This window comes from Zoogloea sp., assembly GCF_023150065.1.
Classification (GTDB): domain Bacteria; phylum Pseudomonadota; class Gammaproteobacteria; order Burkholderiales; family Rhodocyclaceae; genus Zoogloea.
In genome coordinates this window covers 57,672-111,742 of sequence record NZ_JAKLLN010000017.1, presented here as the reverse complement: position 1 = coordinate 111,742, position 54,071 = coordinate 57,672, and the positions used below count along the sequence as shown (strand labels likewise).

Below are 54,071 nucleotides of genomic sequence, written 5' to 3'. Positions count from 1 at the left end.
TCCGCGCCGGCCGCCTGACACGAGCAGCGCAGGGGAGTCATTCGCGTAGCGAATGACCGGGGTGGCCGGGTCGCCTTCTTTGCCTCCTTTCTTGGCGAAGCAAGAAAGGAGGTCGCCCGCCGGGGCGAACACCCGGCCAACGTCACGCCAAACAACGGAACGCCAGCCAGTACTGGCCAGCACGCCGGGCCAGGGCGTTCCGGGAGGAAGCCGCCTGGCCCGGGCGGGGGGTTAGAAGCCGCCGCCGAAGCCACCACCGCCGTGGTGGTCGGACGGTGCCGCGGCGGGGCGGTCTTCGGGCAGTTCGGCCACGATGGCGTCGGTGGTGAGGATCAGGCCGGCCACCGAGGCGGCGTTCTGCAGGGCCGAGCGGGTCACCTTGGCGGGGTCGAGCACGCCCTGTTCCACCAGGTCGCCATAGGTGCCGTTGCCGGCGTTGTAGCCGAAGTTGCCGCTGCCCTCGATGACCTTGTTCACCACCACCGAGGCCTCGTCGCCGGCGTTGGCGACGATCTGGCGCAGGGGCTCTTCCACCGCGCGCAACACGATCTTGATGCCCGCGTCCTGCTCGTGGTTGTCACCCTTCAGCTCGCTGATGGCCTTGCGGGCGCGCAGCAGGGCCACGCCGCCGCCGGGCACCACGCCTTCTTCCACCGCTGCGCGGGTGGCGTGCAGGGCGTCCTCGACGCGGGCCTTCTTCTCCTTGAGTTCCACCTCGGTGGCGGCGCCCACCTTGATCACCGCCACGCCGCCGGCCAGCTTGGCCTTGCGCTCCTGCAGCTTCTCCCGGTCGTAGTCCGAGGTGGCTTCGGCGATCTGGGCGTCGATGGTGGCCACCCGGGCCTTGATGGCGTCGGCGCTGCCCAGCCCATCCACCAGGGTGGTGCTCTCCTTGCCCACCTCGATGCGCTTGGCCTGGCCCAGGTCTTCCAGGGTGGCCTTCTCCAGGGTCAGGCCGACTTCCTCCGCGATCACCTGGCCGCCGGTGAGCACGGCGATGTCTTCGAGGATGGCCTTGCGCCGGTCACCGAAGCCCGGTGCCTTCACCGCCACCACCTTGAGGATGCCGCGGATGGTGTTGACCACCAGGGTTGCCAGGGCCTCGCCCTCCACGTCCTCGGCGATGATCAGCAGGGGGCGGTTGGCCTTGGCCACCTGCTCGAGGATGGGCAGCAGGTCACGGATGCTGGAGATCTTCTTGTCGAAGAGCAGGATGAAGGGATCGTCGAGGGCGGCGATCTGCTTGTCGGCGTTGTTGATGAAGTAGGGCGACAGGTAGCCCCGGTCGAACTGCAGGCCTTCTACCACGTCGAGCTCGTTGTTGAGGCTCTTGCCGTCTTCCACGGTGATCACGCCCGACTTGCCGACCCGGTCGATGGCGTCGGCGATGATCTGGCCGATGTCGGCGTCGGAGTTGGCGGAGATGGAGCCGACCTGGGCGATCTCCTTGCTGGTGGTGGTGGGGCGGGCGATGTTGCGGATCTCGGCGACGATGGCGACCACCGCCTTGTCGATGCCGCGCTTGAGGTCGGTGGGGTTGTAGCCGGCGGCCACGTACTTGAAGCCCTCGCGGACGATGGCCTGGGCCAGCACGGTGGCGGTGGTGGTGCCGTCACCGGCGTTGTCGGAGGTCTTGGAGGCGACTTCCTTCACCAGCTGGGCGCCGATGTTCTCGTACTTGTCCTTGAGCTCGATCTCCTTGGCGACGGACACGCCGTCCTTGGTTACGGTGGGGGCGCCGAAGCTGCGCTCCAGCACCACGTTGCGGCCTTTCGGGCCGAGGGTCACCTTGACCGCATCGGCGAGGATGTTCACACCGGTGACGATGCGGGCACGGGCGTCGTCACCAAACAGCACTTTCTTGGCAGGCATTCAAATGGCTCCTGGGTTCTTTCTTGTATGTATCGGATGGAATGGTGGGGCGGGGCTCAGCCCTCGATGAGGGCGATGACGTCTTCCTCGCGCAGCACCAGGACTTCATTGCCGTCCACCTTGATGGCCTGGCCGGCGTACTTGCCGAACAGCACCCGGTCACCGGCCTTCACGGCCAGGGGGCGCAGCTCGCCGCTGGCGAGGAGCTTGCCCGGGCCGACGGCCAGCACCTGGCCCTGGTCGGGCTTCTCGCCGGCGCTGTCGGGGATGACGATGCCGCTGGCGGTGCTGCGCTCCGCGTCGGTGCGTTTGACGATGATCCGGTCGTAGAGCGGACGAATTGCCATGTTGTATGACTCCATTGCGAGTTGGGCGATTGACGGGCCGGGGCTGCCGGCCTCGGTTTTTCCATCGCAAGGGCAATGCCAGCACTCGACGGGCTTGATTGCTAACAACTTTTCCGGGGCAGGGGCCGTGCGGGCTGTCTGGAAATCAACACCCCGGGAGGCAGGGCTGGTGTCTGCCCAGCAGCGCGTTTTTCATTTGATTCAATAGCTTGGATGAATTTCTGGAAAGCCGTCGATTCCCCGCATTGTGTGCAATGCATATCGCAAGAATTTGGTTTGGTGCGTTGCACGCCCGCCACACACTGCGCTCCATTCGCGCTGTCAGCGCATTCATGAAATGGAGCTTCCCATGCAGGCCGTCATCGTCGGCGCGGATCGCATCGAGGGCATCCGCAGCGAAATCCTCAGGGTGGCCGATCAGTTCGGCATCAAGGACATCGACCACTGGACCGGGCGCAAGGCGTCCGAGAACCGCCGGCAGCTGTCGCGCCGCACCGGCCTGGTGGTGTTCATGTGCGACCGGGCCAACCACATGCTGATGCGCAACGTGCGCAAGCAGGCCGAGGATCTGGGCATCCCCATGGTGTTCTGCCGCCACTCGGCCACCGAGGTGCGGGAGCGCCTGGACGAGCTGGGCTGCAACCGCTGTGCCAGCAGCGGCCGTGCCGAGCTGCGCCAGCGGTCGTGAGCGCAATCGCGGCGTGGCGCGGCTTTGCGGCCGTAAATTGACCTTACGTCACCTGAAATGCATTGCAGGCGGAGGCTGCATAGCAATCAAGATTTGATTGGTTTGGGGGCTGGTGGGCCGGCGCTAAAGTCGGTCCATCGCTGTTTTCGCTGCAGAGCATCATGTCCCAGACCGCTTCCTCCATCGACACCCAACCCGCCATCCAGCTGCGGGGCGTGTCCCGACGCTTCGCCGATCCGGGCGGGCGCACCGTGGGCTTGCAGCCCACCAGCCTGATCGTTCCCCGGGGCGAGATCCACGGCATCATCGGCTTCTCGGGCGCCGGCAAATCCACCCTGCTGCGCATCGTCAATCTGCTGGAGCGCCCCGACGCCGGCGAGGTCATCGTCCATGGTCAGGACCTGACCCGCCTGTCGGCCGCCGGGCTGCGCCAGGCCAGGCACCGCATCGGCATGATCTTCCAGCACTTCAACCTGCTGCATAACCTCACGGTCGCCGACAACGTGGCCCTGCCCATGCGGATTGCCGGCGAGCGCCCGGCGCGCATCGCGGAGCGGGTCAAGATCTGCCTCGATTTCGTGGGCCTGGCCGAGAAGGCCGACGTGTATCCCGGGCGCCTCTCTGGCGGCCAGAAGCAGCGCGTCGCCATTGCCCGCGCCCTGGCCCCCGAGCCCCACGTGCTGCTGGCCGACGAGCCCACCTCGGCCCTCGACCCGCGCACCACCCTGGACCTGCTCGGCGTGCTGGCCGATGCCAACCGCCAGTTCGGGGTGAGCATCCTGCTGGTCAGCCACGAGATGGAGGTCATCCGCCGCCTGTGCCACCGGGTGTCGGTGATGGAAGGCGGGCGCATCGTCGAGCAGCTTGACATGGCCGACGGACGCATCCCCGAGGGCTCGCGTCTGGCCAGCTGGCTCAGCGACTTCGGCGCCGGCCCGGCGGCCAGTCCGTCACCTTCCGGCCGGCCCGACGCCGGCAGCGGACACCATCTCGCCCTGGAGGCCGCCCATGCCTGAAACCACGTCCCTCTTCGACACGCTGAACGAGCTGCTGCCCGAGATCCTCAAGGCCACCGGCGAGACCCTGCTGATGATGGCCATCTGTCTGTCGGCGGCCATCGTGATCGGCGGCGCCCTGGGTCTGCTGGTCTTCCTCACCAGCCGGGGCCAGTCGCTGGAGCGCTTCCGCGCCTTCAATCTGGTGGCCAACGGGGTCATCAACGTGGTGCGGAGCTTCCCCTTCATCATCCTGCTGGTGGCCATCTCGCCCTTCACCCGGGTGATCGCCGGCACCTCCATCGGGCCGCTGGCGGCCAGCGTGCCCCTGTCCATCGCCGCCATCTTCTACTTTGCCCGGCTCATCGAGCAGACCCTGCGCGACGTGCCCCGGGGCGTCATCGAGGCCGCCGAGGCCATGGGCGCCTCGCCGCTGCAGATCGTCCGCCACGTGCTGCTGGTGGAGGCCCGTTCGGGCCTGGTGCTGGCCGTCACCGTGCTGGCGGTGAGCTTCCTGTCCTACTCGGCGGTGGCCGGGGTGGTGGGCGGCGGCGGCATCGGCGACCTGGCCATCCGCTATGGCTACTACCGTTTTCAGACGGACGTCATGCTCATCACCATCGTGCTGCTGGTGGTGCTGGTGCAGAGCATCCAGTTTCTTGGCCAGTGGGCGGCCCGCCACGTGGACAAGCGTTGAACCCCCTTACAACAAGACCACAACCCGAATCGTTCCAGGAGAACACCACCATGAACACCCGTCGCCATTTCGCCCTGCGCCTCTTGTCCGTCGTCGGCCTCGTCGCCGCCATCGGTTTTGGTGCTAGCACCGCCCAGGCCCAGGAAAAGAAGACCCTGACCCTCGGCGCCACCGCCGGCTCCAACTTCGACCAGCTCAAGCTGGGCATCAAGCCCGTGCTCGAGAAGAAGGGCTACACCGTCAAGCTCGTCGAGTTCAACGACTACGTGCAGCCCAACCTGGCCCTGGCCCAGGGCTCGCTGGACGCCAACCTGTTCCAGCACATCATCTATCTGAAGAAGTTCTCCGCCGACAAGGGGCTGAACCTGGTGGACATCACCAAGGCGCCCATCGCCCCCCTGGGCCTCTACTCCAAGAAGCGCAAGAGCCTGGCCGACGTGAAGGACGGTGACCGCATCACCCTGCCGAATGACCCCAGCAACCTGGCCCGGGCCCTGGTCTTCCTGGAGCAGCTCAAGCTCCTCAAGGTGAAGGCCGGCGTCGACCCCCTCAAGGCCACCGAGAAGGACGTGGCCGAGAACCCCCGCAAGCTGGTGCTCACCCCCATCGAAGCCGCCCAGCTGCCGCGCACCCTGGACGACGCCGAGTTCGCCCTCATCAACGGCAACTTCGCCATCTCCTCCGGCCTCAAGCTCACCGAAGCCGTGGCCCTGGAGAAGACCCCCGACCACTACCTGAACGTGGTGGCGGTGAAGACCGACGACAAGGACAAGCCCTGGGCCAAGGACATCGCCGCCGCCTTCCACACCCCGGAATACCGCGCCGCGCTGGACAAGCACTTCGCCGGCTACGCCCGTCCGGCGTTCCTGCAGTAAGGGGGAGTGACGTCCGTGACGCAACACAGGCAATACTGGGACGAAGCCCTGGAAACCCAGCCCCGTGCGGACTGGGATGCCCTCAAGCTGCAGCTGCTGCAGAAGCACCTGCTGCACGCCTACCACCACTCGCCGTATTACCGGGCCAGCTTCGACGCGGCCGGCGTGCATCCGGAAGAGGTGCGCAGCCTGGACGACATCCGGCGCTTTCCCTTCATCAACAAGCAGACCCTGCGCGAGCGCCAGCTGGCCGTGCCGCCCTTTGGCGACCTGGTGGCGGTGCCCGAGCGCGACATCGTGTACATCTCCGCCTCCAGTGGTTCCACCGGCGTGCCCACCGCCTCGCCCTTCTCGGCCACCGACTTCGATGAGTGGATCGACTACGAGGCGCGCCAGTTCTGGAGCTCCGGCCTGCGCCCGGAAGACCGCTACGCCCACTCGCTGAACTTCTCCCTGTTCGTCGGCGGCCCCTGCGTGCTGGGGGCCCAGAAGCTCGGCGCCCTGTCCATCCACGCCGGCACCGTGCCCTCCGAGCGCCTGCTGGCCATCCTGCGCCAGTTCCAGGTCACCGCCATGTGGACCACGCCTTCGTACGCCTGGTACCTGGGCGAGACGGCGATCAAGGAAGGCATCGACCTGCGCAAGGACCTGGCCGTGCGCCGCATCTTCGTGGCCGGCGAGCCCGGCGGCTCCATCCCCGAGACCCGCCAACGCATCGAGGACCTGTGGGGCGCCTCGGTATACGACTACTACGGCCTGTCGGACATCTTCGGCTCCTGCGCCGGCATGTGCGAGGAGAAGGACGGCCTGCACTGGGCCGAGGACCACATCCTGGTCGAGGTGCTGCACCCCGACACCAACGAACCGGTGGAGGAGGGCGGCCGCGGCGAGCTGGTGCTCACCACCCTCAAGAAATCGGCCCGGCCCATGGTGCGCTTCCGCACCGGCGACATCGTCTCCTTCACCGCCGAGCCCTGCGGTTGCGGACGCACCTCCATCCGCCTGCAGGGCGTGCACGGGCGCCTGGACGACATGCTGATCATCAAGGGCGCCAACCTCTTCCCCAGCGATGTGGAAGCCATCGCCCGGCGCGACCACGACCTGACCGGCGAGTACCGCCTGATCGTCGAGCGGGAGAACCACCTGGACCACCTCACCGTGGAACTGGAGCGCAGCACCGGTTTTGCCGGCAGCGAGGCGGAGCTGGCCCAGCGCTTCGTCCGCCAGCTCAAGTCCATCACCGGGGTCAGCGCCAGCGTGACCATCCTCGCGCCCGACACCCTGCCCCGGGCCACCCACAAAGCCAAGCGCGTGGAAGACCGACGCAGCGGCGTGTGGGGCTGAGACATACCTGAGTCCGAGGGCGGCTGAAGCCGCCCCAACATAACAAAGGAGCATCGCCATGACCGACCGCAAAGCCGCCTACCGCTTCGAAACCCTGCAGGTCCATGCCGGCCAGCAGCCGGCGCCCGGCACCAACGCCCGCGCCGTGCCCATCTACCAGACCACGTCCTACACCTTCAACGACGCCGACCACGGCGCGCGCCTGTTTGCCCTGAAGGAGTTCGGCAACATCTACACCCGCATCATGAACCCCACCACCGACGTCTTCGAGCAGCGCATCGCCGCGCTGGAAGGCGGGGTGGCGGCGGTGGCCACCAGCTCCGGCCAGGCGGCCCAGTTCCTGGCCATCACCACCATCGCCCAGGCCGGCGACAACATCGTGTCCACCAGCTATGTGTATGGCGGCACCTACAACCAGTTCAAGGTCACCCTGCCGCGCCTGGGCATCAACGTGAAGTTCGTCGAGGGCGACGACCCGGAGGATTTCCGCCGCGCCATCGACGCCGGCACCAAGGCCATCTATGTGGAGACCATCGGCAACCCGCGCTTCAACATCCCCGACTTCGAGGCCCTCGCCAGGGTGGCCCACGAGGCCGGCATTCCGCTGATCGTCGACAACACCTTCGGCGCCGGTGGCTACATCGCCCGGCCCATCGACCACGGCGCCGACATCGTGGTGGAGTCGGCCACCAAGTGGATCGGCGGCCACGGCACCTCCATCGGCGGGGTGATCATCGATTCCGGAAAGTTCGACTGGGGCAACGGCAAGTTCCCCCTGTTCACCGAACCCGCGCCGGGCTACCACGGCCTCAACTTCTGGGAGGTCTTCGGCAGCGGCGGGCCCTTCGGCAACATCGCCTTCGCCATCCGCGCCCGGGTCGAAGGCCTGCGCGACATCGGCCCCAGCCTGTCGCCCTTCAACGCCTTCCAGCTGCTGCAGGGGGTCGAGACCCTGTCCCTGCGGGTGCAGCGACACCTGGACAACACCCTCGAGCTGGCCCGCTGGCTCAAGGCCCACCCCCAGGTGGCGTGGGTCGAGTACAACGGCCTGGAGGACAGCCCCTACCACGCGCTGGCAAAGAAGTACCTGCGCAACGGTTTCGGTGCGGTGCTCAACTTCGGCATCAAGGGCGGCGCCAACGCCGCCCGCACCTTCATCGACAACGTGGAGCTGGCCAGCCACCTGGCCAACGTGGGCGATGCCAAGACCCTGGTCATCAACCCGGCGTCCACCACCCACCAGCAGCTTTCCGAGGCCGAGCAGAAGAGCGCCGGCGTGCGCCCCGACCTGATCCGCGTGTCGGTGGGCATCGAGCACATCGACGACATCAAGGCCGACTTCGACCACGCCCTGCGCCGGGCCGGTCTCGACGTGGCCGCCTGAGGTGCCGCTGCCACCATGAGCCCCTCTCCCCGTCTGTCCGGGCAGACCCGCCTGTTCACCGCCGGCAAGGCACTGGCCCTGGAGTCCGGGGGCAGCCTGCCCGGGCTGCAGCTGGCCTTCCGCACCTGGGGTCGTCTCAACGCCCGGGGCGACAACGCCGTCATCGTGTGCCATGCCCTCACCGGCACGGCCGACGCCGATGCCTGGTGGGCGCCCCTGTTCGGGCCGGGCCGGGCGCTGGACCCGGAGCAGCACTTCATCGTCTGCAGCAATGCCCTGGGGAGTTGTTACGGCAGCACCGGCCCCACCTCGCCCGCGCCGGACGGGCGCCCGTGGGGCCCACGCTTTCCCGCCGTCACCATCCGCGACCAAGTGCAGGCCCAGATCAGCCTGGCCGAGGCCCTGGGCATCCGCCGCATCCGCTGCGTGATTGGCGGGTCGATGGGGGGGCTGCAGGCGCTGGAGTGGGCCGCCCTCGACCCCGACCGGGTGGATGCGGTGGCCTGCATCGCCGCCTCCGGCAAGCACTCACCCTGGTGCATGGCCTGGAGCGAGGCCCAGCGCCTGGCCCTGGCCGGCGATCCACGCTACCGGAACGGCGACTACGACCCTGCCGATCCCCCCCTGGCCGGGCTGGCCGCGGCCCGGGCCATGGCCATGGTGAGCTACCGCAGCCCGGCCTCCCTGGGGCAGCGCTTCGGGCGCAGCCTGGGCGAGGAGGTGTTCGGGGCCGCTGCTGCCGCGCCGGGCGACTACGCCGTGCGCGGCTGGCTGCGCCACCACGGCGAGGCCCTGACCCGGCGTTTCGACCCCCACAGCTACCGCGTGCTCCTCGATGCCATGGACAGCCATGACCTGGGCCGTGGGCGCGGGGGCTGCGCCGCGGCCCTGGGGCGCATCCGCCAGCCCGTGCTGGTGGGCTCCATCCCCACGGACGCCTTGTATGTGCCCGAAGATCAGCTCTACCTGGCCAGCCAGCTGATGCGGGCGCAGCTCGTCGCCATCGATTCGGAGCACGGCCACGACGGCTTCCTGATCGACGCGGAGCGCTTCGAGCCGGCCCTGCGCCGCTTCCTGGCCGAGTCAGCGTCCGGCGCCCTGGCGGCCTCCCCGGCGCCGGCCCGCCGGCCGATTTATCACTGAGGCACGGGCCATGAGTGGACACGCCATCCTGTCCCGTCCCGGGCGCCGCCGTCGCCCCGCGCTGGGGGCGGCGGTGCTGTGCGGGGCGCTGCTGGGCAATCTCTTCGACGATGGGGCGAGCCTCCTCGGCGAGCTGTCCGGCGCTGGCCCCCGGGCGTTCTTTGCCTCGCCTGGCAAGCTGGAGCGAGTGCTCGAGCGCCTGAGCGCCATGCGCGACAGCGCCATGGCCATCCCGGCCGAGCACCGCCGTGCCCTGCCCGGCATCGACTGGCAGGCCTGGGAGAGCCTGCCCCTGCAGGCCACCAGCGGCCCCACCCGCGAATGGCGCGAGCGCCTGTGGCGGCTCGTCATCGAGCTGGTGCCGGCCACGGTGGAGGAGGCTCGCCGCCACCAGGCCCCGCCCGGGCGCTGAGGCGGCCTGCCTGCCGCGATCAGGGCAGCGCCTGCTGAGCATCCAGCAGGCGCTGCTGGCTGACCAGCACCGGGCCGCTGCGCGGCACCACCGCCGAAACCCGCGCCAGCACGCAATACCTCCCTGAAATCAGGGCCTTCCCGGCGTCGCCCGGCCCTGATCCGGCGCGGGTACGCTTATTGCCCCTCCTGCCCCCAGTGCCCTTTCCGGCCATTCCTTCATCCACAAGGGGGTCCCATGCCTTTCCCGCTCCGTCCCGTTCTTGGCGCCACCGCCGCCCTTTCCCTGCTGGCGGCCGTGCCCGCCCAGGCCCAGAGCCTTCAATCCGCCGTCCGCGCCCTGGACGCCGCCGGCACCCGCAGCATCCAGCTCACCGGCAGCGGCAGCTGGTTCCAGTTCGGCCAGGCGCCCGATCCCAGCCTGCCCTGGCCGCGCTTCGAGGTCAGCCGTTACGTGGCCGACATCGACTACGAGAAGGGCAGCGCGCGGGTCCAGATCAACCGCATCCAGGCCCTCGAAGCCGGCCGCGAGCGCCCGGTGCCGGTGGAGCAGAAGGTCGACCAGTACGTGAGCGGCCCGGTGGCCTGGAACCTCCCGGTGGTCGCCACCGGCGCAACGCCGTCGGCCCCGGTGCCGCAGCTGGCCGCGGTGGCCGAGCGCAGCGCCGAGATCCTGTCCACGCCCCAGGGCTTCCTGCGTGCGGCCCTGGCCAACAAGGCCCGTTCGCGGCCCCTGAAGGGCGGGGGCAGCGAGGTGGCCTTCACCGTCGGCGGCAAGCACCGTTTCGTCGGGCACATCAATGCCCGCAACGAGGTGGCGCTGGTGCGCACCTGGGTGGACAACCCGGTGCTGGGTGACACCCTGGTGGAGACCCGCTTCTCCGATTACCGGGACTTCGGGGGCATTCCCTTCCCCGGCCACATCGAGCGCAGCCAGGGTGGCCACCCGGTGCTGGACCTGAAAGTGAATGAGGTGCGCATCAACGGGGCGACCAGCATCGCCGTGCCGCCCGAAGTGGCCAGCGCCACCGCGGCGCAGCCCGTGGTCAAGGTCGACAGGCTCGCCGAAGGTGTCTACTACCTCACCGGCGGCACCCACCACAGCGTGCTGATCGAGCAGGCCGACCACCTGGTGGTGGTGGAGGCGCCCCTCAACGAGGAGCGCTCCCTGGCGGTGATCGCCAAGGCCAAGGAGACGGTGCCGGGCAAGCCCATCAAGTACCTGATCAACACCCACGCCCACTTCGATCATTCCGGTGGCCTGCGCACCTTTGCCAGGGAAGGGGCGGTGATCGTCACGCCCAAGGCCAACGTGCCCTACTACCGCAAGGCCTGGGCTGCGCCGCGCACCCTCAACCCGGACAGCCTGGCGCGCTCACGCAAGGGCGCGCTGTTTGCCGAGGTGGATGGCAAGCGCGTGCTCGGTGACGGCAAGCGCAGCATCGAGGTGCACAGCATTGTCGGCAGCGGTCACAGCGACGCCTTCGCCCTGGTCTATCTGCCGGGCGAGAAGATCCTCGTCGAGGGCGACGCCTACACCCCGGCGGCGGCCAATGCCCCCGCCCCGGCACGCCCCAACCCCTACGCGGTGAATCTCTACGACAACATCCGCAAGCTGGGGCTGGACGTGGAGCAGATCGCCGCGCTGCACGGCCCCCGCGTGGTCACTCTGGCCGACCTGCGCAGCGCCATCGGCGAGCACAGCGCGTCCCGCTGAGGCGCCTCCCCAATCCCTGGCCGGCCGGGCTTCGCGATCGTGCATAGGTATCCATGCGCTTGCGAATAAGCATAAAAGTTTTTCTTGGTTCGCCTGGCCGGCGCCCCTCTCTAGACTCGGTTCCACTTACTTTTAGCCCATAGGAAGACGTCCCATGAAATCCCGCTTTGCCCGCCGTTCCGTCCTGTCCCTGGCGCTGGTGCTCGGCCTGTCCAGCCTGGCCCATGCCGACGTGACCCTGCTCAACGTCTCCTACGACCCGACCCGTGAGCTGTACCAGGATTACAACGCCGCCTTCGCCAAGTACTGGAAGGCCAAGAACAACGAGGTCGTCACCGTCAAGCAATCCCATGGCGGCTCCGGCAAGCAGGCCCGCTCGGTGATCGACGGCCTCGAGGCCGACGTGGTGACCCTGGCCCTGGCGGCCGACGTGGATGCGCTGCACGACAACGGCAAGTGGATCCCGGCCGACTGGCAGAAGCGTCTGCCCCACAACGCCTCTCCCTACACCTCGACCATCGTGTTCCTGGTGCGCAAGGGCAACCCGAAGAAGATCAAGGACTGGAACGACTTGGCCAAGCCGGGCGTCGAGGTCATCACCCCGAACCCCAAGACCTCCGGCGGTGCCCGCTGGAACTACCTGGCCGCGTGGGGCTATGCCCTCAAGCAGCCGGGCGGCAATGACACCACTGCCAAGGACTTCGTCAAGAAGATCTACGGCAACGTGAAGGTGCTGGACTCCGGCGCCCGCGGCTCCACCACCACCTTTGCCGAGCGCGGTATCGGCGATGTGCTGATCGCCTGGGAAAACGAAGCCTACCTGGCCGTGAAGGAGCTCGGTCCGGACAAGTTCGAGATCGTCACCCCGTCCCTGTCCATCCTGGCCGAGCCCCCCGTCTCGGTGGTGGACAAGGTGGTGGACAAGCGCGGTACCCGCAAGGTCGCCGAGGAGTACCTGAAGTACCTGTACTCGCCGGAAGGCCAGGACATCGCCGGCAAGAACTACTACCGTCCGACGGACTCGAAGGTCGCCGCCAAGTACGCCAAGACTTTCGCGCCGGTCAAGCTGTTCACCATCGACGACGTGTTCGGTGGCTGGACCAAGGTCCAGAAGGCGCACTTCGCCGACGGCGGCTTGTTCGACCAGATCAGCGTCAAGTAAGCCACCGACCCCCGCCAGACTGTGCGGGGGTGTTCTTCCCCATGCGTCAGGCCAGTGGTCTGGCGCATTTTCCATTTTTGATCTGGAGCATTCAGGTGCTCGAAACCACCTTGATCGTACCGGGCCTCAATGACAGCGGCCCCGGCCACTGGCAGAGCTGGCTGGAAGGGCAGGTGCCCGATGTCCGCCGGGTCCGTCACATCGACTGGAACGCCCCGGTGCTGGCGCGCTGGGCCTCGGAAGTCCGCCGCGAGATCGACGAAGCGGTGGGCGTGGTGTGGCTGGTGGCCCACAGCTACGGCTGTCTGGCCTCGGTGGTGGCCGCCGCCGACCGCCCCGAGCGGGTCGCCGGCCTGCTGCTGGTGGCCCCGCCCGACCCCGACCGCTTCAGCGCCTTCGGCCTGCGCGAGGCCCGCCACGGCGCCGACCGGGAAGGCCTGGCCTCGTGGATTCCGTCGGCCCCCATCGGTGTGCCCAGCATGGTGGTGGCCAGCCGCGACGACCCCTGGGCCCCCTTCGAGGTGACCACCCGCTGGGCGGACGCCTGGGGCAGCCTGTTGGTGGACGTGGGCCACGCCGGGCACATCAATGTGGACTCCGGGCACGGCCCCTGGCCCCAGGGCCTGGCGCTGCTGGCCGCCCTGAAGGACTCCTACACCGGCCTGCCCCTGGGCAGCATCGACGACGCCCGCCTGACCCACAAGGGCAAGCGCGGCGCCCTGGCGCGCCTGCGCCACCGCACCCGCTTCAACTGGGAAGTGTTCACCGAGCTGTCGCCCTGAGGGTCTGCGAATAGACCGGCTTTCTGGTGTTTTACGTGACGTTGGCCGGGCCGAAATCCCGGCCAACGTCACGTAAAACAACGGAACACCCGCCAGTAACAGCCACCTCACAGCCCTTCCTGATCACCTATCCGTAATTCCGGGAAAGCTTATCTCTCCGACATTGGTAACCAATGAAATATATGTTGGTTCGCTGTGCTGCGGGGGGCCGGTATCGTGAATTCCTGACCTGTCCGTCCATTCGTTTTCAACTCGAGTCCGTTGATTCGACCCCTTGAAGGAGATTTCCATGTCCAGATGGTATGAGGACAACGCGTTTTCGATCGGCCATACCCCCCTGGTCCGGCTCAACCGCATCACCGACGGGGCCGGCGCCACCGTGCTGGCCAAGATCGAAGGCCGCAACCCGGCCTATTCGGTCAAGTGCCGCATCGGCTCCGCCCTGATCTGGGACGCCGAGCGCCGCGGCCTGCTGGGCCCGGGCAAGGAGCTGGTGGAGCCCACCAGCGGCAACACCGGCATCGCCCTGGCATTTGTGGCGGCGGCCCGGGGCATTCCCCTGACCCTGACCATGCCCGAGACCATGAGCATCGAGCGGCGCAAGCTGCTGCTGGCCTATGGGGCAAAGCTGGTGCTCACCGAGGGCGCCAAGGGCATGAGCGGCGCGGTGGCCAAGGCGGAGGAGATCGCCGCCTCCGATCCGGACAAGTACGTGCTGCTGCAGCAGTTCAAGAACCCCGCCAACCCGCAGATCCACGAGACCACCACCGGTCCGGAGATCTGGGAGGACACCGACGGCAAGGTGGACATCTTCGTCTCCGGCGTCGGTACCGGCGGCACCATCACCGGCGTGTCGCGCTACTTCAAGCAGGCGCGGGGCAAGGCCATCCAGTCGGTGGCGGTGGAGCCGGCGGCCAGCCCGGTGCTGACCCAGACCCGCGCCGGCGAGCCCCTCAAGCCCGGCCCCCACAAGATCCAGGGCATCGGCGCGGGCTTCGTGCCTGGCGTGCTCGACCTGTCCCTGGTGGATGACATCGAGCAGGTGAGCAACGAGGAGGCCGTCGAGGTGGCCCGCCGGCTGGCCCGGGAGGAGGGCATCCTGTCCGGCATCTCCAGCGGTGCCGCGGTGGCGGTGGCGGTGCGCCTGGCCAAGCGGCCGGAGAACGCCGGCAAGACCGTCGTGGTGGTGCTGCCCGATTCCGGCGAGCGCTACCTGAGCTCGGTGCTCTTCGAAGGGGTGTTCGACGCGGCAGGTCTGCCGGCATGAGTACCCCCGGCGTGCTTCAGGAGGAGAAGCTGCCGGCCCCGCTCGAGGATGTCGCCCGGGGTGCAGCCCCCGGCACCACCGATCCGGGGGCCGAGCACTGGGATCTCCATGAGGTGGTGGCGGGCCTGCACGCGGTCCGTGACCGCTGGCGTCAGGCCCAGGGGCGCACCAAGGAGGCGGGCGGGCGGGAGTTTCCGTCCCGGGAGGCCCTCGCCCGGGTGGTCGAGCAGCTTTGCGGCGCGCTCTTCCCCATGCGCCTGGGGCCCACCGACCTGCGCCAGGAGTGCGAGGATTTCTACGTCGGCCACACCCTGGATGCGGCCCTGAACCTGCTCGTCGAGCAGGTGCGCCTGGAGCTGGCCTATCAGGCCCGCCACGCCGGTGACGACGAAGCCCAGGCCCGGAGCCGGGCCGGCGGCCTGGTGCGGGCCTTTGCCGCCACGCTGCCGGAAACCCGGGCCGTGCTCGACACCGACGTGGAGGCCGCCTTCCGGGGCGACCCGGCGGCCCGCAGCGTGGACGAGATCGTGCTGTGCTATCCCGGCATCCACGCCGTCATCCATTACCGCATCGCCCACCGCCTGTACGCGCTCGGGGTGCCGCTGCTGGCCCGCATCGTGGCGGAACTGGCCCACTCGGCCACCGGCATCGACATCCATCCGGGCGCGCAGATCGGCCACAGCTTCTTCATCGATCACGGCACCGGCGTGGTGATCGGCGAGACGGCGGTGATCGGCAACCGGGTCCGCCTCTACCAGGCCGTCACCCTGGGGGCCAAGCGCTTCGAGGTGGGGGAGGATGGCGGGCTGGCCAAGGGCCTGCCGCGGCATCCCCGGCTGGAGGACGACGTGGTCGTCTATGCCGGCGCCACCATCCTCGGGCGCATCGTCATCGGCCAGGGGGCGAGCATCGGCGGCAACGTGTGGCTGACCCACAGCGTGCCGCCGGGCAGCCACATCACCCAGGCGTCGCTGCAGCACGCCGAGTCGGGCAAGGCGGGCCGGGCCCCATGACCCAGCTGCATAAACGCTTCGGTGAAGTCATCCGGCGGCGTCGCCTGGCGGCGGGCCTGTCCCAGGAGGAGTTTGCCGACCGGGCCGGCCTCAGCCGCTCCTACAGCGGTGAGGTGGAGCGCGGCTATTCCATCCCGTCCCTCGCCACCGCGCTCAAGATCGCCGCCGCCTTCGGCGTGCCCCTGTCGGAGCTGGTGGAGGAGGCCGAGGAGCCCGTCGCAGGGGCCGGGGCACCTCCAGCCGGCCCTGCGGGCTCTCCCGGTCTTGGCGGGCGCACTTGACCCCGAAGAAAGAGAATCCATGAAACCCCAGACGGCATCCTCCCGGGCCTGGCCCCTCGTTCTGCTGAGTGCCCTCGCTTGGCCCGCCCTGGCGTCGGCAACCAACGGCTACTTTTCCCATGGTTATGGGGTACGTGCCCAGGGTGTGGCCGGGGTCGCCATCGCGCTGCCCCAGGACGGCCTGGCTGCAGCGGCCAACCCCGCCGGCACGGCCCTGGTCGGCGACCGGTTCGACCTGGGCGTGTCACTCTTCCGCCCCGACCGGGGGGCATCGATCCGTGGCAATGCCTACGGTGCCGATGGCGATTATTCGGCCAACCAGACCCGTAACTTCATCATCCCCGAGGCCGCTTATGTCCGTCGTCTGGCGCCCGATCTGGCATGGGGCGTGGCGGTCTATGGCAACGGCGGCATGAACACCGACTATGCGCGCAATCCTTTCGCCGCCTACGGTGGCAGCGGTTCGGCGGGTGTGGATCTGTCCCAGCTGTTCATCACGCCCTCGGTGGCCTTCCGCCCCGTGGAGAACCACGCCTTTGGCGCGGCGCTGACCTTTGCCTACCAGCGCTTTGCCGCCGAGGGCCTGCAAGCCTTCGACAACCCCGCGGTGTCGTCAAGCCCGGGAGCGGTCACCAATCGCGGACATGACAGCTCCACCGGCTGGGGCCTCAAGCTCGGCTGGACCGGGCAGGTGCTGCCCACCCTTAAGCTCGGGGCAAGCTGGTCGTCGCGCATCGAGATGGGTGAGCTGGGGCGCTACCGGGGTCTGTTCGAGGGCGGTGGTGGCTTCGACATTCCGGCCAATTACGGCCTCGGCCTGGCCTGGCAGGCACTTCCCGCCCTGACCCTGGCGGCTGACTGGCAGCGTATCGAGTACAGCAGCGTGAAAGCCGTGGGGAACCCACTGGCGGTGCTGCTGCAGGGCGGCCAGCTGGGTGCAGACAAAGGCGCCGGTTTCGGTTGGCGGGATGTGTCGGTGCTCAAACTGGGTGCGATCTATGCGGTGGACGACCGCCTTACCCTGCGCGCCGGCGTGAGCCGGACCCAGCAGCCCGTCCCTGCCAGCCAGACCTTCTTCAACGTGCTGGCCCCCGGCGTGGTGCGCAATCACTTCAGCCTCGGCGCCAGCTTGAAGACTGGTTCGGGTGAGTGGAGTGCGGCTTACACCCGTGCGCCCCGCACCCGCGTGGCTGGGCAAGGCTCGATCCCGGCCAGCTTCGGCGGTGGCGAGGCCGACGTATACCTGCGGGAGGATGTGTTCACCCTGGGTTACAGCTGGGTGCTGTGAGCATGAATGCCTCCCCGCTGCTGCAAACCGGTACCACTGCCGCTAACCACCTGGCCCACTGGCTGGTCAGCGGGCTGGAGCTGGAGGCCAGCGTGTTTCACGTGGGGCAGTACTGCGGCCCCTGGCGGGCGTCCACCGCCGGCCGGGGGCGGGCCAGCTTTCACCTGGTGCTGCGCGGCGAGTCGTGGCTGCAGCGCCAGGGCCAGCCGCCCCTGCGCCTGCAGGCCGGGGAGGGGGTGTTCATCCTGCGCGACATCCCCCACAGCCTGACCCCCGAGCCCGATGCCGACGCCGGGTTCCAGCCCTGCGCCATGCAGCCCATGCAGCCGCCCCTGCCCGGTGCCTGCGCCCTGGCCTGCGGCTTCTTCCAGTTTCGGGGGGCGTTTGGCGAGCTCTTGCTGGAGGCCTTCCCCGAGGTGGTGCCGATCCGCGTAGGCTCCCCGTCGGCGGAGGCCGTGGCATCCCTGTTCGCACTCATCCTGGCCGAGGCGGAGCGCGACCGGACGGCGGTCTCGCCCCTGATCGAGCGGCTCACCGAGCTGCTGTTCTTCTACGTGGCCCGGGACATGGCTCGGCGCGACGAGGTGGCCTCGGGCATGTTCGCCGTGGCCCGGCGGCCGGAATTTGCGCCGCTGCTGGACGATCTGCTGCGCGACCCGGGGCGGGACTGGTCCATCGACGACATGGCGCGGGTGGCGTGCATGTCCCGGGCCAGCTTCTGCCGGCATTTCGTCGAGGCCTGCGGCCAGCCGCCGGCGCGCTTCCTGCTGCAGGTGCGCATGAAGATCGCCGCCCGCCGCCTGCAGGGCGGCGACAGCGTGCTGCGCGCCGCCGAGCACGTGGGCTATCACTCCCAGGCCGCCTTCACCCGGGCCTTCAAGAAGGTCATCGGCGAGCAGCCGGGGGCCTTCCAGCGCGCCCACCGGGGCGGCTGGGACGAACGAACAAAAAGCTGCGATGCCCGTGCGTAGAGCGTGACGGGCGCGATGGGGAGAATGGGCTCCATCACGCAACGCATTCCGGAGCCGCTCCATGACCCGTCTGACCGTCCATACCCCCGACACCGCCCCCGAGGGCAGCCGCGCCTTCATCGACACGGTGATCAGCAACAACGGCTTTCTGCCCAACCTGATCGGCGTGCTGGCCAATGCGCCGGTGGCCCTCGAGACCTACCTCACCGTGTCGGGCATCAACGCCCGCGCCAGCCTCAGCCTGGCCGAGCGGGAGGTGGTGCAGATCACCGCCGCCAGCGTGCACGGCTGCGATTTCTGCGTCGCCGGCCACACCGCCATCGCCCTCAAGAAGGCCGGGCTGGACAAGGCCCTGGTGCGCGCCCTGCAGGCCCGGGCCACCACCGGCGACCCGCGGGTGGATGCCCTGGTGGCCTTCACCCGCGCCGTCATCCTCACCCGCGGCAACGTGGCTCCGGGCGAGCTGGCGGATTTCGTGGCCGCCGGCTTCACCGAACAGCAGGTGCTGGAAGTGCTGCTGGGGGTGAGCCTGGCCACCCTGTGCAACTTCGCCAACAACCTGGCCGGCACCGGGATCAACCCCGAGCTGCAGGCCTACCGGCCCGGAGCCCTGGAACAATGACAGCCGCGATCCGACACCCCGACGAGGCCCTGGCCTGGGTCAGCGCCCACGCCGAGTCCCTCAACACCGGCGCGGCCGACGCCGACGCGGTGATACCCGTGCTGGGCGCCGCCGGCTTCTTCCGCATCGGCGTGCCCGAGGCCCTGGGTGGCAGCGGCGGCAGCACCGCCGACGCCATCGAGGCCATCGCCCGGGTGGCCGAGCGCTCCCTGACCGCGGCCTTCGTGTTCTGGGGCCAGCGCACCTTCATCGAATACCTGCTGCACAGCCCCAACGCCGGCCTGCGCACCCGCTACCTCCCGGCGCTGCTGGCGGGCGAGCTGGCCGGGGCGACCGGGCTCTCCAACGCCATGAAGTTCCTGTCGGGCATCGAGAGCCTGTCCATCACCGCCACCCCGGCGGGGGCGGGCTGGCAGCTCGACGGCCACCTGCCCTGGGTCACCAACCTGCGCCGGCCCGGTTTTGGCGTGGCCGCCGCGGTGCAGCCGACGGGCGATGAGCCGCCGGCCATCGTCGCCTTCTTCCACGACACCCCGGGCATCCGCCGCAGCGACGACCTTGCGCTGCTGGCCCTGTGCGGCAGCAACACCGCCGCCATCGACATCCGCGGTGTCGCTTCGGGGCCTGATGAACTGATCCACGCCGACGCGCGCCGCTTCATCCCCACGGTGCGGCCGGGCTTCCTGGGCCTGCAGTGCGGCATGGCCATCGGCCTGGCGCGGGCCAGCCTGGCGGCGTCCCGGGCCTCGGGCAGCGCGGCGCGTTCGGGCCTGGTGCCGCGCATCGAGCGCATCGAGGCCGAACTGGCCGAGGCGGTGGCCGAGCTCAAGGCCGGCGTGCTGGACGGGCGCTTTGCGCCCCACGCGGCGCCCCTGTTCCGCCTCCGCATCCGCCTGGCTGCCCTGGTGCGCGAGGCGGTGGACCTGGAGCTGGACGCCACCGGCGGCCGGGCCTACCTGGTGGCCACCACCAGCGACTTTGCCCGGCGCTGGCTGGAGGCGGCCTTCGTGCCGGTGGTCACCCCCAGCCTGACCCAGCTCCACGGCGAGCTGGCCCGCCAGGCGGCGCTGGCCGCATGAACGCCCCGGCCGTCGCCCCGTCGGTGCTGGCGCCCGCGCCGGCCAGCGAGGCCGTGCTGGCCGCCCGCGACCTGTCCTTCGCCCATCCGGGCATCGGGACGGTGTTCGAGGGGGTGTCCCTGAGCATCCGCCGGCGCGAGATCGTCGCCCTGCTGGGCAGCAGCGGCTGCGGCAAGTCCACCCTGCTGCGAGTGCTGGCCGGGCTGGCGCAGCCGGCCCACGGTGAGGTGCGCTTTCTCGACGCGCCCCTGGCCGAACCCCACCCGCGCAGCGCGCTGGTCTTTCAGCAGCCCAGCCTGCTGCCCTGGCTGAAGCTGGCCGACAACGTGGGCTTCGGCCTCGACTTTGCCCACCAGCCCCGCAGCGACGGCGCGGCGCGCCAGGCCCGGGTGGCCGCCGCCCTCGAGGCGGTGGGCCTGGCCGGGCGGGAGGCGGCATACCCGGCCCAGCTCTCGGGCGGCATGGCCCAGCGCGCCGCCCTGGCCCGGGCCCTGGCGCGGGAGCCGGAGCTGCTGTTTGCCGACGAACCCTTCTCGGCCCTGGACGCCATCACCCGGGCCGAGATGCAGGCCCTGCTGGTGGACGTGGTGCACCGCTGGCACTCGGCGGTGCTGCTGGTGACCCACGACATCGACGAGGCCCTGCTGGTGGCCGACCGCATCCTGCTGATGGGCGGCAGCCCCGGCCGGGTGCTGCGGGAGTGGACCGTGGACCTGCCCCACCCCCGCGACGCACACCCCGAGGCCCTGACCGCCCTGCGGCTGGCCATTCTCGGCGCCCTGCGCCATTCCAGTTGATCGAATCCCCCGGGAGACTCCCCATGCACGACGTCACCGCGTCCCGCCCCATTCACATCTGCCAGTCGTCCGACTGCGACTGCGGCATGAGCCGCCGCGACTTCCTGCGCCTGTCGGCCCTCACCGCCGCCAGCGTGGCCGCGCCCCTGCTGTCGGCCGGCGACGCCCGGGCCCAGGGCAGCGGCAGCGACGTGCCGGTGAAGATCGGCTACCTGCCCATCACCGACGCCACGCCCCTGCTGGTGGCCCACGGCCGCAAGCTCTTCGAGGCCGAGGGCCTGCACACCGAGAAGCCGCGCCTGTTCCGCACCTGGGCGCAGATCGTCGAGGCCTTCGTGGCCGGCCAGGTGAATGTGATCCACCTGCTCTCGCCGGCCACCCTGTGGGTGCGCTACGGCACCCGCTTCCCGGCCAAGGTGGTGGCCTGGAACCACGTCAACGGCTCGGCCCTCACCGTGGCGCCAAACATCAACAGCGTCGCCGACCTGGGCGGCCGCACCGTGGCCATTCCCTTCTGGTACTCGATCCACAACGTCATCCTGCAACAGCTGCTGCAGGCCAACGGGCTCACCCCGGTGACCCGCGCCCGGGAGGCCAACCTGGCCCGCAACGAGGTGAACCTGGTGGTGCTGCCGCCGGCCGAGATGGTGTCGGCCCTGGCGGGCAAGTCCATCGCCGGCTTCATCGTGGCCGAGCCCTTCAATGCCGCCGCCGAGACGGCCGGCATCGGCAAGGTGCTGCGCCTGTCGGGCGATGTTTGGAAGAACCACGCCTGCTGCGTCACCTTCCTGGCCGAGCGGGACATCGCCGAGCGCCCCGAATGGGCTCAGCGCGTCACCAACGCCATCGTCCGGGCCCAGCTGTGGACCCGCAGCAACCAGCTGGAGGCCGCCAAGCTGCTGTCCAGCAGCGACGACAACCGCTACACCCCCCACAGCCCCCAGGTGCTGGCCAAGGTGCTGGCGACCACCGACTACGCCAGCTACGAGGCCAGCGGCGCCGCCCGCAACAAGGGCTGGTACCAGCGCCGCATCGACTTCCAGCCCTATCCCTTTGCGTCCTACACCGAGGAGCTGGTGAAGGTGCTGCAGAAAACGAAGGTGGAAGGCGACAACGCCTTCCTGAGCAAGCTCGATCCGCGCTTTGCCGCCCGGGACCTGGTGGACGACCGCTTCGTGCGCAAGGCCATCAACGCGGTGGGCGGCCCCTCGGCCTTCGGGCTGCCGGCCGACCTGCTGCGCAAGGAAGTGCTGGCGGTGTGATGGTGCTGAATCTTCTGCTCCCCCTGGCCGGCCTGCTGGCGGCCGCGCTGCTATGGGCCGCCGGCGCCGGCTGGCTGGCCGGCGTGACCCCGGTGGCCAGCGCCTTTGCGCCCCTGGCCACCGGCGAGGCGCTGCTCCAACTGGTGCACGGCCGCGACCTGTGGGAACACGTGTGGCTGAGCCTGCAGCGCGTGGCGGTGGGGCTGCTCATCGCCCTGGTGCTGGGCGTGCCCCTGGGGGTGCTCACCGGGCTGTCGGCGGGGTTCTCCAGGGCCACCACGCCACTGTTCCAGTTTGCCCGCATGATCTCGCCCCTGTCGTGGATGCCCATCGCGGTGATGGTGCTGGGGGTGGGGGACGCGCCGGTGTACTTCCTGCTGGCCTTTGCCGCGGTGTGGCCCATCCTGCTCAACACGGCGGCCGGGGTGGCCCAGCTCGACCCCAACTGGCTGCTGCTGGCGCGCAGCCTGTCGGCCACCCGGCGCGAGACTATCCTGCGGGTGATCCTGCCGGGCATCACCGCCCACATCCTCACCGGCGTACGCCTGGCCATCGGCATCATCTGGATCGTGCTGGTGCCGGCGGAGATGCTCGGGGTGTCGGCGGGGTTGGGCTACTTCATCCTCGACGCCCGCGACCGCCTGGCCTACTCGGACCTGATGGCGGCGATCCTGGTGATCGGTGCCCTGGGCTACCTGCTCGATCACGCCGCCCGCAGCCTGCACCGGCGCTGGCTGCACGCCTGAGGGCTCAGCGCGACGGAATGCTCGCCCGCAGGCCAGGAACGGCCGTCGGGCGGCCGAAGGCATAGCCCTGCTGCAGGGACTGGCCCACCTGGTAGTCGGCGGAGGCGGTTTCGATGTGGGTGAAGACCAGGGTGGCGTCCTCGCGCAGGGCGCTGAGCCATTTCAGGCGCTCCTGCGCCTCGGGCCCACGGCCCAGCTTGCGGCTGTCGATCTTCACGAAGTGGGGGTGGATGGCGCTGGCGATGCTCTGCCACTGGGCGGCGGAGGCCACGTTCACCGCCACCCGGAAGCCGTTGTTGCGGTAGTTGCGCAGCACGAAGGCCAGCAGGTCGGGCTGGGCGCTGGCCTCCAACGGGGTCTCGATCACGATCTGCTCCGGGCGTACGCCCAGGGCGTCGACGACACGCCGGAAGGCCCGCCCGTGATCGTCCCCCACGGCGGCGAGCAGCCGCCCGTGGACGTTGAGGAAGAGCGGCACCGTGTTGCCACCGACCAGTGCGTTGAGCAGGTGCAGGGTGCGGGCCAGGCGGTCGAGGGCGATCAGGCGGGTGTCGTCGGTGGCGGTGGAGAACAGGGTCCACGGCGACAGGCCCTGGTCGTCATCACCGGCACTGCGCAGGAAGGCCTCACGCCCGACCACGGCGCCAGCGGCATCAACGATGGGCTGGAAGGCGCTCGACAGCTCCAGACCGACCCAGTCCCCCACGACCCGTCCGTCGTCCTGACGGTGCAATTGCTTGCCCGGTGTTCTCTGGCGCGGCAGGCGCTCCAGAAAGGCGAGGGCGAGGGGATGAAGGGAAAGATCAGCGTCGGCCATGGGGCGCTCCTCGAAGAGTTGAATGCACGCGAGCCGCCAATCTAGTGCTCCGGGTTGGCCGGGGGAACCAAGAAATTGTGGAAACCTTATGCGTGGGGAGGGCCGGATGTCGGTCGGGGCTTCTGTGGGGTCGAATTCATTCGACCTCGAACTGTTGAGCCTTGCTGGCGGGCTTTCCGTTGTTTGGCGTGACGTTGGCCGGGTCTCGGCCCGGCGGCCGACCTTCTTCTTTGTTGTACGACAAAGAAGAAGGCAAGAAAACGTACCCCGCTGTCGCGCCCCCTTCGGGGGTTCCCTCCTTCCGGCAATGCCGGGCGGGGTCTTCGCAAACTCGCCCTGCGGGCTCAAACATGCGAAGCCCCTTTTCCGCCCGTCATCACCTCCAGTCGGCGCGCCAGAGGGGAAAGGAAATGCAGGTGACCGACGGCCAGTGCCCGTCCTCTCAGTCTGCGTACTTGATGGAGCAGCCGTAGGGCTTGGTGCTGGCGTGGGCTAGCTTGCGGCCGGCGGTGAGGTCGGCGAAGGCGAGTTTCACGTAGTTGTCGGCCTTGGCGATGTCGCCCTTGCTGGCGGAGGGGATGCTGTCGATGCCGCCCTTGTACACCAGCTGCCCGGCCGGATCGACGATGTAGAGGTGGGGCGTGGTCTGGGCGCCGTAGGCCTTGCCGATCCTGCCGTCCGGGTCGAGGACCACGGCGCTGGGTACGGCGTTGCGGAAGCCGTTGATCTTGATGGCCGAGGGGCCGTCCACGTGGCCCTGCTTGTCGGGGGCGGAGGAGATGACCTGCAGCCACACCACGCCCTTGGCGGTGAGGTCCTTCTGCAGCTGCGGGATGTTGCCGCTCTCGTAGTGCTTCACCACGAAGGGGCATTCATGGTTGGTCCATTCGAGGACCACCGTCTTGCCCTTGAAGGCGGCCAGGCTGACCGGCTTGCCGTCGGCGCTCTGGGCGGTGAAGGCGGGGGCCGGCTGGCCGATCTCGGCGGCGGCCAGGGCCGTGGTGGCGGTGAGGGCGATGCCGGCGGCGAGCAGGCTGCGGCGGAGGAGGATGGGCAGGAACATCGGGATTACTCCTTGGCAAGGGAAAGGGATCGGACGGTGGCAGCATCGACGGCGCCAAGCACGGTGGCCGGGGTCAGCAGCTGGGGCAGGACGGCCGGGGCGACATCGGCCCTGCCGCCGGGATAGAGCAGGTAGAGGGGCACGCCGGAGCGCCCGAAGCGCGCCAGGTGGGCGGATATCTCCGGGTCCTGGTTGGTCCAGTCGCCCTTGAGGTAGGTGATGCCGGCCTGGCGGAAGGCGGCTTCCACCTGGGGATCGGAGAGGGCCACCTTCTCGTTGGCCAGGCAGGTGATGCACCAGGCGGCGGTGAAGTTGATGAACACCGGCTTGCCCTCGGCGCGCAAGGCGTCGAAGCGGGCCTGGCTGTAGGGCTCCCAGGCCTTGCCGGTGGCCTGGGGGGCGCTTGCCGCCCGGGCGGTTTCGCCGCTGACACCCAGGTAGCCGCCGGCCAGGGCTGCCAGCACGCTGAGTACGGCCACGCCGCGGCCGCCGTGGCGGGCCAGGGGGCGGGCAGCATGGCTGTGGCCGGCCAGCCAGGCGGCAAAGGCGATGGCCAGCATGCCCCCCAGGGCGATGGCGATGGCGTTGGGGCCGGCCTGCTGGGCCAGCACCCACACCAGCCACACGGCGGCGCCGTACATGGGGAAGGCCAGGGCCTCCTTGAGGCGCTCCATCCATACCCCCGGGCGGGGCAGCAGGCGTTGCAGGGCCGGCCAGAAGCACAGCAGCAGATAGGGCAGGGCGAGGCCCAGACCCAGGCTCAGGAAGACCGCCACCAGCACCGGGGCCGGCTGGGTGAGCGCGAAGCCCAGGGCCGCGCCCATGAAGGGGGCGGTGCAGGGCGTGGCCACCACGGTGGCCAGCACCCCGGTGAAGAAGCTGCCGGCGTAGCCCGGCCGGTCGGCCAGCCCTCCGCCCAGGCCGGCGGCGGAGGCACCGACATTGAGCACGCCCGACAGGCTCAGCCCGACCGCGAACATCAGGTAGGCCACCGCCAGCACGAAGACCGGCGACTGGAACTGGAAGCCCCAGCCCACCTGGCTGCCGCCGGCCTTGAGGGCCAGCAGCACCCCGGCCAGTACGCCAAAGCTGGCGAGCACCCCGGCCGTGTAGGCGAGGCCCTGCAGGCGGGCGTGGCCGGGGGCCTGGCCGGCGTGGCGGAGCAGGGACAGGGCCTTGATGGACAGCACTGGGAAGACGCAGGGCATCAGGTTGAGGATGAGGCCGCCGAGGAGGGCGAGGACGAGGGCGGCGCCGAGCTGGATGTCGCCTGCTGCGTCCGGGGCAGAAGTGCCGGCGGTGGGTGAGTCGACATGAATGGAGGCACCCGCGGCCTTGATCGGGGCACTGACGGTGTAGGCCTTGACGCTGCCATCGGCCGCCTGCAGGGCGAGTACGCCCTGCAGTGGCGTTCCCACGGCGCCGGGGGCTTCACCGGCCTTCAGGCGCAGTTCCAGGCTGTCGCCCAGGATGTGCAGCCGCTGCGGGCCGTCGTGGGTGGTCTTGCCCCATTCGCTGGCGTAGAACCAGGCTTCGGCCGGCTGCAGGCCGGCAACGCCGGCCCCGCTGGCGCGCAGGAGGATGGCCTTGCCGTCGCTTTCAATGGTGGTCTGCCACGGGGCGGCCACGGGCAGGCTGCTCTGGGCGGCCTGGATGACGGGGTTGGCGGTTTCGCGCGGGCTGCCGGGGGCGACCACCGGCAGCTCGAGATCCAGGCTGACCTGCTCCGGGATGCACACTTCCTTGCACACCAGCCAGCTCACCTCGGCCTTCACCGGGAAGCGTTGACCGGGCTGAAGGTTTGCCGGCACGCGGAGGGGGCTGAGCAGGGTGACTTCGTTCTCGTAGCCATAGTTGGCCACCGGGCCGGTCTTGAAGCGTTTGGGGGCGGGCCACTGGATGTCGCCGGCGCCGGAACCGTCGGGCAGGGTCCAGGCGATGGTGGTGGCGAGGCCCGAATCCCCGGGGTTGACCCAGTAGGTGTGCCAGTGGGGAATGATCTTCTGCTGCAGCCCCACTTCGATCTGTTCGCCGGGGTACACGGCGCTCACCGAGGCAAGGAGTTCGGCCTTGACCTGGGGTGTGGCGGCCTGCGGTCCGGCGAGGCCGCTGCTGCAGGCGACGGCCAGGCCGAGGGCGGACAGGAGGCCCGCAAGGGCCTTGGGTCGGGTGATTGCGTGCATGTGTGTTTTCCTGGCCGCCCCGGCCAGGCCGGGGCGGCGTGCTTCGGTTGAGCTCAGTTGGCGGCGAAGCAGTAGAGGAGGCCGGCGCCACCGGTGCCCACCAGGTTCTCCTGGCTGCAGCCGCGGCTGCCGTGGGCCGAGTTCCACGAGGTGTTACCGCCGCCGGTACGGTCGAAGTGGCCGACCTGCACCGAGCCTTCACCACTGCTCGTGTAGTTCCTGCAGGTGTGGTCGGCGGCGTCGGTAAAGGCGGTGCCGTCGGCCTTCGAGCCGGTCAGGATGTCGTGTTCGTTGGGTTTGTCGCCGGCGCCCTTGATCGGTTCGCCCTTCTCGCTGATGACCGTGGTCCGGCTCAGGTTGTTCCCCAGGCGGGCCTGTTCGATCGCATCACCGTGGAGGTGGGCGACGTCCCGGGCGACGATCTGGCCCCTGGCGTTGGCCCAGGGGCCGGCGCCGATGCGGTCGCGGGCGTTGACAGCGGGCTGGCCGTTGGCGGCCTGGGTGCTCAGGTAGGCGCGCCAGCTGCGGTTGCCTGCGCCGACGGCGCTGGCGAGCTTCTGGCAATGGGCGTCTGCGCCTGCCAGACCGCCCAGGTCGGCACCCTTGCCGATGCCGGCACTGGTGACGAAGAAGCCGAGGGGCGGTTTGGGGGCGTCGGTGGGAGCTTGCTGGGCAATGGCGGCGGTGGTGCCGAGGAGGAGGGCGCCTGCAAGAATTGCGCGGATCTTCATGGTTTTCCTTTTGGTGAATGGATGACAGCGGATGGAAGGCGTGGCTGGCATTCAGGACGTCTGCCCCTCGGGGGCTAGCGGTGCGGGGGTGGTGCGTGGACGGGCCTTGGAGGACGGCTTGACGGTCTTCTTCAGGCGCTTCCAGCCGATCACGACCGAGCTGAGGCCGAGTACCACGCCCATCAGCACCCAGGTGAGCATCCAGGCGTCCCACAGGGGGCGGTGACGCAGCCAGGCGAAATCCCAGTGATGGATGGCTGACCACAGCCAGCGATAGATGCGACGGCTGGTGTCCTGGCGCAGCAGCAGCCGGCCGTCCTGGGGGTCGAGGTACAGGCGGGTTGCCGCTTCATCGGCGATGTCCACCTGCAGCACGGGCAGGGGGCGGTCCACCGGGCCCTGCCCGTGACGGGCGTAGTAGTAGCTGTCGTACTCTGTCAGCAGGGTGTGTCCGGCCAGGGGGAGGCTGCCGGCCAGGCGCCGGGCGGCGGCGAGCAGGGCGGCTTCGTCGAAGCGGCGTCCGGCGCCATCCACCGCCTGGGCCTGGCGTTCGCCGTCACGGGTCACGCCCAGCAGCACGGTCTGATCGCCCAGGCGGCGCCAGGCCAGCTCGACGATGGCCTTGTTTTCGCTGTCGGTGACGAAGGCCGAGGGCCGCCAGTCGCGCATGGTGGTGGGTAGCTCGCTGCCCTGGTAGCGGGCGACTTCCTCCCGGCTGGCGGTGGCCGGCGAGAAGAGCTTGAAGGGGTTGCCGTTAAGGTAGCCGCTGAAGGCCCACAGCAGGGCGAAAGTGCCGCCGAGCAAGCCGGCCCAAAAATGCCACTTGACCCAGAATTCACGGTAGGGCTGGGTGCGGCCCTGGCTGTAGGTGGGGCGGCCACCCCAGCCCGGACGCCAGCGCTGCCAGCCGATGATGAGTCCGGTGAGGGCGCCGGTGAAGGCGAGAAACCCGAGCCAGGTGAGCACGGTGCGCCGGGTGTCGGCGGACAGGCCGGCGGCTTCCAGGGGGCGCAGAAGGTGGATCCAGTTGCCGCTCCAGTACAGGGCCCGGTCCAGGCGGGTGGCGTCGCGCACCACCTCGCCACTGCGGGCGGAGACAAGGATCTCGCGGCTGCCTTCGCCCACCGCAAAGCGGTGGAAGGGACGCAGGGCTTCGTGGTTGCGTACGGCGCTGTCCTGGATGCCGGTGTCGATGTAGCGCACCGCGGTATCAGCGGCATCGGTGGCGATCCACGCCCGGACGATGCGGGTGGCCTGGTCCACGGAGGTGTCCACGAGGCGGCCATCGCTGGCTGACAGGGCGTGGCGCTTGCCCTTGCTGTCGTCCACCAGCCAGCGGCCCTCGCCGCCCTGGCGCACCAGGCGTGCCTCGGCGGGCAGGCCCGGCTTCTTGCCTTCGTCGGCCGTCGCGCGCTGGGCGGCGCTGCGCTGCCAGGCCTCGCCAAGGCTCAGCCAGCCTGACTCGGGGCGCAGGCTCTCGGCGCGGGCGAGCTGCTCGGCGCGGCCGAGGGCCGACGACGGGGCATACATGATCACCAGTCCCGACAGGAACCAGATGGCCATGAAGAGAGCCAGGGCGATGCCGACCCAGCGGTGAATCTGATAGAGGAGGCGTGTCACGGCGCAGACCTTTGGGAAAGGCAGTCGGGTGGGCCGGCACGGGAAGACTGGCGCCGGCAAAAAAATCCCCCGGGTTCCAGCCCGGGGGAAAGTGCCGAGGAGAAGAGCTTCAGGTGGATCAGAGCTTGCCGGTGAACACCACCCCGACCCAGCGCGGTGCGGCGGGAACGTAGGTGTTCCAGGTCCGGGCCAGCGGCGTGGTGTCGTTGAAGGCGTTCTTGACGATCAGGTTCACGTCAAAGGTCTTGTCCACCTTGCCCAGGCCGATGGCGATGTCGGTGCGGGCGGTGCCGTCGATCCAGCCGTAGCTGGACAGGTTGTTGTCGGAGTTGAACTTGCTGGCGTAGTAGGTGTTGAAGCTGGTGTGGAACTCCTTGTCGCCGAGCACCTGCTTGCGGTATTCGGCGCCCAGGCTGAAGCTGAACTTGGAGGCGCCCGGCAGTGTCTTGCCGCTCATGTCCAGGTACTTGTCGGCCAGGTTGTTGAGCTCCACGGGCTTGGCGGCGTTGGGGTAGTCTTCGTAGCGGGCGTCGTTGTAGGCGCCGGAGAAGCGCACCAGCACGTTGCGGAAGCCCGAGTAGCTGGCATCCACTTCCAGGCCCTGGGCCTTGACCTTGGGCACGTTGCCGGTGGCGCTGGTGTATTGGTCGCCGTTGGCCGGGTTGAGCTCGGTGTTGTACTTGTCGAAGACCTGCACCGCCTGCTGATAGTCGCGGATCTTGGTGTGATAGAGGTTGGCGTTGAGGACCAGCGACTTGTTGAGCAGCGTGGACTTGAAGCCGACCTCCAGCGACGAGGTGCGCTCGGGCTTGGCGTTGTTCTGCTCGCCGTTGGTGATCTGTGAAATACCGGCTTTCTCGCCGTACTGGGCCGAGACATAGGTGGTCAGGTCTTCATTGACCTTGTAGCTGGGGCTCAGCAGCAGGGTCGGGTGAACCTTCTTGATCGACTCGGCTTCGGTCTCGTTCCACAGTACGCCGATGTTGCTCCGGCGCAGGGCCTTGGCGTTGGCGATCAGGCGCAGCTGGTCGGCCGACAGGGCCGAGTAGGATGCGGCGCCGAAGTAGCGGTTGGCGGTCAGGTCGGCCAGCGCCAGCTGGGCGGCCGAGTTACCGGCCAGCAGGGCGCCGGTGGTGGCGTTTGAATTGAAGCCGCCCAGTTGCACGCCATTGATCGACACCGGATTGAGGCTGGCACCGTAGCCGTCCTGGATTATCAGGCGGCTGGTGGTGTTGCGCCGGTCTTCCCGGGTCAGGCGGGCGCCCGTGGTGATGGTGAGGGGCTCGGTGACATGCCAGTTGGCCTGGCCGAAGACCGCCAGACTCTTGCTCTCGATCTTCTGCAGGGGCGACACCACCAGCTCGTTGAGGGCGTTCTCCATCAGGTAGCGGCCATTGCCGCTGGCGTCGAGCAGGTTGTACTGGCTGGCGCTGGCAAACCAGGCGCCAGCGTCGCTGCCAAAGCCGGCGTTGGAGTCATAGCGGTTGCTGATCGACTGGAAGTGCAGGCCGCCCTGGTAGTCCACCAGGCCCCCCACCTTGGAGGCGATGCGCAGCTCCTGGCTGAACTGGGAGAACTTGTCCACATGGCCGCCGCCGCGCTTGGTGATGTCGAATGGGGTGCCTTCGTCGTTGCGCACCTGGAAGCGGAAGTCCTTGTAGGCGGTCAGCGAGGTCAGGGTGTGCTCGGCCACGTTCCAGTTCATCTCCAGCAGGCCGCCCTTGGTGTCGGTGTAGGTCGGGGTCTGGTGATCCAGGTTGACGGTGTTGCGCGAGCCGCCACCGTAGAGGTAGCTGCCGGCATAGGAGTAGCCGGGCAGCTGGCCGAACCAGCGCCGGCCCAGACGGGTGGACGCGTCGGCGTTGAGGTTGTTGGGGCTGCCGTCGGCGTAGGTGAGGGGGGTGGGGGTGTAGATGGTCTTGCCGTTGAAGGCCTCGCCGGTGGTCGGCGTCATTTCCAGGCTCAGGCGGGCATTGAAGTCGGCGCTGGGAGTGAGCAGGAACTGCACCCGGCCGGCCACCCGGTCGCTGTTGCCGAAGGTGCTCTCCAGATAGCCCTTTTCCACGTTCTTCACGTAGCCGGCGCCCCGGTCGACACGGAAGGAGCCGCGCCAGGCCAGCACGTCATCGACGATGGCGCCACCTATCGCACCCTGAGCGGTGAGGCGCTGCCCCTGGCCAAAGCCCACCGAATACTCCGCTTCCGGGGTGAAGGTCGGGCGCTTGTTGGTGATCTTCAGTACCCCCAGGTTGGCGTTGCGGCCGAACAGGGTGCCCTGGGGGCCGCGAAGCACTTCCACGGTGTCCACGTCGAACAGGTCGAAGCTGGACAGGGGGTTGTAGCCGTAGGCGATGCCGTCCACGTTGAGGCCGACGCTGGGGTCCATGGCATCGGTCTGGGACTGCTTGCCGAGGCCGCGGATAGACAGGCTGCTGGTGCGCGCGTTACCGGGGTTCCAGGCGAAGTTGGAGATGCGCTTGGTCACCCCGTCCAGGTCGGCGGTGGCCTCCCGGGTCAGCTCGGCTCCGGTGACGACGGCCACCGAGATGGGGACGTCCTTCAGCCTTTCGAGACGGTGGCGGCTGCGAACCACCACGGTATCCAGCGTCTTGCCGCTTTCCGCGGCGCTGGGGTCGGCGGTCGGCGCCTGGGGCGTGCCGGCGCCGGTACGCGCCTTGGCCGCGATCTCCTGCTGCAGGCGGGCGATCTCGGCTTCGAGTTCGGCCACCGAGCGGCTGTCGGCGGCGCCGGCCGAGGCTGACGCAAGCAAGGCAAGTGCCGTGACGATGCTTGCCAGGGGCGTGCGGCGGAACGGGAATGAATCGGAAGCGCTCGCAGGATGCTGGCGGCGGCTGGGCACATGGGTGCTCATCGGGAAATCTCCAGGAAATGAAACGAAATAGTCGGAACCTATTGGCAATAGGCGTGCCACCCGTCGTGTTCCGGGTTTTTCTATTTCACGGGAAGAGGAGATTTCACCTCAAAAGGGTATTCCGGTCTTTTTATTCAAGAGCTTGCGATACATTCCGGTTTGCCCTTTTTGCTTATCTGTCTTCTTCAGAAGCTAATCAGGATTTTCAGGATGTTGGCGTTGCAGCATTCTGGTCGGCAGGGCTGCTGCATTTCAAGCAATTTCCCGGGCGGGGCTCTTTCTCCGGATTTCTGGTGGCCTGTCTTATTGCTGCTGAAAAGCAAGCAGCCCGGTTCCGGGGGCTGCTGCCGGGGAAGCACATTGCCCGGCCCCTTGTCTCCCATGGCATGCAGGCCGTGGCTTGGAGTATTTCTGCATGGATGCAGGGCTGCTTTCATAGGGGTTTGATCGGAAAGAAATTATTCATTCATTTTGGTACTTCGTCCGCTGTGTTTTCACTGGGTGGCATGACTGCTGCTAATAGAGGTTGTGGGGCCGCCATTGCCTGACGCCAGGCCCGCTATTTATTCCCTGAGCCAATGCGTAATCCGATGAAGCAATCTGGAGTGAATCGATGAAGAAACTCGTGTATCTCGCCGTCGTGTCGTGCTTTGCAGCCGCGCTGCCTGCCGGCGCGGAAGACAAGGTGGAGGCCCCCGCAGCCTCATCCCCATCCCGCACGGCTCGTGCGTCCCAGTGGTCGCCCTATAAGGTGGTTCAAGCGCCGGCACTGCCGGCGGTGAAGCAGGCCAAGTGGGTCCGCAAGCCGGTGGATGCCTTCGTGCTGGCCCAGCTTGAAGGCAAGAACATCAAGCCCTCGGCCGAGGTGGATCGTGAGACCTTCATCCGGCGGGCGACCCTCGATGTGTGGGGCCTGATTCCGACGCCGGAGGAGGTCAAGGCATTTGTTGAAGACCGCTCCCCCGATGCCTACGAGAAGCTGGTGGACCGCCTGCTGGCCTCGACCCGCTACGGCGAGCGCCAGGCCCGGCGCTGGCTGGATCTGGCCCGCTACTCGGACAGCGCCGGGTTCACCAATGATGAGACCCGCGCCAACATGTGGCGCTATCGGGACTACGTAATCAACTCCTTCAATCAGGACAAGCCCTACGACCTGTTCGTGAAAGAGCAGATTGCCGGCGACGAGCTGTGGCCGGGCAAGCAGGATGCGCTGGTGGCCACCGGCTTCCTGCGCGCCTATGCGGACGATAGCAACTCCCGCAACATCGTGCAGAAGAAGTACCAGAACACCACCGACATGGTGGATACGGTGAGCACGGTGTTCCTCGGGTCTTCGGTGGAGTGCGCCCGCTGCCACAACCACAAGATCGACAAGGTCTCCCAGAAGGAGTACTTCCAGCTTCAGGCCTTCTTTGCGAACGCCTCGGCGAATGACACCCTACCTCTCAAGGAGAAGGGCGAGGCCGACCTGAAATACTCGGAAGCCCAGGCCAAGTACCAGGCCGCCACCAAGGATGTGCGTGACCGCATCAAGGCGCTGCTTGCGCCGATCCGCAAGGTGGGCGAGGAGTACCACATCGGTCGTTTCACGCCGGAAACCCGCGAGGCCCTGGCCAAGCGCGACAAGCTTGATACGGCGACGCCGAAAGAGCGTTGGGTCATCAATCGCTACCTGACCACCAATTACACCGACCAGGCCGTCACCGCCTCTTACCTCAATTACGAGGAAAGCGCCAAGGGCATCAAGGAGCAGTTGGCCAAGCTCACGGAAGAGTTGCGCAAGTACGACGATCTGCGCCCCAGCAAGGGGTCCGAACGCATCTCCGGTGTCGTGGATCTGGGTAAGGACCCGGCCCAGACGCACCTCCTGTTTGTGGGTGATTGGGACCGGCCGCTGGAGGAGGTGCAGCCCGGCGTCCCGGCACTCTTCAACCCGACCAACGAGAAGATCCAGATCACCCCGCTGGAGAACTCCACCGGTCGTCGTGCTGCGCTGGCCAGCTGGCTGTCCAGCCCGAACAACCCGCTGACCGCACGCGTGTTCGTGAACCGGGTGTGGGGCCAGTACTTTGGCCGTGGTGTGATTGAAACGGTGAGTGATTTCGGCCGCGCCGGCACCAAACCGACCCATCCGGAACTCCTCGACTATCTGGCCGACAGGTTCGTCAAGGACGGCTGGAGCACCAAGAAGCTGCAACGCGAGATCCTGCTGTCCAGTACTTATCGTCAGTCTTCTGCGCCCCGCGAGGATGTTGCCAAGATTGACCCGGACAACAAGCTGCTGGCCGTATTCCCGCGTCAGCGCCTGGATGCCGAGCAGATCCGCGACTCCCTGCTGGCCGCTTCCGGCGAGCTGGTGGACAAGGTGGGCGGCCCGGCCGTGTTCCCGCCGGTGCCCTCCACCCTGAAGGCCCCCGGCCGCTTCTGGACGGTGGATAAGGATCCCGGCGAGTACAACCGCCGCAGCATCTACATCTTCAACCGTCGCAGCGTGCCCTACCCGATGCTCGAGACCTTCGATATGGCCTCGCCGCAGAAGGTGCACAGCAAGCGCTCCATCACCACGTCGCCGCTGCAGGCGCTGGCCCTGATCAACAACGAGCAGGTCTTCAAGTCGTCCCAGGCGCTGGCCGGTCGTGTGGTGCGTGAGGCTGGTCCGGATCCGGTGAAGCAAATCGAGCGCCTCTTCCAGATCGTGTATTCGCGCAGTCCGGACAAGTTCGAGAAGAACACCCTGGTGTCCTTCCTCGACCGTCAGGAAGGCCTCTTCCGGGAACAGGCGATTGCCAGTGGCCGGGTTTCGATGGCCGTGCCGGTGGGCCTCAATACCAGCCAGGCCCGCAATGCCGAGCCGATCCGCCTTGCCGCCTTTGTCGATCTGACCCACACGATCCTGAATTCCAACGAATTCGTATATCGCTACTAATCATTGAATCCGGAAGGACACAGCACCATGAAATCACGTCGCGAATTCCTGCATAAGGCCGGGCTGGGCCTGGGCGCCCTCGGCGTCTCGTCCCTGGCGCTGCCGGGCGGAGGCCTGCTCTCCTACGCCAACGCGGCCGACCTGGCCGCCGGCATTGACGATCCGCTGGCCCCCAAAAAGCCGCACTTTCCGGGTACGGCCAAATCGGTGATCTGGCTGCACATGGATGGCGCGCCCAGCCACCTCGATCTCTTCGACCACAAGCCGGAGCTGATCAAGCTGGCCGGCAAGCCGACGCCGGACTCCTTCACCCAGGGCATCCAGCTGGCCACCCGGGGCGGCGACTCCAACAAGCTCTTCATCTCCAAGCGGGAGTGGAAGCAGCATGGGCAGAGCGGCGCCTGGTTCTCCGACCTGCTGCCCAACCTGGCCCAGCGCGCCGACGACATCGCCTTCATCAAGTCGAGTGTGACGGTGGGTGCCACCCACAACATCTCCATCCTCAAGCTGAACACCGGCGATCTGGTGCCGGGGCGTCCGTCCCTCGGGGCATGGGTTCAGTACGCCCTGGGCTCGGCCAACCGCGACCTGCCGTCCTATGTGGTGCTCTACAACGGCAAGAATGAGCCTCAGGGGGGCTCGGTGAACTGGAGCTCCGGCTTCCTGCCGGCGGTGTATCAGGGCACGGCCTTCCTCCCCGGCGAGCAGCCCATCCACAACCTGGCCCGCCCCGAGCTAATCGCCGCCGCAGCCCAGCGCTCCGAACTCGATCTGCTCAAGCAGCTCAACCAGCACCACGCCACCCGCTACAAGGGTGACTCCGAACTGAAGGCGCGCATCGAGGCCTACGAGCTGGCCTACCGCATGCAGAGCACCGCCCCGGAGGCGGTGGACGTGAACAAGGAAACCGCCACCACCCGCGCCCTCTACGGCATTGGTGACAAGGACACCAATGACTACGGCACGGTGCTGTTGCGCGCGCGCCGCCTGGTGGAGCGCGGCGTGCGCTTCGTGCAGGTGGTGTCCGGCCCGGCCAACGAGGACGTCCGCAACTGGGATGCCCACAGCGACCTCGAGAAGAACCACGGCGCCATGGCCAGGATGGTGGACAAGCCCATTGCGGGCCTGCTCGCCGACCTGAAGTCCCGCGGGCTGCTGGAATCGACCCTGGTGGTGTGGACCTCCGAGTTCGGCCGCACCTCCTTCGGCGAGTCGGGCGATGGCCGTGATCACAACCCCTGGGGCTACACCCAGTGGATGGCCGGTGGCGGCGTGAAGGCCGGCCTGACCTACGGCGAAACCGACGCCATCGGCCTGCAGGTCGCCGATAAGGAGAAGGCCGTGGATACCTATGACCTCCACGCCACCGTGCTGGCCCTGCTGGGCCTGGATCACCTCAAGGTCACCTACCTCAATGCCGGCCGCTCCGAGCGCCCGACGGTGGTGTACGGCAAGGTGGTGAAGGAACTCATCGCCTGATGCCCACGGGGGCCGCCCGGCGACGGGCGGCCCCCTTACTCTTACTCTCTCATGTGGCCGGTCGGAGTACCGGCCCGGCAGGTTGAACAGCAATGCGCAAGATCAGTCTGATAGCCGGAATCCTCATCCTCTTCGCGGGCAGTGTATGGGCCGCCGTGGCGGAGCTCGACTCCGACCTGATGCAGGCCGTCGAAGACGTCAACAAGAGCATGGCCTCCAACATTGCCCTTAAGGACAAGAAGGGCAGTCTCTCCGATGCAACCGAACTTGGCGGCATGTTCGCCGAGATCGAGCACTTTTACGTTAGCAAGGGCGACGCCGATGACGCCGTGAGGCTGTCGAAGAAGAGCCGCGAGCTGGTCGCCGATATCCTCAAATCCGTGAACGGAGGTGACTTCGACCATGCCACCAATCTGGCCACCGACCTGTCCAGAACCTGCAAGAGCTGCCATAACTTCTACAAGAAATCCTGACGGATACCGACCCCGATGAAGACATCTATCCCGGGCTTCGCCCTTTTTGGCGCGCTGCTCGCCACTCTCACGCTGCCGGCTGGTGCAGCCCTGACGGAAGGTGCCGCGGCCCCCGACTTTGAAGCCCGCGCCTCCCTGGCCGGCAAGGCCTTCGACTATTCTCTCAAGACCGCCCTGAAGAAGGGCCCGGTGGTGGTGTATTTCTATCCTTCCGCCTACACCAATGGCTGCAACCTCCAGGCCCACACCTTTGCCGAGCAACACGACAGGTTTGCCGCCGCAGGCGCCAGTGTGATCGGCGTGTCCCTGGACAGCATTGCTCGGCTGAACGAGTTTTCGGCTGATCCGGATTACTGCGCCGGCAAGCTCGCAGTGGCTTCCGATGCCGATGGCCGCATTGCCCGGGCCTATGACCTGACCGTGCGCGAACGGGCAGCCGGCCGCAAGGATACCCGCGGCGCCGACATCGACCACGCCTCGGTGGAGCGCGTTACCTATGTGCTCACCCCCGATGGCAAGGTGGCCGCCACCATCGGCGGCGTGGCGCCGGTTGCCAACGTCGAAAAGGCCCTCGAAACGGTGCAGCGCCTCGCTGCCAGCCGTTCTGCCCGATAGTCGATACCATCGGGGTAGGGCGTCTCGCTGAGCATCCCCGGTGGCCCTTCCGAGTGCCTTTCATGTTTCGAATCCCGGGGAGCAGGGCTCCCTTTCTTGTGCTCGCGGCTCTTGTCCTGGGCGCCTCCGCGGTGGTGTCTGTGGCCGACGACAGTGCCGACGTGATCAAGCTGCGCATCGGCAAGGGCGACCCGGTGCTGGGCCGCGAGATTGCCGTCACCGAGCTGTGCCAGGAGTGCCATGCCCTGGACGGCAACAGCACCGCCCCGGCCACGCCCAAGCTGGCCGGCCAGTACTCCCAGTACCTCATCAAACAGCTCGCCGACCTGAAGAAGGGGGCCCGCAAGCACCAGACCATGAACATCATCGCCGCCAGCCTGGACGACGCCGATGCGGTGGATGTGGCGGCCTACTTCGCCAGCCTGAAGAAGATGAAGGGCGACGCCCCCCGGAACCTGCCCAAGGCCAGGGCGCTCTTCGAGAACGGCGATCCGGCCCGTGGCCTGCCCTCCTGCGTCAGCTGCCACGGCCCGGACGGCAAGGGGCTCGTCGTTGGTACTACCTTCAATCCGGTGATTGGTGGCCAGCAGCACACCTACCTGCGTGGCCAGCTCGCCAGCTGGAAGATCGGCGAACGCCGCAACAGCGCGGATGGCGTGATGAACCGCTTCGTACAGCCCCTGAGTGACGCGGAGATAGATGAGTTGGCTGAGTACATTTCAGGTTTGTAAGCAGCGCAGGTGTTGGTCGCAGGTACTCAGTGGCTGAGGCAGAGGCCCCTCGATGGGTGACTGCTTCCTGTTGATCAACGCTCTGTGGCAACAGGTGGATGTGACGCCGGCCCTCCCCACTACTACTGTGGGGCCTGCGCGACCCCCCTAAACTTGTGGGCACCAAGTTCAGCTGCGCCGCCTGTACCGTGTATCTGAATGGTCTGCCGACCCGCTGCCCTTCACGGGCGTTTCTTCGAGGTCCAGGCCCCAATCGCCGTACGTATACCAGTCGTCGCCGAGCAGTTCGGCGGGGTGCTGGGTGCGGCCCGAGCCGTTGCCGCAGCCCAGAGCATCTTTCGGGCAGTATTTGTCGCAGCCCCAGCAGATGCGTTCCGGGTGCTTCGGATGGATTGGAAATTTCTTCGCCATGGCGTCATTGCACGGGGTAATCCCGAGAAATTTACTCGGAAACTCCGCCGGCTGGATTGAGTTCGGTCAAGCCGTCTCCCGGAACGCCCCCCGCGCCGGCCGGAGTGCTGCGGGCGTCGCACGGGGCCTGTACTCCCAAAGGATGAGCGCGACCGTGCCAGGCCCGGGGTAAGCTCCTCCGGGTCTCAACGGAGTGCCTGACCCATGCCCTACCTCTTCCTCGCCCTCGCCATCGTCTGCGAAGTCTTTGCCACCTCGGCCCTGAAGGCCTGCGACGGCTTCACCCGCCTGGGGCCGAGCGTTCTGGTGGTGATCGGCTATGTCGCCGCCTTCTTCTTCCTGTCCCTGGCCTTGCGCCATGTCTCCATCGGCGTGGCCTATGCCATCTGGTCTGGGGCGGGCATCGTGCTGATCAGCCTGGCGGCCTGGCTGGTCTATGGCCAGCGCCTGGATGTGCCGGCCATGCTCGGCATGGGCCTGATCGTTGCCGGGGTGGCGGTGATCCAGCTGTTCTCGCGCGCCACCCAGGCCTGAGCGCCCCTCCCGCCTGGGCCGCCACCTCAGGCGGTGCAGGCATCGTTTGCCCCGGCGCGGTGGAGGGTGGGTCCGGGTACTTCCAGTACGTGCGAGTGAAAGCCCGCGACGCGCTGGCGATGGGCCACGCTGACCAGGGTCAGGTGCGGCAGGCGTGCCAGCAGGTTCTGGTAAAGCCTCGTCTCGTTATCGTCATCCAGCGAGGAGGTGGCTTCGTCGAGGAAGAGATGGTCGGGCCGTTGCAGCAGCACCCGGGCAAAGGCAAGGCGCTGCTGTTCGCCGGGCGACAAGCGCCGGGCCCAGTCGTCGATGCGATCCAGCTCGCCGGCCAGCGCCTCGAGCCGCACATCCTGAAGGGCATGCAGGCACTCCGCGCGGCTGAACGCCTGTTCCGCCGCGGGGTAGCTCAAGGCGGCCCGCAGGCTGCCGGGCGGCAGGTAGTTGCGCTGCGGAACGAACATCATCCGGGCGCCGGCAGGCCAGGAAATGTGGCCGCTGCCATGGGGCCACAGGCCGGCCAGGGCCCGCAGCAGCGTGCTCTTGCCGGCGCCGGACGGCCCTTTCACCCACCACCGCTCCCCGGGCGCGACGCGCCAGCGGGGAAGAGACAGCAGGGCCTCGCCGGACGGGCGGCACACCTCGAGCGCCCGTACTTCGAGCGCCTCTCCGCCCTGCGTCTGCAGGCTGATGCCCGGGCGGCCCGGCGTGCCCAGGCTTGCGTCGAACTCGGCCAGGCGGCGGCACACCGAGCGCAGCAGGGCAATGTCCTTGTACTTGTAGATGAACCACGACAAGGCCACCCGGACTTTCATCGAGGACTGGGTGAACTGGGTGAGCTCTCCCAGCGTGATGGCGTGGGCGAAGTAGCGCGGCGCATTCAGCAGATAGGGCACCAGCGCCGCCCCCTCGGTATAGAGGGCGTCCAGCATGGTCACCCTCTTGGTGTAGGTCATCACCTGGCGCCAGTTGTCGCGCACCGCGGCAAAGCCTTGCCCCAGGCGGGCCTTCTCGGTGTCTTCCCCGGCATAGAAGGCGATCTGCTCGGCACTCTCGCGGATACGCACCAGGAGCAGGCGGAAATCCGCCTCGGCCTGCTGCTGCCGGTAGTCGATGGTGCTCAGGCGCCCCCCGACCTTCTCCATCGCCACCGAACCGACAGCCGCAAACAGCACGGAGGCCCACAGCATGTAGCCGGGGATCTCCAGGTCGAAGCCCCCCAGGGCCACCGTCAGCACGCCGGACAGGCCCCACAGGATGATCGAGAACGTCACCAGGTTGACCAGGTTGCTCAACAGCCCCAGACCGAGCGACAAGCTGTGGGTCGCCAGCATCCGCAGGTCTTCGGCAATGCGCTGGTCCACGTTATCCACCTGCTTGTCCTGCTCGATCCGGTAGAAGGCCATGCCGGACAGCCAGCGTGCCACGAAGACCTCGGTCATCCAGCTGCGCCAGCGCATCTCCAGCGCCTGCGCGGCATAGATGCGGGCTGTGCTCATCACCACGCCGATCGACGCCAGCACCATCAACTGCGCCATCAGACCCCAGAATGCGGTGACGTCGTAGGCCGCGAACGCGTCGTAGAGATCCCGTTGCCAGAAGGTCACGCGGGCTGCGCGCCACACGATGAGCAGGTCGAGGCCGACGATCAGGGCCAGCAGTGCGCGGGCCCGCCAGCGCTCCTCGGAGCGCCAGTAGGCCGCGATGAGAGGCCCCGCAGGCCCGACGATCCGCCTCGTGATGGCACGCATCCTCATCCTCTGCCTCAGTACTGGGCGCGCAGGGTCAGCGCGAAGCTGCGAGGCTCACCGTAGCTGTTGTAGGTGTTCAGGCCGCCCAGCCGGGTGTAGTAGGTCCGGTCCAGCAGGTTATTGGCATTCAGCTGCACCGAAAAGGTCTTGTTGACCCGGTACGCCAGCAGGGCATTGAGCACCGCATAGCCGCCTTGCCGGCGCACCGCGGCGCTGCCTGTCCCCGACTGGCTGCCGCTCACCGCGATGACGCCCAGGCCCGCATCGAGGCCTTCTGCCGGCCCCTCCGTGAAGCGGCGCAGGCCCCACAGCTTGAGGGAGTTGCGCGGGTCCCAGGTGTTGAAGGGCAGGCCCTCGTTGTTCTTGTCCTTCAGGTACTTGCTGTCGAGGCGCGCATAGCCGGCCTGGATCTCGTAGCCCGCAGCCGGCCGGCCCGCCACCTCCAGCTCCCAGCCCTTGCTCTGTACTTCGCCCGCATTGAGGTAGAAGCCGTCGTCCTTGAGGAAGGCCCGGTTGCGGTCACGCAGATCGAAGATCGAGGCGGATGCATTCAGGCGGCCATCGAGCAACGCGGCCTTGGCGCCCACCTCGTACTGCCGTCCCTCGCGCGGATCGATCGTGCCGCCATCGGAGCGGAGCTGGGTCTGCGGGATGAAGATGCTGGAATAGCTGCTGTAAAGCGTGAGGGCGGGGACGATGTCGTAGAGCACCGCCGCCGAGGGCGTGAAGTGCTGGCTGGCCCGGGCACCCTGGCTCCAGTCGGTCGGTGTGGACGGCGCCACCGACCGGGAGCGGTCGTTGAAGGTGCTGAGCCGGCCCCCCAGGACCACCGTGAGCGGATCAGCGGGCTTGAGACGCAGCTGGCCATACACCCCATGCTGCCGGGTCTCGCTGAGGGAGCCCGAGTTGTAGGCGGCAGTCACTTCGGGAATGCCTCCTGGCTGGCCGAAGGGCACCCCGGGCACCAGGTCGCGCTGCATGCCCAGGCCATAGCCCTGCCCGGGCGCCTTGAGCGTCTCGTAGTTGTAGCCCACCAGGGCCCGGTGGGTCCTGCCGAAGAGGGAGAAGGGGCCGCTGGCATACACGTCCACCGCATCGCGGTCGTAAGCGTAGTCGCCGATCCAGCGGCGGTAGTTGAGCGTATTCGTCTGCGGATTCACGCCGCTCCAGGCAAAGGCGTCCTTCCAGTACTGTGATTGTTCGCGCCGGTTCAGCTTGACGCGGGCCACCCAGCCGCTATCGAAGCGCTGCTCAAGCTCCAGCAGGTAGTCCTGGGTGGTCCAGTCGGCACGGCTCCAGTTCGGCTGCGGGTTGGTGGCACGGGACGCCTGGGTCAGTTGCCCTGTCGTCCAGGCCGGCAGCCCGATGTAAGGCGCCCGGGTCCGGTCCTCCTGTGCCGTGACGGCCAGGGACAAGGTGGTGGAGGGGCTCAGATCCCAGTCCAGGGTCGCATAGCCGACCCACTTGCTGGTGGCGGTCCGCTCGTAGAAATACTGGCGGTCGGTCAGCGACACCACGGCGCGTCCACGCACCGTTCCGCTCTCGTTGAGGGGGCCGGTGAGGTCCACATCCCCCTGGGTGGTGTTCCACGAACCGAAGCTGAGTGCCCCGGAGAGTGCCACCTCATCCTTGGCGCGCTTGCGCACCAGGTTCACGACACCGCCGGGGTCGCCGCTGCCGCTGAAGATCCCGGCGGGCCCGCGGAGCACTTCGACCCGCTCGTAGATGGAGAGATCCAGCTGCGACTTGCCCGACAAGGCGTTGTAGACCGGGATGCCGTCATGGCTCAAGCCCAGCGCATACCCCCGGGAACGGTACTGGCTCTGGGTGGTGTCATTGGAGATCACGGTCACACCCGTGGCCTGGTTGAGCGCATCGGCCAGGGTCCGGAGATTCTGGTCCTTGATCCGCTGTTCGGTGATCACGGTGACCGAAGCAGCGATCTCCTGCGGCTTGAGCAACTCCTTGCCACCGACACTGGCATCGCTGGCGTAGCCGGGCTGGGTGTTTCCTGTCGTCACCTTCACGGTGTCAAAGGCTGCGCCGGCCCCTTTTTCGGTGCTCTGGCCGTAAGCCGGCGCAGCAAAGGCCGCCGCCACCGCGACAGACAGGGATGTGACTCTGAACAGGCGTGTTCTGGAAAGCTGGCTGGATTTCATGTCGAGTTCCACCAAGAAAGTTGAGGCAAAGCTCCGCCACGACGCGCCCTGCGCGCCATGGCCTGCGGTGAAGTGAAGCGGGAGAAGAAAAAGGAAATGAAAAGGGAGCGGTGCGAGGGGGACGCGCAAACGGGCAGGGCGCCGGAGCAGCGCCCGCCGGCTCAATCCACGATGGAGAAGCCGGTCTGCTCGATCCGCTCGCGAATCCCCGCCGCATTGATCCGCACCGGGTCGAAGCTGACGGTCACCCGCTTGGCTTCCAGGACGATGTTGCTCGACTGGATGCCCTCCGTACCGTCCAGGGCTTTCTGGAGGCGTCCTGAACAGCCGCCGCAGCGCATGCCGTCAACGGTCAGTTCGAGAATGTTGCTGATGTACTGGCTCATGATTGGGTCCTTGTTGAGTTGAATGAAAAACGGATTGCGTCCGTGCGTTCAGCGGCCGCCTTTGGGGCGCCACCGGTTGAGCAGCAGGGAATTGCTGACCACCGACACCGAGCTGAGCGCCATCGCCGCCCCCGCCAGCACCGGATTGAGCAATCCGAAGGCCGCCAGGGGAATGCCGAGGACGTTGTAGATGAAGGCAAAGAAGAGGTTCTGGCGGATCTTGCGCAAGGTGGCCCGGGACAGGTCGATGGCGGCGGCAACGTGGCGCAGGTCGCCATGTACCAGCACCAGGTCGGCCGCCTCCACGGCCACATCCGAACCCCCGCCGATGGCAAAGCTCACATCCGCCGAGGCCAGGGCCGGCGCGTCATTGATGCCATCCCCCACCATCCCCACATGCGGGCCATGGATGGCCTGCAGGCGGCGCACCTCCCGGGCCTTGTCCTCCGGCAGGACCTCCGCGTGAAACTGGCTGATCCCGCACTGCCTGGCCACCACCTGCGCCGTCCGGGCGTTGTCGCCGGTCAGCATGACCACCTCGATACCCTGGTCGAGCAGTTGCCGGACCGCCTCCCGCGCCCCGGGGCGGACCGGGTCGGCGATCGCGATGGCACCGAAGGGAAGCCCATCCACGGCCAGCACCACCACGGTCTGCCCCGTGGCCCGGGCCTCGTCGATGCCCTCCGCCAGCCCTGCCGGCCAGGCCTCCGCGGCCAGCCCGTCGCCCACCCAGCGCGGCGCGCCCAGGCGGACCTCGTGGCCGTCGATGTGGCCGCGTACGCCCATCCCCGGCAGCGTCTCAAAGCCCTGCACCTCGGGGAGGGCCAGCTCGCGCCGGCCGGCCGCCTCGATGATCGCCTTGGCCAGCGGATGGGCCGAGCCCGTCTCCAGGGCTGCCGCCCAGGCCAGCAGGCGCGGCGCATCGGCGGGCTGCGGGGTGATCAGCGCCGTGACATCCGGCCGCCCCTGGGTCAGCGTGCCGGTCTTGTCCAGCACCAGCGCGCGCAACTGGCGGGCCTGCTCGATCACCCCCGCGTTGCGGATGAGAATGCCGGCCCGCGCCGACAAGCCCGTGCCGACCATGATCGCCGTCGGCGTCGCCAGGCCCAGTGAGCAGGGGCAGGCGATCACCAGCACCGCCACGGCGTGATTCAGGGCGGTGGCAAACTCGCCGCTCAGCCACCAGGTCAGCCCGAGGGTCAGCACCGCAATGGCCACCACCGTCGGCACGAAGACGGCCGCCACCCTGTCCACCAGATGCTGGATGGGCGCCTTCGAGCCCTGCGCTTCATCGACCATCCGGATGATGCGCGCCAGCAGGGTGTCCGCCCCAACCCCGGTTGCCCGCGCCCGCAGGACGCCGTTCTGATTGAGGGTTGCCGCATGGACCTGCTGCCCCGGGCGCTTGGGCACAGGCAGGCTTTCCCCCGAGAGCATGGACTCATCCACGCTCGACTCCCCGGCAATCACCTCGCCATCCACCGGCACGGCCTCACCGGCGGCCACCACGAAGACATCGCCCACCTTCACGCTGGCGGCATCCACCTCGATGACCTGGCCATCCCGCTCCAGGCGGGCCCGCTTGGGCTTGAGCCGCAGCAGGGCACCGATCGCCGACGAGGTCCTGCGCTTGGCCCGGGCCTCGAGCAGGCGCCCGCAGAGGATCAGGGTCACGATGGCCGCGCTGGCCTCGAAATACACGTGATCGTGCAGATCCAGCAGCCAGACAACGGTGCTGTACAGGTAGGCCGAACCGGTTCCCAGCACCACCAGCACATCCATGTTGGCCGACCCGCCGCGCAGCGAATTCCAGGCTGCCCGATAGAAGCGGCTGCCCGCCCAGAACTGCACCAGACTGGCCAGCGCCCATTGCCAGGCGCGGGGCAGCAGGTCGTCATGGGCCGGCGACAGCAGGTCCGCGCCGAACATGGCGACCATCTGCACCATAAAGGGCGCCGTCGCCAGCAAGGCCCACACGGCCCGGGTGCGCTGGGCCTGCCAGTCCCGCTCCTCCTTGCGGCTCCGCTCATCCAGGGCTTCGGCCTCCAGCTCGCCGATCTCGCTGGCACCAAAGCCGGCGCGGGTCACTGCGGCGATCAGGTCCGCGGACTGCACGTGTTCCGGCGAGAACTCGACCTTGGCCTTGGCCGACGCGAAGTTGACGCTCGCCCTCACCCCGGGCAGCTTGCCCAGCACCTGTTCGACCTGGTGTGCGCAGGCGACGCAACTCATCCCGTCGATCTGGAGGGTGAGGGCACGGTGTGCCGATTCGCTCATGGCCTGTCCTCCGGCAAGACCCGGCTGCAGCACGAGGCGGGCTCCAGGGTGGGCGGAGGAGCGGGCTCGGCGGGCGCCTCCGTGGCGGCCGCTGCCGTCCCCTTGGTGGCGTTCAGGATCGGGCAGCATTCCAGCTCCCCGTCGCCGGGGCAGGCCTTTACCAGCTCGGCCAGTTCGTCGCGGATGACGAGCAGGGCGTCGATGCGCTCGTTGATCTCCTGCAGGCGCACGCTGGCCAGGTGCTTGACGTTGCGCACGCCTTTTTCGCTGTCGTTGGAGAAGCCCAGCAAGTCCCGGATCTCTTCCAGCGTGAAACCCAGCTTCTTGGCCCGGCAGATGAACCGGACCCGCTCGACCGCAGCCGGGGTGTATCGACGATAACCGGCTGCAGAACGTGCCGGCGGTGGCAGCAGTCCCTCGCGCTCGTAGTAGCGGATCGTGTCGATCGATACGCCGGCCTGCTCAGCGAGGGTTCCAATGGTGAAGTGTTGAGTGTTCATGGAGCCAATTTCATCCCCGGACCCGACACCAGGGTCAACAAAGAAAAACAGATTTATTTAGTCGGCGCCTGGATAAGCCGCCCGTTTCCGCCGCGCCCTCCCTTGCCCTTCCCTGCGGGTGCCGGACTTTCCGCCCGGTGAGTAAAAAGCTTATCCCCTGAAGTGATGATGATCCCGGCGCAGGGCTGTGCTGCCGCTGTTGCCCTGGCAGCAGCCCGGGCCGCCCCGGCATGGCCTGTCTGATCCTGCTGCGCCGCCACATTTGTCTTTGGAATGAAGGCCTTCGGTACCCGTCGCCGTGCCCGGCGGCGCCTTGGCGCGCAAGTTGCAAACGGATGCCTGACCGTCCAATAACAACAAGGCCTCCATCATGTTGCGCTCTCGCCCTCTTCGCCCCAGCCTGCTGGCCCTCAGTCTTGCCGCCGCCTTCTCCGGGGGCGCCCACGCCCAGCAGGCCGCTGGCAGCGGTGTCGATCTGGACACCGTGATCGTCACCGGCACCCGCACCAAGGCCCGCACCGTCACCTCGTCCCTGTCGCCCATCGACCAGATCTCCGCGAAGGAGCTGGAGAGCAGCGGCGCCACCGAGCTGGCCACGGTGCTGGCCCGGCTGCTGCCGTCCCTCAACTTTCCGCGGCCCTCGGTGACCGATGCCACCGACGCGGTGCGCCCGGCCCAGCTGCGCGGCCTGTCCCCCGACCACACCCTGGTGCTGGTCAATGGCAAGCGCCGCCACACCACGTCCATCCTCAATTCCAGCGGCACCCAGGGGCGGGGCTCGGCGCCGGTGGATCTCAACGCCATCCCCCTGGCGGCGGTGGAGCGCATCGAGGTGCTCCGCGACGGCGCGGCCGCCCAGTACGGCTCGGATGCCATCGCCGGGGTGATCAACATCGTGCTCAAGAAGGGCGCCGAGGGCGGCGGGGTGGAGGCCAGCTTCGGCCAGTACAGCGAGGGTGACGGCACCCAGCACAAGCAGAGCGCCCACTTCGGCCTGCCCCTGTCGGACAGCGGCTGGCTGCGGGTGGCGGTGGAGAAGCGCGAACAGAATTCCACCAACCGTGCCCTGGCGGACTTCCGCAACCCCGCCGAGCCCCTGTACGGCAAGGTCAGCCAGCGCTTTGGCGACCCAGACAGCGATCAGGAGTCGGTCTTCCTCAACGGCCAGTTCGCCTTCAATGCGGACGTGGAGGCCTACTTCTTCGGCAACTACACCAACCGCAACACCCGCTCGGCGGGCTTCTACCGCGCGGCCCTGGACAGCCGCAACATCCGCGCCATCTACCCCAACGGCTACCTGCCCATCGAGGCCAGCAACAGCATCGACCAGGCCTTCGTGGCCGGGGTGCGGGGCGTGACCGACAGCGGCTGGCGCTGGGATCTGAGCGCCAACTACGGCGTCAACCGCTACCGCCTCAACATCGAGAACAGCCTCAACACCAGCCTGGGGGCGAGCAGCCCGACGCGCTTCTACGACGGCGAGCTGGAGAACGTGCAGACGGTGATCAACGCCGACTTTGCCCGGGAGTTCAGCGTCGGCGCACTGGCCGGCCCGCTGACCCTGGCCTGGGGCCTGGAGACCCGCAACGAGAAGTACGCCATCTCGGCGGGCGAGCCCAACTCCTACTTCGGCACCGGCGCCCAGGTGTTTGCCGGCTTCCGCCCGGCCGACGCGGGCACCAACAGCCGCAACAGCAAGGCCGTCTACGCCAGCCTGGAGGCCGACATCACCAAGAAGCTGAGCGGCTCGGTGGCCTTGCGCGCCGAAAACTACAGCGACTTCGGCGACGCCACCTCGGCCAAGCTGGCCGGGCGCTATGCGGTGTCGCCGGCGGTGGCCCTGCGCGGCACGGCGTCCACCGGCTTCCGGGCGCCGTCCCTGGTGCAGCAGTACTACTCGACCACCACCACCAGCTTCATCAGCAGCGTGCCCTACGACGTGCGCACCTTCTCGGTGTCCGACCCGGTGGCCCGCCAGCTCGGCGCCGAGGACCTGAAGGCCGAGAAGTCCACCAACTTCAGCCTGGGCGTGGTGCTGCAGCCGCTGCGCAACCTCACCACCTCCATCGACGCCTACCAGGTGGATATCCGCGACCGCATCGTGCTGTCGGAGAACCTCACCGGCGCGGCGGTGCGCAACTTCCTCACCGCCAACGGTTACCCCAACACCGACGGCGGGCGCTACTTCACCAACGGCATCGACACCCGCACCCGCGGCATCGACCTGGTCAGCACCTATCGCTTCGACCTGAACAGCCGGGGCCGGGTGGATCTGAGCCTGGGCTTCAACTACAACACCACCGACATCACCCACGTGGCCGCCAACCCGGCCATCCTGGCCCAGAACGGCCTGGCAGTGACGCGCATCGGGCGGGCCGAGACCGGGCGCATCACCAAGGGCGTGCCCTCGGACAAGCTCACCTTGGGCGCCGACTACGGCCTGGGGGCCTGGAACCTGCGCGGCCTGCTCACCCGCTACGGCGAATTCACCGCCTTCCACGCCAGCAACCCGGCCCTGGACCAGACCTTCAACGCCGCCTGGGTGCTGGACCTGGCCGCCAGCTACCGGCTGCGCAAGTGGACCTTCACCGCCGGGGTGGACAACCTCACCGACCGCTACCCCAACCGCCTCACCGCGGCGACCACGCCCAACACCGTGCTGCCCTATAGCCAGAGCTCGCCCTTCGGCTTCAACGGCCGCTTTGCCTACCTGAAGGCCGGCTACAGCTGGTAAGGCCGCCCCGGCCCGTGACCCGTGTCACGGGCCGGGAGCCGGATTGGCGAAGCCGGTCCACCTGGCGCCGGCTTCGTGCGTTCAGAACACAACAGGCCCCGGCGCAATCCGGCCCACTGACCCATTTCTTGATTCCGGCGACCATGTGCCAGCTCCTCGGGCTCAACAGCAACCTGCCCACCGACATCTGCTTCTCCTTCAAGGGTTTCAAGGCCCGGGGCGGTGGCACGGACGTGCATGGGGACGGCTGGGGCATCGCCTTCTTCGACGGCCCCGGGCTGCACATCGTCAATGAGCCGAAACCCTCGTGCCGCTCGCGGCTGGCGGAGATGATCAGCCACCACCCCTTTCCGGCGAGCAACATCGTCGCCCACATCCGCAAGGCCACCGTGGGGGCCGTGCGCCTGGAAAACACCCACCCCTTCGCCCGCGAGCAGTGGGGCAGCAACTGGGCCTTTGCCCATAACGGCACCCTGCTGGATTTCACCCCGGATTTCGACGGGAGCTTCCGGCCCGTCGGCACCACCGACAGCGAGCGGGCCTTCTGCTGGCTGATGCAGGAGATGCGCCGCCGCTTCGGCCACATCCGCCCGCCCCTGGAGGTGCTCTTCGACTGGCTGGGCGAGGCCGCCATCACCCTGACCCGCCACGGGGTCATCAACTTCCTGCTCTCCGACGGCGACGTGATGCTGGCCCACTGCTCGACCCGCCTGCACTACGTGATCCGCCAGGCCCCCTTCGGCGAGGTGCACCTGCAGGACGCCAACCTGGGCCTGGACCTCACCACCAGCCTCGATCCGGGCATGCGCTCCGTGCTCCTCGCCACCGTGCCCCTGACCCGCAACGAACACTGGGTCGCCATGCCGGCCGGCAGCCTGTGGGCCTTCCGCAATGGCGCGGTGCTGGCCACCGCCAACACCCTGGCCGGCCGCATCCCCGAGGGGGCCGAGGCGTGTTCGTGAGGTGACGGGGGGCTTCGGGGCGGGGGCGTAAGGGCGCTCGTTCCAGCGATGGGGTGTTGAGCGGGGTGAAAATATGCCGCCGGACAGGGCGGAGACTGCTTGCTTCTGTGTGTCCCAAGGGCTACATTTTAGGCAGATTTGCCTTGATTTGATGCCCGAGGGCTACATTGACTACGCTTTTCGATATCGCTGACATGCTCAAGACCGCCCGTCGAGAGGCCGGCTTGAGCCAGGATGAGCTTGCCCGGCGTGCCGGTGTCGCACGCACGACCGTGGCGCGCATGGAAACCCTGGCCAGGGGCGACATGAGCGTATCGGTGCTGCTACGTCTCCTCGAGGCCGCCGGCCATGACCTGAAGCTCGTCCGGCGCGGCCACCAGCGCACGATCGACGACATTCTCGCCGAGCAGCGCGGAGGTGATCTGTCGTGAGGCTCGATGTGCAGGTCGGTGGCCGGACCGTCGCCCAGCTTTATCGTGAGCGCGACGAGTACGTGTTGAAGTATCTCCCGGGCGCCGCTCCGGAGGACTTCGTCAGTCTGACCATGCCTGTACGCGAGGCGCCCTGGCGCTGGCCGCGCGATCTGCATCCCTTCTTTCGACAGAATCTTCCGGAAGGCTTCCTGCTGGCTGTGATTCGCGAAGAGTTTGGCCCCTTGCTTGACGGTACGGATCTGTCACTGCTGGCGATAGTGGGTGGCATGGGCGTCGGGCGGGTCACCGTAACGCCCGAGGGGGGCTCGCCCGGCGCCGACCTGACCCCCTTGCACATAGAGAGCTTGCTGAAAGAGGAGCACACCACCGCACACTTCGCGGCATTGGTGCGCAGATACGCCCGTGCATCGATTTCAGGAATGGTGCCGAAGTTCATTGCGCCGCAAGCCGACGATTTCGCGCCGGTCATGCCGCCGGGTAAGCCCACGCTTCGCACCAGTCGCTACATCGTCAAGGGGTCGGACGACAGCACTCCGTGGCTCGGCTTCAATGAGTTCTACAGCATGCGCGTCCTTGAGCGCCTTGAGGTGGTGCCGGTCGCCCGGACCCGGATGTCCGATGATGGACGCGTGCTGGTGGTGGAACGCTTTGATGTCAGCGAGCAGGGTGTTCCGACCCATGGCTTTGAGGATGCCTGTGCCTTGCTGGGGCTTCCTCCGCACGAAAAATATGCGACGACCACCGAGCGGGTTGTGCAGGCCACGCGTGCCTACATGCCGGCGGCCCGGATGCGAGCTCAGCTGGAGCACCTGGGCTGGCACCTGCTGACCAATTATGTGGTGCGCAATTCAGACTGCCATGCGAAGAACATCGCGCTCCACTACACCTCGCTGTCCGACGTGAGCTACACCCCTGTCTATGACATCGTGACCACACAGGCCTATCCCCGCTACGCCGCCAGTCCTCCCGCCCTGGCCGTTGACGGGCGGCAGGCCTGGGGGGCCGGCAAGACCCTCGAGCGATTCTTCAATTCGCGCCTCGGCATCCCTCCGCGACAGTACGCCGAGATGGTCGAGCGTTTGTGCGAGTCGGCGATTGCTGTGGGGGGCGAGGTGATTGAAGCTGCAAAGAACGAGCCGCGCTGGCGCAGTATCGCGAAGCAGATGGTGCATGCCTGGAACGAGGGTATTTCGTCCTTGCGTGATCCCAAGCGGGCACCGCAGTTCCGGGGGCTCGATGGTGCCATTACCGCGGCAGGCTTTTCCGATGCGGCTCCGCCTGATGGATCCCGCGTGGTCATCGGGCGGTCCGAGCTCCTGGCGTCGCCACGCAGGAAGCCTTAGGGGCTGTCCCGAAGACCGTCCCTAGCGTTCCGAGGCAGCCTGAACAGTTCGGCCAGGGCGGGGGCGTATTTGCTGGCGTCGGCGTGCTGGGCGTTGCGGTGGGTGCCGCCCTCCAGCAGCACGAAGCGTTTGGGTTCGGCGGCCGCGTCGAACAGGCGCCGGCCCAGGGTGGGCTCGATGAGGCGGTCCTTGTCGCCGTGCAGGACGAGCAGCGGCGAGCCGAGGCGGCTGACCTTTTCCACCGAGGCGAAGCGCTGGGTGATGATGGGCGTGATGGGCAGCCAGCCGAAGCTGAAGCTGGAAAACACGTCCGGGATGGAGGTGAAGGTGCCTTCCACGATCACCCCCTGTTCGTCGCTCACCTGGCTGGCCAGGTCGATGGCGATGGCGCCGCCGAGGGAGTGGCCATAGACATAGCGTGCCCGCCCGGGATGCTGCCGGGCCAGCCAGGCCCAGGCGGCGCGGGCGTCCTCGTAGGCCAGGGTTTCGGTGGGCCTGTCGGGGCTGCTCTTGCCGAAGCCCCGGTAGTCGATGCCAAGTACTGCAAAGCCCAGCTCCCGCAGCCGCCGGAAGCGGTAGGACGAACTGGTCACGTCCCAGCGGGCGCCGTGCAGAAACAGGATCACCGGTGCATCCGGGGCCCCGCTGGCGGCCTCCTGCCACAGGCCGTGCAGGCGCACCGGCTTGCCCGACTCTGTCGAGGTGAAATCTATCCAGCGCTCCTGCATGTCCGTCAGGGCCGGCGTGTCGATGGCCAGTTGCGCATCGGTGGGCCGGAAGATCAGGCTGCCCTGCAGGCCCTCGAAGCTCGCGCAGCCGACCAAACCCACCAGCGCGAGCAGGGTGGCGAGGGCGGTCCGGCAGCGGTGTCGGGCAGTCATCTCAGGGTGGGGTATCGCGTCTGCTTGGCCGACGGGGCAGCAGCCGGACCCAGAATGCCATCTCGAAGGCCACGCCGGCAATGACGAAGCCGGCGCTGCCGCTGTCGGCGCCGGCCGCGTAGAGGGCCAGGGCGGCGAGCACGAGGCCTGCGGTGGCCAGCGTGTGGATCATGGGAGCTCCGATATCGATGGGGCTGTGGGCTTACTTGCCGTCGCCGAACTTGTTGTCTGCCGTCTTGGCGTCGGCGGCGATCTTCTCGTTGGCTTCCCGTGCGGCCTGGGCTTCGCTGTTGATGGTCTGGCTGATCAGGTCACTGGTGGCCTTGATGTCGGCGTTGCCTTCCTTCTGCAGGCAGTCCAGCCAGGCGCGCTGGGTCTGGCGGTAGGTGTTCACCGCGCTGACGCTTCTGTTGAAGGCGTCGGCGTTCTTCAGGTCGAGGTTGACCGTGGCCGGGCGGGGGCCGCAGGCGTGGGCCCAGGTGCCGTTGTCGATGCGCCCGGCGTGGGCGGGCAGGGTGACGGCGGCGGCAAGGGCGAGCAGGGGGGCGGTGAGGCGGGGCATGGGTTTCTCCGGTGAGGGTCAGCTCTTGGCTGCGGATGGGCTTGAGGGCGTATTGTTGGCGGCGGCCTTGGGGCCGGCAGGCTTGTCGCCGGGGGGGGCCTGGCGGCCCTTGTCGGGCAGGGCCTTCGGGGTGACGGTTTCGCCTTCGGTGAGGAGGTCTGAGGGGCTGCTGACCAGGACTTCTCCCGCTTCCAGGCCGGAGAGGATCTCGATGTCCCGGCCCAGGTCGCGGCCTAGCCGGACCGGGACGAAGCGGATCCGGTTGTCGGCCGTCACGCTGATCACGCGGATGCCTTCCTGGCCGGTGACCAGGGTGTTGGTGGGCACCAGCAGGGCCTTCAGGCCGCTGGTCAGGCTCAGGCTGACCTGGGCGTAGCTGCCGGGCAGGAGCTTGCCGTCGGGGTTGGGCAGGACGAGTTCGACCTGGCGCGCGCGGCTGCCCGGGTCCAGGGCGCCGGCGGCATGGGCAACCCGGGCGTGGTAGGTGTGGCCGGGGTTCTCGGGCAGGCTGATGACCACCTCCTGGCCGGCGCTCACTTCGCTGGCGTACACCTGGGGCACCCAGATGGTGATGTGCAGGGGGTCGGTCTGGGCGATGGCGAAGAGTTCCTTGCCATTGGCGGCGATGAGATCGCCGATCTCGATGCTGCGCCGGGTGATGACGCCATCGAAGGGCGCCACTACCCGCCGGAATTCCTTCATCTGCTCGAAGCGGCGCAGGTTGGCCTTCACTGCGGCCAGGTCGGCCCGGGCCTGGGCCACAGCGCTGCGCTTCTCGTCCACATCCTGCTTGGCGATGCTGTCCAGGGCGTTGAGTTTTTCCCAGCGCACCAGGGTCTGGGTGGCCAGGTCGAGGCGCACCTGGACCTGATCGCGGGCTGCCTGGG

The 54,071-nt window shown here is 67.9% G+C and carries 50 protein-coding genes (1 of these 50 only partly in view); 32 read left to right on the top strand and 18 right to left on the bottom strand.

What is annotated here, in order from left to right:
• Window positions 1–231: 231 nt before the first annotated feature.
• Both groL and L6Q67_RS17570 read right to left on the bottom strand, forming a co-directional pair.
• Entirely contained in the window at window positions 232–1,872 is a 1,641-nt protein-coding gene (groL, locus tag L6Q67_RS17575; RefSeq protein WP_296572419.1) for a chaperonin GroEL, read from the bottom strand.
• Window positions 1,873–1,928: 56 nt separating this feature from the next.
• Window positions 1,929–2,219 carry a co-chaperone GroES gene (locus L6Q67_RS17570; RefSeq protein ID WP_296572415.1) on the bottom strand — a complete coding sequence of 97 codons (291 nt, stop codon included), beginning with the start codon at window positions 2,217–2,219 and terminating at the stop codon, window positions 1,929–1,931.
• Window positions 2,220–2,568: 349 nt separating this feature from the next.
• On the opposite strand from L6Q67_RS17570, the gene L6Q67_RS17565 reads away from it, so the two are divergent.
• The 21 genes from L6Q67_RS17565 to L6Q67_RS17465 all read left to right on the top strand — a co-directional run bounded on the left by L6Q67_RS17565 (window position 2,569) and on the right by L6Q67_RS17465 (window position 22,743).
• Window positions 2,569–2,907, top strand: coding sequence for a DUF2325 domain-containing protein (locus L6Q67_RS17565; protein WP_296572412.1), 339 nt, complete (start codon window positions 2,569–2,571; stop codon window positions 2,905–2,907).
• Window positions 2,908–3,068: 161 nt separating this feature from the next.
• Window positions 3,069–3,923: a methionine ABC transporter ATP-binding protein gene (locus tag L6Q67_RS17560; protein WP_296572409.1), complete on the top strand. Its 855-nt coding sequence runs from the start codon at window positions 3,069–3,071 to the stop codon at window positions 3,921–3,923.
• Between the two features lie 22 nt (window positions 3,924–3,945).
• Window positions 3,946–4,599: a methionine ABC transporter permease gene (locus L6Q67_RS17555; RefSeq protein WP_367171652.1), complete on the top strand. Its 654-nt coding sequence runs from the start codon at window positions 3,946–3,948 to the stop codon at window positions 4,597–4,599.
• A 50-nt stretch (window positions 4,600–4,649) separates the two neighbouring features.
• Entirely contained in the window at window positions 4,650–5,474 is an 825-nt protein-coding gene (locus L6Q67_RS17550) for a MetQ/NlpA family ABC transporter substrate-binding protein (protein ID WP_296572401.1), read from the top strand.
• Window positions 5,475–5,489: 15 nt separating this feature from the next.
• The gene (locus tag L6Q67_RS17545; RefSeq protein WP_296572398.1) at window positions 5,490–6,818 is read left to right on the top strand and encodes a phenylacetate--CoA ligase family protein; all 1,329 of its coding nucleotides are present in this window, start codon (window positions 5,490–5,492) and stop codon (window positions 6,816–6,818) included.
• Between the two features lie 58 nt (window positions 6,819–6,876).
• Complete coding sequence (locus L6Q67_RS17540; protein ID WP_296572395.1) at window positions 6,877–8,202, top strand: O-acetylhomoserine aminocarboxypropyltransferase/cysteine synthase family protein; 1,326 nt, start codon at window positions 6,877–6,879, stop codon at window positions 8,200–8,202.
• Window positions 8,203–8,217: 15 nt separating this feature from the next.
• Window positions 8,218–9,345, top strand: a complete 1,128-nt coding sequence (gene metX, locus L6Q67_RS17535) for a homoserine O-acetyltransferase (protein WP_296572393.1) — start codon at window positions 8,218–8,220, stop codon at window positions 9,343–9,345.
• 10 nt (window positions 9,346–9,355) lie between these two features.
• Window positions 9,356–9,757, top strand: coding sequence for a hypothetical protein (locus L6Q67_RS17530; RefSeq protein ID WP_296572390.1), 402 nt, complete (start codon window positions 9,356–9,358; stop codon window positions 9,755–9,757).
• Between the two features lie 237 nt (window positions 9,758–9,994).
• Window positions 9,995–11,473, top strand: a complete 1,479-nt coding sequence (locus tag L6Q67_RS17525; protein ID WP_296572387.1) for an MBL fold metallo-hydrolase — start codon at window positions 9,995–9,997, stop codon at window positions 11,471–11,473.
• A 154-nt stretch (window positions 11,474–11,627) separates the two neighbouring features.
• Window positions 11,628–12,635 (top strand): sulfate ABC transporter substrate-binding protein, encoded by a 1,008-nt coding sequence (locus L6Q67_RS17520; RefSeq protein WP_296572385.1) that lies wholly within the window; start codon window positions 11,628–11,630, stop codon window positions 12,633–12,635.
• Window positions 12,636–12,730: 95 nt separating this feature from the next.
• Entirely contained in the window at window positions 12,731–13,417 is a 687-nt protein-coding gene (locus tag L6Q67_RS17515) for an alpha/beta hydrolase (RefSeq protein WP_296572382.1), read from the top strand.
• A 289-nt stretch (window positions 13,418–13,706) separates the two neighbouring features.
• The gene (gene cysK / locus L6Q67_RS17510) at window positions 13,707–14,684 is read left to right on the top strand and encodes a cysteine synthase A (protein ID WP_296572379.1); all 978 of its coding nucleotides are present in this window, start codon (window positions 13,707–13,709) and stop codon (window positions 14,682–14,684) included.
• Window positions 14,681–15,697: a serine O-acetyltransferase EpsC gene (epsC, locus tag L6Q67_RS17505; protein ID WP_296572374.1), complete on the top strand. Its 1,017-nt coding sequence runs from the start codon at window positions 14,681–14,683 to the stop codon at window positions 15,695–15,697. Before cysK ends, epsC begins: the two co-directional genes overlap by 4 nt.
• On the top strand, window positions 15,694–15,978 hold the full coding sequence (locus tag L6Q67_RS17500; protein ID WP_296572371.1) for a helix-turn-helix domain-containing protein: 285 nt from the start codon (window positions 15,694–15,696) through the stop codon (window positions 15,976–15,978). Before epsC ends, L6Q67_RS17500 begins: the two co-directional genes overlap by 4 nt.
• Before the next feature lie 19 nt (window positions 15,979–15,997).
• Window positions 15,998–17,266, top strand: a complete 1,269-nt coding sequence (locus tag L6Q67_RS17495; protein ID WP_296572365.1) for an OmpP1/FadL family transporter — start codon at window positions 15,998–16,000, stop codon at window positions 17,264–17,266.
• Window positions 17,267–17,268: 2 nt separating this feature from the next.
• Window positions 17,269–18,237 (top strand): AraC family transcriptional regulator, encoded by a 969-nt coding sequence (locus L6Q67_RS17490; protein WP_296572362.1) that lies wholly within the window; start codon window positions 17,269–17,271, stop codon window positions 18,235–18,237.
• A gap of 61 nt (window positions 18,238–18,298) precedes the next feature.
• Window positions 18,299–18,859 carry a carboxymuconolactone decarboxylase family protein gene (locus tag L6Q67_RS17485; RefSeq protein ID WP_296572360.1) on the top strand — a complete coding sequence of 187 codons (561 nt, stop codon included), beginning with the start codon at window positions 18,299–18,301 and terminating at the stop codon, window positions 18,857–18,859.
• Window positions 18,856–19,938: an acyl-CoA dehydrogenase family protein gene (locus tag L6Q67_RS17480; protein ID WP_296572357.1), complete on the top strand. Its 1,083-nt coding sequence runs from the start codon at window positions 18,856–18,858 to the stop codon at window positions 19,936–19,938. The genes L6Q67_RS17485 and L6Q67_RS17480 overlap by 4 nt, the downstream gene beginning before the upstream one ends.
• Window positions 19,935–20,735, top strand: coding sequence for an ABC transporter ATP-binding protein (locus tag L6Q67_RS17475; protein WP_296572354.1), 801 nt, complete (start codon window positions 19,935–19,937; stop codon window positions 20,733–20,735). The genes L6Q67_RS17480 and L6Q67_RS17475 overlap by 4 nt, the downstream gene beginning before the upstream one ends.
• 23 nt (window positions 20,736–20,758) lie before the next feature.
• The gene (locus L6Q67_RS17470) at window positions 20,759–21,997 is read left to right on the top strand and encodes an ABC transporter substrate-binding protein (RefSeq protein WP_296572350.1); all 1,239 of its coding nucleotides are present in this window, start codon (window positions 20,759–20,761) and stop codon (window positions 21,995–21,997) included.
• A complete protein-coding gene (locus L6Q67_RS17465) occupies window positions 21,997–22,743 on the top strand; it encodes an ABC transporter permease (RefSeq protein WP_296572347.1) in 747 nt (248 codons plus the stop codon). Before L6Q67_RS17470 ends, L6Q67_RS17465 begins: the two co-directional genes overlap by 1 nt.
• A gap of 4 nt (window positions 22,744–22,747) precedes the next feature.
• Here L6Q67_RS17465 and L6Q67_RS17460 read toward each other — a convergent pair whose 3' ends face one another.
• From L6Q67_RS17460 to L6Q67_RS17435, 6 genes are all read right to left on the bottom strand, one after another.
• Window positions 22,748–23,560, bottom strand: coding sequence for an EAL domain-containing protein (locus L6Q67_RS17460; protein ID WP_296572344.1), 813 nt, complete (start codon window positions 23,558–23,560; stop codon window positions 22,748–22,750).
• Window positions 23,561–24,002: 442 nt separating this feature from the next.
• Window positions 24,003–24,623 carry a redoxin domain-containing protein gene (locus L6Q67_RS17455; RefSeq protein ID WP_296572341.1) on the bottom strand — a complete coding sequence of 207 codons (621 nt, stop codon included), beginning with the start codon at window positions 24,621–24,623 and terminating at the stop codon, window positions 24,003–24,005.
• Window positions 24,624–24,628: 5 nt separating this feature from the next.
• On the bottom strand, window positions 24,629–26,806 hold the full coding sequence (locus L6Q67_RS17450; protein ID WP_296572338.1) for a protein-disulfide reductase DsbD: 2,178 nt from the start codon (window positions 26,804–26,806) through the stop codon (window positions 24,629–24,631).
• A gap of 53 nt (window positions 26,807–26,859) precedes the next feature.
• Complete coding sequence (locus tag L6Q67_RS17445) at window positions 26,860–27,537, bottom strand: lectin (RefSeq protein ID WP_296572336.1); 678 nt, start codon at window positions 27,535–27,537, stop codon at window positions 26,860–26,862.
• 51 nt (window positions 27,538–27,588) lie between these two features.
• Complete coding sequence (locus L6Q67_RS17440; RefSeq protein ID WP_296572334.1) at window positions 27,589–29,157, bottom strand: PepSY domain-containing protein; 1,569 nt, start codon at window positions 29,155–29,157, stop codon at window positions 27,589–27,591.
• A gap of 118 nt (window positions 29,158–29,275) precedes the next feature.
• Entirely contained in the window at window positions 29,276–32,029 is a 2,754-nt protein-coding gene (locus tag L6Q67_RS17435; protein ID WP_296572331.1) for a TonB-dependent receptor, read from the bottom strand.
• Window positions 32,030–32,082: 53 nt separating this feature from the next.
• On the opposite strand from L6Q67_RS17435, the gene L6Q67_RS17430 reads away from it, so the two are divergent.
• From L6Q67_RS17430 to L6Q67_RS17405, 6 genes are all read left to right on the top strand, one after another.
• Window positions 32,083–32,577 carry a hypothetical protein gene (locus L6Q67_RS17430; protein WP_296572329.1) on the top strand — a complete coding sequence of 165 codons (495 nt, stop codon included), beginning with the start codon at window positions 32,083–32,085 and terminating at the stop codon, window positions 32,575–32,577.
• Between the two features lie 65 nt (window positions 32,578–32,642).
• Window positions 32,643–34,955 (top strand): DUF1553 domain-containing protein, encoded by a 2,313-nt coding sequence (locus tag L6Q67_RS17425; RefSeq protein ID WP_296572327.1) that lies wholly within the window; start codon window positions 32,643–32,645, stop codon window positions 34,953–34,955.
• A 27-nt stretch (window positions 34,956–34,982) separates the two neighbouring features.
• Window positions 34,983–36,434, top strand: coding sequence for a DUF1501 domain-containing protein (locus L6Q67_RS17420; RefSeq protein ID WP_296572324.1), 1,452 nt, complete (start codon window positions 34,983–34,985; stop codon window positions 36,432–36,434).
• A 92-nt stretch (window positions 36,435–36,526) separates the two neighbouring features.
• A complete protein-coding gene (locus L6Q67_RS17415; RefSeq protein WP_296572321.1) occupies window positions 36,527–36,907 on the top strand; it encodes a hypothetical protein in 381 nt (126 codons plus the stop codon).
• A gap of 15 nt (window positions 36,908–36,922) precedes the next feature.
• The gene (locus L6Q67_RS17410; RefSeq protein ID WP_296572318.1) at window positions 36,923–37,522 is read left to right on the top strand and encodes a peroxiredoxin; all 600 of its coding nucleotides are present in this window, start codon (window positions 36,923–36,925) and stop codon (window positions 37,520–37,522) included.
• Window positions 37,523–37,662: 140 nt separating this feature from the next.
• On the top strand, window positions 37,663–38,253 hold the full coding sequence (locus L6Q67_RS17405; RefSeq protein ID WP_296572315.1) for a c-type cytochrome: 591 nt from the start codon (window positions 37,663–37,665) through the stop codon (window positions 38,251–38,253).
• Between the two features lie 168 nt (window positions 38,254–38,421).
• Here L6Q67_RS17405 and L6Q67_RS17400 read toward each other — a convergent pair whose 3' ends face one another.
• Window positions 38,422–38,664 (bottom strand): DUF3079 domain-containing protein, encoded by a 243-nt coding sequence (locus tag L6Q67_RS17400; protein WP_296572312.1) that lies wholly within the window; start codon window positions 38,662–38,664, stop codon window positions 38,422–38,424.
• 204 nt (window positions 38,665–38,868) lie between these two features.
• Between L6Q67_RS17400 and L6Q67_RS17395 the strand changes: the two genes are divergently transcribed.
• Window positions 38,869–39,198 carry an SMR family transporter gene (locus L6Q67_RS17395; RefSeq protein WP_296572310.1) on the top strand — a complete coding sequence of 110 codons (330 nt, stop codon included), beginning with the start codon at window positions 38,869–38,871 and terminating at the stop codon, window positions 39,196–39,198.
• 26 nt (window positions 39,199–39,224) lie between these two features.
• Here the strand turns inward: L6Q67_RS17395 and L6Q67_RS17390 are convergent, their stop codons facing one another.
• The 5 genes from L6Q67_RS17390 to L6Q67_RS17370 form a co-directional block, all read right to left on the bottom strand.
• Window positions 39,225–40,946 (bottom strand): ABC transporter ATP-binding protein/permease, encoded by a 1,722-nt coding sequence (locus tag L6Q67_RS17390; protein WP_296572307.1) that lies wholly within the window; start codon window positions 40,944–40,946, stop codon window positions 39,225–39,227.
• A gap of 14 nt (window positions 40,947–40,960) precedes the next feature.
• Entirely contained in the window at window positions 40,961–43,105 is a 2,145-nt protein-coding gene (locus L6Q67_RS17385; RefSeq protein WP_296572297.1) for a TonB-dependent siderophore receptor, read from the bottom strand.
• Between the two features lie 161 nt (window positions 43,106–43,266).
• Entirely contained in the window at window positions 43,267–43,491 is a 225-nt protein-coding gene (locus tag L6Q67_RS17380) for a heavy metal-associated domain-containing protein (RefSeq protein WP_296572293.1), read from the bottom strand.
• Window positions 43,492–43,539: 48 nt separating this feature from the next.
• Window positions 43,540–45,768 carry a cation-translocating P-type ATPase gene (locus L6Q67_RS17375; protein ID WP_296572291.1) on the bottom strand — a complete coding sequence of 743 codons (2,229 nt, stop codon included), beginning with the start codon at window positions 45,766–45,768 and terminating at the stop codon, window positions 43,540–43,542.
• Window positions 45,765–46,268 carry a heavy metal-responsive transcriptional regulator gene (locus L6Q67_RS17370; protein WP_296572288.1) on the bottom strand — a complete coding sequence of 168 codons (504 nt, stop codon included), beginning with the start codon at window positions 46,266–46,268 and terminating at the stop codon, window positions 45,765–45,767. The genes L6Q67_RS17375 and L6Q67_RS17370 overlap by 4 nt, the downstream gene beginning before the upstream one ends.
• Window positions 46,269–46,638: 370 nt before the next feature.
• Between L6Q67_RS17370 and L6Q67_RS17365 the strand changes: the two genes are divergently transcribed.
• The 4 genes from L6Q67_RS17365 (at window position 46,639) to L6Q67_RS17350 (ending at window position 51,741) form a co-directional block, all read left to right on the top strand.
• On the top strand, window positions 46,639–49,002 hold the full coding sequence (locus L6Q67_RS17365) for a TonB-dependent receptor (protein ID WP_296572285.1): 2,364 nt from the start codon (window positions 46,639–46,641) through the stop codon (window positions 49,000–49,002).
• A gap of 143 nt (window positions 49,003–49,145) precedes the next feature.
• Window positions 49,146–49,964, top strand: a complete 819-nt coding sequence (locus L6Q67_RS17360; protein ID WP_296572283.1) for a class II glutamine amidotransferase — start codon at window positions 49,146–49,148, stop codon at window positions 49,962–49,964.
• A gap of 167 nt (window positions 49,965–50,131) precedes the next feature.
• The gene (locus tag L6Q67_RS17355) at window positions 50,132–50,395 is read left to right on the top strand and encodes a helix-turn-helix transcriptional regulator (RefSeq protein WP_296572281.1); all 264 of its coding nucleotides are present in this window, start codon (window positions 50,132–50,134) and stop codon (window positions 50,393–50,395) included.
• On the top strand, window positions 50,392–51,741 hold the full coding sequence (locus tag L6Q67_RS17350) for a type II toxin-antitoxin system HipA family toxin (RefSeq protein ID WP_296572280.1): 1,350 nt from the start codon (window positions 50,392–50,394) through the stop codon (window positions 51,739–51,741). The genes L6Q67_RS17355 and L6Q67_RS17350 overlap by 4 nt, the downstream gene beginning before the upstream one ends.
• Here the strand turns inward: L6Q67_RS17350 and L6Q67_RS17345 are convergent.
• The 4 genes in view from L6Q67_RS17345 to L6Q67_RS17330 are tightly spaced (at most 30 nt apart) and all read right to left on the bottom strand, a layout consistent with a single transcriptional unit that may run on beyond the window.
• Window positions 51,738–52,622, bottom strand: coding sequence for an alpha/beta fold hydrolase (locus L6Q67_RS17345; protein ID WP_296572278.1), 885 nt, complete (start codon window positions 52,620–52,622; stop codon window positions 51,738–51,740). The genes L6Q67_RS17350 and L6Q67_RS17345 overlap by 4 nt on opposite strands.
• A 1-nt stretch (window position 52,623) precedes the next feature.
• Entirely contained in the window at window positions 52,624–52,794 is a 171-nt protein-coding gene (locus L6Q67_RS17340) for a hypothetical protein (RefSeq protein ID WP_296572275.1), read from the bottom strand.
• Between the two features lie 30 nt (window positions 52,795–52,824).
• Window positions 52,825–53,184, bottom strand: coding sequence for a hypothetical protein (locus L6Q67_RS17335; RefSeq protein ID WP_296572273.1), 360 nt, complete (start codon window positions 53,182–53,184; stop codon window positions 52,825–52,827).
• A gap of 18 nt (window positions 53,185–53,202) precedes the next feature.
• A protein-coding gene (locus L6Q67_RS17330) for an efflux RND transporter periplasmic adaptor subunit (protein WP_296572270.1) crosses the window boundary here: on the bottom strand, window positions 53,203–54,071 show its 3' portion. Its footprint extends 412 nt past the window's final position; 869 of the gene's 1,281 nt are visible here — the last part of the coding sequence; its start codon lies beyond the right edge, outside the window — the gene reads right to left on this strand; the stop codon is at window positions 53,203–53,205.

Coding starts and splice junctions, on each gene's coding strand:
- groL (WP_296572419.1), bottom strand. CDS start 1,872: ATGCCTGCCAAGAAAGTGCTGTTTGGTGACGACGCCCGTGCCCGCATC.
- L6Q67_RS17370 (WP_296572288.1), bottom strand. CDS start 46,268: ATGAACACTCAACACTTCACCATTGGAACCCTCGCTGAGCAGGCCGGC.
- L6Q67_RS17360 (WP_296572283.1), top strand. CDS start 49,146: ATGTGCCAGCTCCTCGGGCTCAACAGCAACCTGCCCACCGACATCTGC.
- L6Q67_RS17550 (WP_296572401.1), top strand. CDS start 4,650: ATGAACACCCGTCGCCATTTCGCCCTGCGCCTCTTGTCCGTCGTCGGC.
- L6Q67_RS17485 (WP_296572360.1), top strand. CDS start 18,299: ATGACCCGTCTGACCGTCCATACCCCCGACACCGCCCCCGAGGGCAGC.
- L6Q67_RS17520 (WP_296572385.1), top strand. CDS start 11,628: ATGAAATCCCGCTTTGCCCGCCGTTCCGTCCTGTCCCTGGCGCTGGTG.
- L6Q67_RS17465 (WP_296572347.1), top strand. CDS start 21,997: ATGGTGCTGAATCTTCTGCTCCCCCTGGCCGGCCTGCTGGCGGCCGCG.
- L6Q67_RS17395 (WP_296572310.1), top strand. CDS start 38,869: ATGCCCTACCTCTTCCTCGCCCTCGCCATCGTCTGCGAAGTCTTTGCC.
- L6Q67_RS17415 (WP_296572321.1), top strand. CDS start 36,527: ATGCGCAAGATCAGTCTGATAGCCGGAATCCTCATCCTCTTCGCGGGC.
- L6Q67_RS17380 (WP_296572293.1), bottom strand. CDS start 43,491: ATGAGCCAGTACATCAGCAACATTCTCGAACTGACCGTTGACGGCATG.
- L6Q67_RS17345 (WP_296572278.1), bottom strand. CDS start 52,622: ATGACTGCCCGACACCGCTGCCGGACCGCCCTCGCCACCCTGCTCGCG.
- L6Q67_RS17495 (WP_296572365.1), top strand. CDS start 15,998: ATGAAACCCCAGACGGCATCCTCCCGGGCCTGGCCCCTCGTTCTGCTG.
- L6Q67_RS17375 (WP_296572291.1), bottom strand. CDS start 45,768: ATGAGCGAATCGGCACACCGTGCCCTCACCCTCCAGATCGACGGGATG.
- L6Q67_RS17540 (WP_296572395.1), top strand. CDS start 6,877: ATGACCGACCGCAAAGCCGCCTACCGCTTCGAAACCCTGCAGGTCCAT.
- metX (WP_296572393.1), top strand. CDS start 8,218: ATGAGCCCCTCTCCCCGTCTGTCCGGGCAGACCCGCCTGTTCACCGCC.
- L6Q67_RS17530 (WP_296572390.1), top strand. CDS start 9,356: ATGAGTGGACACGCCATCCTGTCCCGTCCCGGGCGCCGCCGTCGCCCC.
- cysK (WP_296572379.1), top strand. CDS start 13,707: ATGTCCAGATGGTATGAGGACAACGCGTTTTCGATCGGCCATACCCCC.
- epsC (WP_296572374.1), top strand. CDS start 14,681: ATGAGTACCCCCGGCGTGCTTCAGGAGGAGAAGCTGCCGGCCCCGCTC.
- L6Q67_RS17390 (WP_296572307.1), bottom strand. CDS start 40,946: ATGCGTGCCATCACGAGGCGGATCGTCGGGCCTGCGGGGCCTCTCATC.
- L6Q67_RS17490 (WP_296572362.1), top strand. CDS start 17,269: ATGAATGCCTCCCCGCTGCTGCAAACCGGTACCACTGCCGCTAACCAC.
- L6Q67_RS17455 (WP_296572341.1), bottom strand. CDS start 24,623: ATGTTCCTGCCCATCCTCCTCCGCCGCAGCCTGCTCGCCGCCGGCATC.
- L6Q67_RS17410 (WP_296572318.1), top strand. CDS start 36,923: ATGAAGACATCTATCCCGGGCTTCGCCCTTTTTGGCGCGCTGCTCGCC.
- L6Q67_RS17480 (WP_296572357.1), top strand. CDS start 18,856: ATGACAGCCGCGATCCGACACCCCGACGAGGCCCTGGCCTGGGTCAGC.
- L6Q67_RS17460 (WP_296572344.1), bottom strand. CDS start 23,560: ATGGCCGACGCTGATCTTTCCCTTCATCCCCTCGCCCTCGCCTTTCTG.
- L6Q67_RS17470 (WP_296572350.1), top strand. CDS start 20,759: ATGCACGACGTCACCGCGTCCCGCCCCATTCACATCTGCCAGTCGTCC.
- L6Q67_RS17450 (WP_296572338.1), bottom strand. CDS start 26,806: ATGCACGCAATCACCCGACCCAAGGCCCTTGCGGGCCTCCTGTCCGCC.
- L6Q67_RS17560 (WP_296572409.1), top strand. CDS start 3,069: ATGTCCCAGACCGCTTCCTCCATCGACACCCAACCCGCCATCCAGCTG.
- L6Q67_RS17385 (WP_296572297.1), bottom strand. CDS start 43,105: ATGAAATCCAGCCAGCTTTCCAGAACACGCCTGTTCAGAGTCACATCC.
- L6Q67_RS17565 (WP_296572412.1), top strand. CDS start 2,569: ATGCAGGCCGTCATCGTCGGCGCGGATCGCATCGAGGGCATCCGCAGC.
- L6Q67_RS17500 (WP_296572371.1), top strand. CDS start 15,694: ATGACCCAGCTGCATAAACGCTTCGGTGAAGTCATCCGGCGGCGTCGC.
- L6Q67_RS17435 (WP_296572331.1), bottom strand. CDS start 32,029: ATGAGCACCCATGTGCCCAGCCGCCGCCAGCATCCTGCGAGCGCTTCC.
- L6Q67_RS17335 (WP_296572273.1), bottom strand. CDS start 53,184: ATGCCCCGCCTCACCGCCCCCCTGCTCGCCCTTGCCGCCGCCGTCACC.
- L6Q67_RS17475 (WP_296572354.1), top strand. CDS start 19,935: ATGAACGCCCCGGCCGTCGCCCCGTCGGTGCTGGCGCCCGCGCCGGCC.
- L6Q67_RS17570 (WP_296572415.1), bottom strand. CDS start 2,219: ATGGCAATTCGTCCGCTCTACGACCGGATCATCGTCAAACGCACCGAC.
- L6Q67_RS17400 (WP_296572312.1), bottom strand. CDS start 38,664: ATGGCGAAGAAATTTCCAATCCATCCGAAGCACCCGGAACGCATCTGC.
- L6Q67_RS17425 (WP_296572327.1), top strand. CDS start 32,643: ATGAAGAAACTCGTGTATCTCGCCGTCGTGTCGTGCTTTGCAGCCGCG.
- L6Q67_RS17445 (WP_296572336.1), bottom strand. CDS start 27,537: ATGAAGATCCGCGCAATTCTTGCAGGCGCCCTCCTCCTCGGCACCACC.
- L6Q67_RS17365 (WP_296572285.1), top strand. CDS start 46,639: ATGTTGCGCTCTCGCCCTCTTCGCCCCAGCCTGCTGGCCCTCAGTCTT.
- L6Q67_RS17525 (WP_296572387.1), top strand. CDS start 9,995: ATGCCTTTCCCGCTCCGTCCCGTTCTTGGCGCCACCGCCGCCCTTTCC.
- L6Q67_RS17340 (WP_296572275.1), bottom strand. CDS start 52,794: ATGATCCACACGCTGGCCACCGCAGGCCTCGTGCTCGCCGCCCTGGCC.
- L6Q67_RS17420 (WP_296572324.1), top strand. CDS start 34,983: ATGAAATCACGTCGCGAATTCCTGCATAAGGCCGGGCTGGGCCTGGGC.